General features: G+C 65.4%; 54 protein-coding genes and 1 riboswitch (2 of these 55 only partly in view). Of the genes, 32 read left to right on the forward strand and 22 right to left on the reverse strand.

Annotated elements, in window-relative coordinates; translation table 11 throughout:
* Positions 1-956: the 3' portion of a phosphoglucosamine mutase gene (gene glmM, locus KI794_RS05160; protein ID WP_255809364.1), read on the forward strand. It extends 394 nt beyond the left edge of the window; the window shows 956 of its 1,350 coding nt (coding positions 395-1,350); the start codon falls outside the window, past its left edge; its stop codon occupies positions 954-956.
* A 452-nt stretch (positions 957-1,408) separates the two neighbouring features.
* Here the strand turns inward: glmM and KI794_RS05165 are convergent, their stop codons facing one another.
* Together KI794_RS05165 and coaA are read right to left on the reverse strand one after the other, a co-directional pair.
* Complete coding sequence (locus KI794_RS05165; protein WP_255809365.1) at positions 1,409-2,242, reverse strand: endonuclease domain-containing protein; 834 nt, start codon at positions 2,240-2,242, stop codon at positions 1,409-1,411.
* A 709-nt stretch (positions 2,243-2,951) separates the two neighbouring features.
* Positions 2,952-3,995 carry a type I pantothenate kinase gene (coaA, locus tag KI794_RS05170; RefSeq protein ID WP_119281497.1) on the reverse strand — a complete coding sequence of 348 codons (1,044 nt, stop codon included), beginning with the start codon at positions 3,993-3,995 and terminating at the stop codon, positions 2,952-2,954.
* A 31-nt stretch (positions 3,996-4,026) separates the two neighbouring features.
* Here coaA and glmS point away from each other — a divergent pair, with 31 nt between their 5' ends.
* The 8 genes from glmS (at position 4,027) to KI794_RS05210 (ending at position 10,910) form a co-directional block, all read left to right on the forward strand.
* Complete coding sequence (gene glmS, locus KI794_RS05175) at positions 4,027-5,877, forward strand: glutamine--fructose-6-phosphate transaminase (isomerizing) (protein WP_255809366.1); 1,851 nt, start codon at positions 4,027-4,029, stop codon at positions 5,875-5,877.
* Positions 5,874-6,239, forward strand: coding sequence for a holo-ACP synthase (locus tag KI794_RS05180; RefSeq protein WP_119281495.1), 366 nt, complete (start codon positions 5,874-5,876; stop codon positions 6,237-6,239). The genes glmS and KI794_RS05180 overlap by 4 nt, the downstream gene beginning before the upstream one ends.
* Positions 6,236-7,375, forward strand: coding sequence for an alanine racemase (gene alr, locus KI794_RS05185; RefSeq protein WP_255809367.1), 1,140 nt, complete (start codon positions 6,236-6,238; stop codon positions 7,373-7,375). Before KI794_RS05180 ends, alr begins: the two co-directional genes overlap by 4 nt.
* A gap of 38 nt (positions 7,376-7,413) precedes the next feature.
* On the forward strand, positions 7,414-7,884 hold the full coding sequence (gene tsaE / locus KI794_RS05190) for a tRNA (adenosine(37)-N6)-threonylcarbamoyltransferase complex ATPase subunit type 1 TsaE (protein WP_119281586.1): 471 nt from the start codon (positions 7,414-7,416) through the stop codon (positions 7,882-7,884).
* On the forward strand, positions 7,881-8,543 hold the full coding sequence (tsaB, locus tag KI794_RS05195) for a tRNA (adenosine(37)-N6)-threonylcarbamoyltransferase complex dimerization subunit type 1 TsaB (RefSeq protein WP_255809368.1): 663 nt from the start codon (positions 7,881-7,883) through the stop codon (positions 8,541-8,543). The genes tsaE and tsaB overlap by 4 nt, the downstream gene beginning before the upstream one ends.
* A complete protein-coding gene (rimI, locus tag KI794_RS05200; RefSeq protein ID WP_119281493.1) occupies positions 8,540-9,010 on the forward strand; it encodes a ribosomal protein S18-alanine N-acetyltransferase in 471 nt (156 codons plus the stop codon). The genes tsaB and rimI overlap by 4 nt, the downstream gene beginning before the upstream one ends.
* A gap of 68 nt (positions 9,011-9,078) precedes the next feature.
* A complete protein-coding gene (tsaD, locus tag KI794_RS05205; RefSeq protein ID WP_255809735.1) occupies positions 9,079-10,137 on the forward strand; it encodes a tRNA (adenosine(37)-N6)-threonylcarbamoyltransferase complex transferase subunit TsaD in 1,059 nt (352 codons plus the stop codon).
* Between the two features lie 71 nt (positions 10,138-10,208).
* Positions 10,209-10,910, forward strand: a complete 702-nt coding sequence (locus tag KI794_RS05210; protein WP_255809369.1) for a DUF4190 domain-containing protein — start codon at positions 10,209-10,211, stop codon at positions 10,908-10,910.
* A 13-nt stretch (positions 10,911-10,923) separates the two neighbouring features.
* On the opposite strand, the gene KI794_RS05215 is transcribed toward KI794_RS05210, so the two are convergent.
* Together KI794_RS05215 and KI794_RS05220 are read right to left on the reverse strand one after the other, a co-directional pair.
* Positions 10,924-12,174, reverse strand: coding sequence for a class I SAM-dependent methyltransferase (locus KI794_RS05215; protein ID WP_255809370.1), 1,251 nt, complete (start codon positions 12,172-12,174; stop codon positions 10,924-10,926).
* Positions 12,175-12,245: 71 nt separating this feature from the next.
* Complete coding sequence (locus tag KI794_RS05220) at positions 12,246-12,686, reverse strand: DUF4190 domain-containing protein (RefSeq protein WP_255809371.1); 441 nt, start codon at positions 12,684-12,686, stop codon at positions 12,246-12,248.
* Between the two features lie 196 nt (positions 12,687-12,882).
* Here KI794_RS05220 and groES point away from each other — a divergent pair, with 196 nt between their 5' ends.
* The 3 genes from groES to guaB all read left to right on the forward strand — a co-directional run bounded on the left by groES (position 12,883) and on the right by guaB (position 15,731).
* Positions 12,883-13,179 (forward strand): co-chaperone GroES, encoded by a 297-nt coding sequence (groES, locus tag KI794_RS05225; RefSeq protein WP_042544383.1) that lies wholly within the window; start codon positions 12,883-12,885, stop codon positions 13,177-13,179.
* Positions 13,180-13,257: 78 nt separating this feature from the next.
* Positions 13,258-14,190, forward strand: a complete 933-nt coding sequence (gene rarD / locus KI794_RS05230) for an EamA family transporter RarD (protein WP_255809372.1) — start codon at positions 13,258-13,260, stop codon at positions 14,188-14,190.
* 38 nt (positions 14,191-14,228) lie between these two features.
* Positions 14,229-15,731: an IMP dehydrogenase gene (gene guaB / locus KI794_RS05235; protein ID WP_119281487.1), complete on the forward strand. Its 1,503-nt coding sequence runs from the start codon at positions 14,229-14,231 to the stop codon at positions 15,729-15,731.
* 37 nt (positions 15,732-15,768) lie between these two features.
* On the opposite strand, the gene KI794_RS05240 is transcribed toward guaB, so the two are convergent.
* Complete coding sequence (locus KI794_RS05240; RefSeq protein WP_119281486.1) at positions 15,769-16,152, reverse strand: ArsR/SmtB family transcription factor; 384 nt, start codon at positions 16,150-16,152, stop codon at positions 15,769-15,771.
* Positions 16,153-16,188: 36 nt separating this feature from the next.
* On the reverse strand, positions 16,189-17,130 hold the full coding sequence (locus KI794_RS05245; RefSeq protein WP_255809373.1) for a cation diffusion facilitator family transporter: 942 nt from the start codon (positions 17,128-17,130) through the stop codon (positions 16,189-16,191).
* A 147-nt stretch (positions 17,131-17,277) separates the two neighbouring features.
* Between KI794_RS05245 and KI794_RS05250 the strand changes: the two genes are divergently transcribed.
* The 5 genes from KI794_RS05250 (at position 17,278) to KI794_RS05270 (ending at position 22,700) form a co-directional block, all read left to right on the forward strand.
* The gene (locus tag KI794_RS05250) at positions 17,278-18,399 is read left to right on the forward strand and encodes a GuaB3 family IMP dehydrogenase-related protein (RefSeq protein ID WP_119281484.1); all 1,122 of its coding nucleotides are present in this window, start codon (positions 17,278-17,280) and stop codon (positions 18,397-18,399) included.
* A gap of 2 nt (positions 18,400-18,401) precedes the next feature.
* Complete coding sequence (locus KI794_RS05255) at positions 18,402-19,313, forward strand: SURF1 family cytochrome oxidase biogenesis protein (protein ID WP_255809374.1); 912 nt, start codon at positions 18,402-18,404, stop codon at positions 19,311-19,313.
* 10 nt (positions 19,314-19,323) lie between these two features.
* Entirely contained in the window at positions 19,324-19,812 is a 489-nt protein-coding gene (locus tag KI794_RS05260) for a DUF3817 domain-containing protein (protein WP_255809375.1), read from the forward strand.
* On the forward strand, positions 19,809-21,392 hold the full coding sequence (guaA, locus tag KI794_RS05265; RefSeq protein ID WP_255809376.1) for a glutamine-hydrolyzing GMP synthase: 1,584 nt from the start codon (positions 19,809-19,811) through the stop codon (positions 21,390-21,392). Before KI794_RS05260 ends, guaA begins: the two co-directional genes overlap by 4 nt.
* 174 nt (positions 21,393-21,566) lie before the next feature.
* On the forward strand, positions 21,567-22,700 hold the full coding sequence (locus KI794_RS05270) for an NYN domain-containing protein (RefSeq protein ID WP_370647876.1): 1,134 nt from the start codon (positions 21,567-21,569) through the stop codon (positions 22,698-22,700).
* A 21-nt stretch (positions 22,701-22,721) separates the two neighbouring features.
* Here the strand turns inward: KI794_RS05270 and KI794_RS05275 are convergent, their stop codons facing one another.
* The 3 genes from KI794_RS05275 to KI794_RS05285 all read right to left on the reverse strand — a co-directional run bounded on the left by KI794_RS05275 (position 22,722) and on the right by KI794_RS05285 (position 25,675).
* On the reverse strand, positions 22,722-23,711 hold the full coding sequence (locus KI794_RS05275; RefSeq protein WP_255809378.1) for an aldo/keto reductase: 990 nt from the start codon (positions 23,709-23,711) through the stop codon (positions 22,722-22,724).
* Entirely contained in the window at positions 23,708-24,637 is a 930-nt protein-coding gene (locus tag KI794_RS05280) for an amidohydrolase family protein (RefSeq protein ID WP_255809379.1), read from the reverse strand. The genes KI794_RS05275 and KI794_RS05280 overlap by 4 nt, the downstream gene beginning before the upstream one ends.
* Positions 24,638-24,856: 219 nt before the next feature.
* A complete protein-coding gene (locus tag KI794_RS05285; protein WP_119281478.1) occupies positions 24,857-25,675 on the reverse strand; it encodes a Bax inhibitor-1/YccA family protein in 819 nt (272 codons plus the stop codon).
* Positions 25,676-25,801: 126 nt separating this feature from the next.
* Here KI794_RS05285 and KI794_RS05290 point away from each other — a divergent pair, with 126 nt between their 5' ends.
* Positions 25,802-26,842: a glycerophosphodiester phosphodiesterase family protein gene (locus KI794_RS05290; RefSeq protein ID WP_255809380.1), complete on the forward strand. Its 1,041-nt coding sequence runs from the start codon at positions 25,802-25,804 to the stop codon at positions 26,840-26,842.
* On the opposite strand, the gene KI794_RS05295 is transcribed toward KI794_RS05290, so the two are convergent.
* Positions 26,828-27,877 carry an asparaginase domain-containing protein gene (locus KI794_RS05295; RefSeq protein WP_255809381.1) on the reverse strand — a complete coding sequence of 350 codons (1,050 nt, stop codon included), beginning with the start codon at positions 27,875-27,877 and terminating at the stop codon, positions 26,828-26,830. The genes KI794_RS05290 and KI794_RS05295 overlap by 15 nt on opposite strands.
* A gap of 119 nt (positions 27,878-27,996) precedes the next feature.
* On the opposite strand from KI794_RS05295, the gene KI794_RS05300 reads away from it, so the two are divergent.
* The gene (locus KI794_RS05300; protein WP_255809382.1) at positions 27,997-30,606 is read left to right on the forward strand and encodes an ATP-dependent helicase; all 2,610 of its coding nucleotides are present in this window, start codon (positions 27,997-27,999) and stop codon (positions 30,604-30,606) included.
* 88 nt (positions 30,607-30,694) lie between these two features.
* Here the strand turns inward: KI794_RS05300 and KI794_RS05305 are convergent, their stop codons facing one another.
* From KI794_RS05305 to KI794_RS05320, 4 genes are read right to left on the reverse strand one after another with little or no spacing between them, the layout of a single operon-like run.
* Positions 30,695-31,927: an Nramp family divalent metal transporter gene (locus KI794_RS05305; protein ID WP_162920992.1), complete on the reverse strand. Its 1,233-nt coding sequence runs from the start codon at positions 31,925-31,927 to the stop codon at positions 30,695-30,697.
* Positions 31,927-32,898 (reverse strand): hypothetical protein, encoded by a 972-nt coding sequence (locus KI794_RS05310; protein WP_255809383.1) that lies wholly within the window; start codon positions 32,896-32,898, stop codon positions 31,927-31,929. The genes KI794_RS05305 and KI794_RS05310 overlap by 1 nt, the downstream gene beginning before the upstream one ends.
* Before the next feature lie 6 nt (positions 32,899-32,904).
* Entirely contained in the window at positions 32,905-33,969 is a 1,065-nt protein-coding gene (locus tag KI794_RS05315; protein WP_255809384.1) for a dihydrodipicolinate synthase family protein, read from the reverse strand.
* Positions 33,970-35,001 (reverse strand): NAD-dependent epimerase/dehydratase family protein, encoded by a 1,032-nt coding sequence (locus KI794_RS05320; protein ID WP_119281472.1) that lies wholly within the window; start codon positions 34,999-35,001, stop codon positions 33,970-33,972.
* Between the two features lie 242 nt (positions 35,002-35,243).
* Here KI794_RS05320 and KI794_RS05325 point away from each other — a divergent pair, with 242 nt between their 5' ends.
* The 3 genes from KI794_RS05325 to sucD all read left to right on the forward strand — a co-directional run bounded on the left by KI794_RS05325 (position 35,244) and on the right by sucD (position 38,888).
* Positions 35,244-36,371 carry an ROK family transcriptional regulator gene (locus KI794_RS05325; RefSeq protein WP_119281471.1) on the forward strand — a complete coding sequence of 376 codons (1,128 nt, stop codon included), beginning with the start codon at positions 35,244-35,246 and terminating at the stop codon, positions 36,369-36,371.
* Positions 36,372-36,784: 413 nt separating this feature from the next.
* Positions 36,785-37,951, forward strand: coding sequence for an ADP-forming succinate--CoA ligase subunit beta (gene sucC, locus KI794_RS05330; RefSeq protein ID WP_255809385.1), 1,167 nt, complete (start codon positions 36,785-36,787; stop codon positions 37,949-37,951).
* A gap of 34 nt (positions 37,952-37,985) precedes the next feature.
* Entirely contained in the window at positions 37,986-38,888 is a 903-nt protein-coding gene (sucD, locus tag KI794_RS05335) for a succinate--CoA ligase subunit alpha (protein WP_119281469.1), read from the forward strand.
* A 417-nt stretch (positions 38,889-39,305) separates the two neighbouring features.
* Here the strand turns inward: sucD and KI794_RS05340 are convergent, their stop codons facing one another.
* Genes KI794_RS05340 through KI794_RS05350 form a run of 3 tightly spaced genes read right to left on the reverse strand, consistent with a single transcriptional unit; the run spans position 39,306 to position 41,624 of the window.
* Positions 39,306-40,142 carry a MetQ/NlpA family ABC transporter substrate-binding protein gene (locus KI794_RS05340; protein WP_255809386.1) on the reverse strand — a complete coding sequence of 279 codons (837 nt, stop codon included), beginning with the start codon at positions 40,140-40,142 and terminating at the stop codon, positions 39,306-39,308.
* A 40-nt stretch (positions 40,143-40,182) separates the two neighbouring features.
* The gene (locus tag KI794_RS05345) at positions 40,183-40,866 is read right to left on the reverse strand and encodes a methionine ABC transporter permease (protein WP_119281467.1); all 684 of its coding nucleotides are present in this window, start codon (positions 40,864-40,866) and stop codon (positions 40,183-40,185) included.
* Complete coding sequence (locus KI794_RS05350; RefSeq protein WP_255809387.1) at positions 40,863-41,624, reverse strand: methionine ABC transporter ATP-binding protein; 762 nt, start codon at positions 41,622-41,624, stop codon at positions 40,863-40,865. The genes KI794_RS05345 and KI794_RS05350 overlap by 4 nt, the downstream gene beginning before the upstream one ends.
* A gap of 157 nt (positions 41,625-41,781) precedes the next feature.
* Here KI794_RS05350 and KI794_RS05355 point away from each other — a divergent pair, with 157 nt between their 5' ends.
* The 7 genes from KI794_RS05355 to KI794_RS05385 all read left to right on the forward strand — a co-directional run bounded on the left by KI794_RS05355 (position 41,782) and on the right by KI794_RS05385 (position 49,554).
* Positions 41,782-42,237 carry an OsmC family protein gene (locus KI794_RS05355; RefSeq protein WP_255809388.1) on the forward strand — a complete coding sequence of 152 codons (456 nt, stop codon included), beginning with the start codon at positions 41,782-41,784 and terminating at the stop codon, positions 42,235-42,237.
* A 104-nt stretch (positions 42,238-42,341) separates the two neighbouring features.
* Complete coding sequence (locus KI794_RS05360; RefSeq protein WP_119281464.1) at positions 42,342-43,397, forward strand: hypothetical protein; 1,056 nt, start codon at positions 42,342-42,344, stop codon at positions 43,395-43,397.
* 33 nt (positions 43,398-43,430) lie between these two features.
* Positions 43,431-45,317: a cell division protein PerM gene (locus KI794_RS05365; protein WP_255809389.1), complete on the forward strand. Its 1,887-nt coding sequence runs from the start codon at positions 43,431-43,433 to the stop codon at positions 45,315-45,317.
* 6 nt (positions 45,318-45,323) lie between these two features.
* A riboswitch (TPP riboswitch) is annotated at positions 45,324-45,433 on the forward strand.
* Complete coding sequence (locus KI794_RS05370; protein ID WP_255809390.1) at positions 45,431-46,534, forward strand: thiamine ABC transporter substrate-binding protein; 1,104 nt, start codon at positions 45,431-45,433, stop codon at positions 46,532-46,534. (Overlaps the previous riboswitch by 3 nt.)
* Positions 46,535-46,565: 31 nt before the next feature.
* Positions 46,566-48,242 (forward strand): ABC transporter permease, encoded by a 1,677-nt coding sequence (locus KI794_RS05375; RefSeq protein WP_255809391.1) that lies wholly within the window; start codon positions 46,566-46,568, stop codon positions 48,240-48,242.
* Positions 48,239-48,913: an ABC transporter ATP-binding protein gene (locus KI794_RS05380; protein ID WP_370647862.1), complete on the forward strand. Its 675-nt coding sequence runs from the start codon at positions 48,239-48,241 to the stop codon at positions 48,911-48,913. The genes KI794_RS05375 and KI794_RS05380 overlap by 4 nt, the downstream gene beginning before the upstream one ends.
* Complete coding sequence (locus tag KI794_RS05385; protein ID WP_255809392.1) at positions 48,910-49,554, forward strand: hypothetical protein; 645 nt, start codon at positions 48,910-48,912, stop codon at positions 49,552-49,554. Before KI794_RS05380 ends, KI794_RS05385 begins: the two co-directional genes overlap by 4 nt.
* 129 nt (positions 49,555-49,683) lie before the next feature.
* Here KI794_RS05385 and KI794_RS05390 read toward each other — a convergent pair whose 3' ends face one another.
* On the reverse strand, positions 49,684-50,469 hold the full coding sequence (locus tag KI794_RS05390; RefSeq protein ID WP_119281460.1) for an SDR family NAD(P)-dependent oxidoreductase: 786 nt from the start codon (positions 50,467-50,469) through the stop codon (positions 49,684-49,686).
* Between the two features lie 129 nt (positions 50,470-50,598).
* On the opposite strand from KI794_RS05390, the gene purN reads away from it, so the two are divergent.
* The 3 genes from purN to KI794_RS05405 all read left to right on the forward strand — a co-directional run bounded on the left by purN (position 50,599) and on the right by KI794_RS05405 (position 53,391).
* Positions 50,599-51,210 carry a phosphoribosylglycinamide formyltransferase gene (gene purN, locus KI794_RS05395; protein WP_119281459.1) on the forward strand — a complete coding sequence of 204 codons (612 nt, stop codon included), beginning with the start codon at positions 50,599-50,601 and terminating at the stop codon, positions 51,208-51,210.
* A gap of 44 nt (positions 51,211-51,254) precedes the next feature.
* The gene (purH, locus tag KI794_RS05400) at positions 51,255-52,919 is read left to right on the forward strand and encodes a bifunctional phosphoribosylaminoimidazolecarboxamide formyltransferase/IMP cyclohydrolase (protein ID WP_255809393.1); all 1,665 of its coding nucleotides are present in this window, start codon (positions 51,255-51,257) and stop codon (positions 52,917-52,919) included.
* Positions 52,920-53,040: 121 nt separating this feature from the next.
* Complete coding sequence (locus tag KI794_RS05405; protein WP_119281457.1) at positions 53,041-53,391, forward strand: hypothetical protein; 351 nt, start codon at positions 53,041-53,043, stop codon at positions 53,389-53,391.
* 142 nt (positions 53,392-53,533) lie between these two features.
* Here KI794_RS05405 and KI794_RS05410 read toward each other — a convergent pair whose 3' ends face one another.
* From KI794_RS05410 to KI794_RS05425, 4 genes are all read right to left on the reverse strand, one after another.
* Positions 53,534-53,944: an META domain-containing protein gene (locus KI794_RS05410; RefSeq protein ID WP_255809394.1), complete on the reverse strand. Its 411-nt coding sequence runs from the start codon at positions 53,942-53,944 to the stop codon at positions 53,534-53,536.
* A gap of 113 nt (positions 53,945-54,057) precedes the next feature.
* On the reverse strand, positions 54,058-54,810 hold the full coding sequence (locus KI794_RS05415; protein ID WP_255809395.1) for a hypothetical protein: 753 nt from the start codon (positions 54,808-54,810) through the stop codon (positions 54,058-54,060).
* Positions 54,807-55,187: a PadR family transcriptional regulator gene (locus tag KI794_RS05420; protein WP_119281454.1), complete on the reverse strand. Its 381-nt coding sequence runs from the start codon at positions 55,185-55,187 to the stop codon at positions 54,807-54,809. The genes KI794_RS05415 and KI794_RS05420 overlap by 4 nt, the downstream gene beginning before the upstream one ends.
* Before the next feature lie 390 nt (positions 55,188-55,577).
* On the reverse strand, positions 55,578-56,438 hold the 3' portion of the coding sequence (locus tag KI794_RS05425) for an aldehyde dehydrogenase (NADP(+)) (protein WP_255809396.1). It continues 663 nt past the right edge of the window; the window shows 861 of its 1,524 coding nt (coding positions 664-1,524); the start codon falls outside the window, past its right edge — the gene reads right to left on this strand; the stop codon is at positions 55,578-55,580.

Genomic DNA, 56,438 nt, shown 5'->3' on the forward strand with positions numbered 1-56,438 from the left:
AGGCCGCAATGCGCGAGCCTGCGATCGCCGTCACCGGACACGAGGTCGGCAGGATCCAGAGGTTCGCTGACGCTGAGGATCGCTACCTCGTGCACCTCCTCGGGACACTCGAGGGCCTCTCGCTCGAAGGGCTGTCTGTCGTGCTCGATTGCGCCCACGGTGCAGCGTCAGGCATTTCCCCCGACGCGTTCAGTGATGCGGGCGCGAAGGTCGTCGTGATCGGTAACGACCCCGACGGCATGAACATCAATGACGGCGTGGGATCCACCCACCTCGAACCGCTCATCGCCGCAGTTCTTGAGCACGGCGCCGATCTCGGCATTGCGCACGACGGTGATGCTGATCGCTGCCTCGCAGTCGACAGCGCAGGCAACGTAATTGACGGCGACCGCATCATGGCGATTCTCGCGCTCTCGATGTCCGCACGCGGCAAGCTTGACCAGAACACGCTTGTCGCCACCGTGATGTCGAACCTCGGGCTGAAGCTCGCGATGGCAGACAACGGGATCGACGTCGTCGAGACTGGCGTTGGCGATCGCTATGTGCTTGAAGCGATCAACGAGCACGGATATTCGCTCGGCGGAGAGCAGTCCGGTCATGTCATCATGAGCGAGTTCGCGACGACTGGTGATGGCATCCTCACGGGGCTGCATATTGCCGCCGAAATCGTCCGTTCGGGTAAGTCGCTTACCGAGCTTGGCGAGTGCATGAAAGTGTACCCGCAGGTGCTCGTGAATGTGCGCGGTGTTGACCGTTCACGCGCGAGCAGCGACGAGGTGCTCCAGCAGGCCGTTCACCAGGTTGAGGAGGCGCTGAAGGGCGAGGGGCGCGTGCTCCTTCGTCCCTCTGGCACCGAGCCTGTCGTCCGTGTGATGGTTGAGGCGGCCGAGGTCGCTCAGGCTCAGCAGCTCGCCGATGACCTTGCGGCGATCGTGAAGGAACGTCTGGCGGTCTAGTCCTCGCTCTTCGGCCGGGGTGTAGCGACGACTCGTCGCTGCGCCCCGGCCGTTGGCGTTCCCGGGGGAATTTGTGGTGCGATCGGCGCTCTTCTGAATCGGGTCTCTGCGTTTCTGCCCTGTAGAGCCCGTTGGCACCCGTCGGGCTCGGTGGAACCCGTTGGACTCTGTGTAACCCGTTGGACTCTGTGGAAACGTTTGACACCCTGTGGCCCCCTGCGGAACCGTGTGGAGCTCTGTGGGAATCTTTGGCTTTGCACCTTTCACCAAGTCGACACTGCCGGGCATCTGCGTTGCGTATGGGATCTTTACTTGGGATGCAGTAGCGACTTGCAATTGGCTTTTCTCGTGCAGATCACATGTGATGTGACTGAGATGCACCCCCACCCGCACGACCGAACCACTTTTGATGGCAGGACCGCGTCCTAGCGGACAACGAGGCTGGTTGCTCACTATGCGAGCCGCGCTGGCTGATGGAGCCCAACCGCAACTGCTCTCATAATGAGTGCCTGCGTCTCGGGCCAGGAATGCATTACCTGCGCATAGCTCACCCGAATAACGGTGAACCCGCGAAGTCTGAGCTGCGCGTCGTGTTCGATGTCGACATCGCGCTGTGGCCCAGTGTGGTGGGCGCCGTCAATCTGTACGACAAGGCGCGACCCAATGAGAAAGTCGACCCTCCGTCCCACGAGCCAGGCTTGCGCCACGAGCGGTAGCCTCATCCAACTCAGGCGCAGTCTGAAGTAGCTTTCAAGCCCTGAATCTGCGAATGGGTCTGTCGCCTGAAGCACACGCTTTGACGCGGTCGGCAGCGGCAAGAGGTCCAGCCCTGCCCGATCCACGAGATTCTTGTTGAGCGCAGAGTCCCAGGTCGCGACGGCATCTTCGAACGGCTCGCACTGTGCGACCAGCATGAGGACGTTTTCGATCGAGTCGACGAGGGCGAACCTCGCCCGTGGCACGATTGGCTCGTGGTAGTGGAGCACTGACCCGGGTGGGCGTCGTTCCGAGCCTGGCCGCGGAACGCCGAAGTGCTCGCCCTCGGGGACTCGCCGGACCCAGAGCCCCAGGCGTGCCGCCTGCGTGACGCAACTTAAGGTGAGGCCCGCAGTCGCGGCAGCAACCACCTGAGGGTCGGCCGTGGGCGTTGCGAGCCATCCTTTCTTGAATCGGATGAGCCCGCCGGCTGCGACCTCTTGCTGTATGCGGTAGCGGGTCATTCCGCGTGCAACAAGTTCGGAGCTTCGGATGACTCCGCCGCGTTTCGAGAGAATACCTGTGATCATGTGAGCCAGTCTGCGCCCGCGGGCTCTTCTTCGAGTGTCTCCGCCGCAGTCTGTGCAGAGCTGAGTGGGATTGCTGAGACACAACAGGTTGTGGACGAAGCACCTCGGGGGATGGGCGCCGTACGATGTGGCGACTGTCTCGTCGGCTGTTGTCGGGCCTGTTGCCGCCCATAGCAATGCGATCCCTGATGGATATGCCAAAAATCGAGCTGGTGGACATTAATACCGCCGATCCCAGGTGTACTGAACGCCAGAGTCGCTGTCGGCTCCGGCACGATGGCTGGGGCTGGGGCTGGGGCTGGGGCTGGGGCTTGGGACTTGAGCTGGAGCTGGATGCGGCAGGACCCGACACCCGGCAGCAGGTATGGGATCTGCGATGTCAATGCCGGATATCGGGCTGCTGGGCATTGATACTGCAGATCCCAGGGGTACTGGCGGCGGGCGGTGGCCAGTCGAAGCGGCAGCCGGAATGGTGGCGATGCCAGTGTGTGCAGCCGACAGCCGACAGCCGACAGCCGACAGCAGGTATGGGATCTGCGATGTCAATGCCGGTTATCGGGCTGCAGGGCATATGTACTGCAGATCCCAGGGATACTGGCGGCGGGCTGCGGGGCAGCAATACTGCAGATCCCATGGGTACTGGGGGGCGGGCTGCGGAGCAGCAACGCTGCAGATCCTAGCGATATGGGCGGCAGCCCCAACCCAGCGCCTACAGCTTCCGGAGGAGCACCTTTTCGACGCGGTGGTCGGCGCCCTTGCGCAGCACGAGCGTTGCTCTCGCCCGCGTCGGCCGGATGTTCTCAATGAGGTTCGGCTCGTTGATCGACTTCCAGATGCCGTGCGCGTAGGCGCGGCTCTCAGAATCGCTGAGCGTCGCGAACTTGCGGAAGAACGAGTTGGGGTCTGAGAACGCCCCATCGCGCAGCCTGAAGAAGCGCTGCGTGAACCACTCCTCGATGTGGTCGGTGCGCGCGTCAACGTACACGGAGAAGTCGAACAGATCTGAAACCGCGAGGGGGTGCTCGCGGGTCGGCGGCTGCAGCACGTTGAGGCCCTCGAGGATGAGGATGTCTGGCTGGCGAACCGTCGTGTACTCGTCGGGCACGATGTCGTAGATCAGGTGACTGTAGTGCGGCGCCCGAACCTCGGGCATGCCTGACTTCACCTGGGACACGAAGCGGAGCAGTGCTCGTCTGTCGTACGACTCGGGGAAGCCCTTGCGGTGGGCGATGCCACGCCGCTCGAGCTCGGCGTTGGGGTAGAGGAAGCCGTCGGTCGTGACGAGGGTGACGTTTGGCGTCTCGGGCCAGCGAGCGAGGAGGTCGCGCAGGATACGCGCGACAGTGGACTTGCCGACCGCCACGGACCCTGCGACGCCAATCACAAAGGTGCTCTGTTTTTCGCCTTCGCGTTTCAGAAAGCTGCGAGTTCGCTGATGCATCTCGCGGGCGGCGATTGCGTACTGGTTGATGAGTCGGCTGAGCGGCCGGTAGACCTCCGAAACCTCTTCAACGTCGAGCGAGACACCAAGGCCACGGAAGGCCTCGACCTCCGCCTCGGTAAGCGGCATAGGGGTTTCCCCAGCGAGCCGCGCCCATTCCGACCGGCCGATCTCCCCGAACGGCGAGGTGAACTCGGGCCGAACAAGTGTCTGAGTTTCAGGGCCGAGCACCAGGTTTCGTGAACTTTCTTCGGCAGCCTCGTCGTCGCGAGCAAGGTCGGTGACTGCGCCTTCGCTGTGTTTTTCGCTCATCGCACTCCATCGTGCCACTAAAATTGGGCGTATGTGTGGAATCGTAGGATATGCAGGCCCAAATGAGACCATTGAGGCCCTCCTGAACGGCCTTCGCCGGCTCGAGTACCGCGGATACGACTCCGCGGGTGTTGCCGTTATTGATGACACCGGCGGTATCTCGGTACGCAAGAAGTCGGGCAAGCTCCTAAACCTTGAGGATCTTCTTGAGGCGAGCCCGGTACAGGCCGCCGGAGCCGGCATCGGTCACACGCGCTGGGCGACGCACGGCGGGCCGACCGATGTAAATGCGCACCCGCACCTGGGTGACGACGGGCGCCTCGCAGTGATCCACAACGGCATCGTCGAGAACTTCGCCGAGCTCCGCGATGAGGTTGTCTCTCGCGGCGCCGAACTCGCGAGCGAGACAGACACCGAGGTTGTCGCTGCGCTGCTCGGCCTCGAGACAGGTTCGGGCAAGGACCTCGAGACGGCGTTCCGCGACGTCGTGGGGCGCCTGCACGGGACGTTCACGCTGCTCGCGATGCATCAGAGCGAGCCTGGCAAGATTGTTGCGGCGCGTCATCATTCGCCGCTCGTCGTTGGTCTTGGCGACGGCGAGAACTTCCTCGGATCCGACGTCGCGGCGTTCGTTTCGTCGACGCGCCGGGCGGTTGTGGTTGAGGAAGACAACATCGCTGTCATTACGCCCGACAGCGTCCGGATCACCGATTTTGCCGGTGCCGAGGTCGCATTTGAGGAGTACGAGGTCGAATGGGACGCCGGCGCCGCCGACAAGGGCGGTTGGTCGTCGTTCATGGCGAAGGAGATCAACGAGCAGCCGGAGGCGATCGAGAACACGATCCGCGGTCGCATCGTCGACGGCCACGTCGAGATCCCTGAGCTCACCGCTCTCGGTGAGGATCGCCTGCGGAGCATCGATCGCATCATCATCGTCGCCTGCGGCACCGCCTCGTACGCTGGCCTCGTCGGGTCGTACGCGATCGAGCAGTGGGCGCGCATCCCCGTCGAGGTCCAACTCAGCCACGAGTTCCGCTACCGCGACCCTGTGCTCACTGAGAACACAATGGTCGTCTCGGTGAGCCAGTCGGGCGAGACGATGGACACGCTGATGGCTGTGAAGTATGCGATCGAGCGCGGCGTGACGACTGTGTCGGTCTGCAACACTCAGAGCGCAACGATTCCGCGGGAGTCGGACGCCGCCGTCTACACGCATGCTGGCCCCGAGGTTGCAGTTGCTTCGACGAAGGCGTTCGTCGCACAGATCACCGCGCTGTACCTCCTTGGGTTGCACCTCGGGCGCGTGCGCGAGACGCTCTCCGCGGCAGACGAGTCGGCTGCGATCGAGCAGTTCGAGTCGCTTCCCGAGAAGATGGCTGAGGCAGTCGCGACGCACGACCAGATCGCTGAGCTCGCGCACTGGATGGCCGACACCCGTTCGGTGCTCTTCCTCGGTCGTCACGCTGGCTACCCGGCGGCGCTCGAGGGCGCGTTGAAGCTCAAGGAGATCGCCTACATTCATGCTGAGGGGTTCGCCGCGGGCGAGTTGAAGCACGGCCCGATCGCGCTCATCGATCATGGCCAGCCCGTGTTCGTGCTTGTGCCGAGCCCGCGCACGTCGCCGCTCATGCACTCGAAGGTTGTGTCGAACATCCAAGAGATCCGTGCGCGTGGGGCGCGTGTCATCGCGATCGTCGAGAAGGGCGACACTTCGGTGCTGCCGTTCGCAGACGAGGTCGTGCGGATCCCGCTCACTGACGCGCTGTTTGACCCGATCCTGCAGGTTGTTCCGCTGCAGTGGTTCGCGCTCGAGCTCTCGACGGCGAAGGGCCTCGACGTTGACCAGCCGCGAAACCTTGCGAAATCGGTGACAGTCGAGTGATCATCGGCATCGGCGTCGACACTGTCGATATCCAGCGTTTCGAGCAGCAGCTTGAACGCACTCCGAAACTGCGGGAACGTTTGTTCAGCGCGGCGGAGGGACAGCTGTCGATTCCGTCACTTGCGGCACGATTTGCCGCGAAGGAGGCGCTCATTAAGGCGCTCGGCGATTCGGGCGACCTCACGTGGCCTGACATGGAGGTGCGTCGGAACGAACTTCGAGCTCCGGAGTTTGTTCCGACGACCGGACTCCTCGCCGCGCTTGCCGCACGCGGGGCTGACAGGATTCACCTGACGATGACCCACGACACCGGGGTTGCGACCGCGTTCGTTATTGTTGAGCACGGAGGTGGGGCTAAATGAGAACCGGGTCTATGCGGGTTGCCGAGATCTCTGTGCCGGCGATTCGCGCGAACGTTGGCCGTGTGCGCGAGCTCACAGCTGGCGCAAACGTCATCGTCGTGGTGAAGGCGTGCGGTTACGGCCACGATGCGGCGATAGCGGCGCGCGCTGCAATGGAGGGTGGCGCGACGATGATTGCAACAGCCGACCTCGAGGAGTCGCTGAAGCTTCGCGAGAGCGGCATCGACGCGCCGCTCTTGTGCTGGCTGCACGGCCCACGGGTCGACTTTGCGGCTGCGATCGAGCACTCGATTGACGTTGGGGTGTCTCACCTCAGCCAGCTTGAGGCGCTTGCGGAGGCCGCGCGCGTCACTGGCAAGCGTGCAACGCTGCAGTTCAAGATCGATACCGGCCTGAGCCGAAACGGGGCTGCCCGCGAGGAGTGGGAGGCGCTGTTCGCTCGCGGCGCCGAGCTTGAGCATGAGGGTCTCGTCTCTGTGCGGGGCATCTTCAGCCACCTTGCGAACGCGGGGGAGGAGGCCGACCTGGCACAGGGAGCGCGCTTCGACGAAGCTGTTGCAGCGCTCAGGGCTGCCGGCTCCGCGCCCGAGATGATTCACCTCGCCGCGAGCGCAGCGATATTCACCCGCCCCGAGCTTTCCTACAACACTGTACGCGTCGGCATGGCGGCATACGGCCTGAGCCCGCTCGCCGGGAAGAACTCGGCTCAGCTGGGCCTCGTCCCGGCGATGACGCTCCGCTCGGAAGTCGTCGCGCTGCGCGGCGTCCCAGCAGGTACCGGCGTCTCCTACGGGTTTAACCACGTGTGCGAGGTCGCCACGACGCTCGCCCTCGTGCCTGTCGGGTACGCGGACGGCATGCCGCGCGCGCTGAATGGCGCGGGCGCGTGGGTCACTATCGCTGGGGAGCGCTGCCCGATCGTTGGCAGGATCGGCATGGACCAGTTCATCGTCGACGTCGGGCCGATCGCCGGCCGCATCGACATCGGGGCGCCGGTGATCCTCTTCGGAGACCCCGAGCGCGGCTTCCCGTCGATCGACATCTGGGCTGGCCTGATGCGCACAATCAATTACGAGATTCTTGTGGGGATCGGCCCTCGTGTGGTGCGGGTCGCGGTCGACGAGGATGAGCTGTGAGCGTCGTCGAGCGCTACTCCGCAGCCGATCCTGATGCGATGCACGAACTCGGAATTGAGTTTGGCAGGCGTCTCGGCGCCGGCGACCTCGTGATCTTGACAGGTGAACTTGGCGCGGGGAAGACGACGTTCACCCGCGGGCTCGGCGAGGGCCTTGGCGTGCGCGGCCCGGTGCAGAGCCCGACGTTCGTGATTGCGCGGACGCACCCGTCGCTCGTGGGTGGTGCACCACTCATCCACGTGGACGCGTACAGGCTCGCAGACTCAAGCGAGCTCGAGGACCTCGATCTCGATTTTGACGGCTCAGTCGTCGTGGCCGAGTGGGGCGCTGGCCTCGTTGACGCGCGCGATTCGTGGCTTGAGATTGTCATCGATCGCCCTGTCGGCGCTGGTGACGGCGCGGCAGATGCTGCCGAGGCTGACGACAACGTCGCGGAGGCGCCGATCGAGCCCCGCGCACTGACGGTCACGGGGCACGGCCCACGGTGGCAGGACGGAGTGCTGGCGTGAACGGTGTCGAGGTGCGTACAGTCGCGGCGCCCGAGCTTGGGGAGCGCGTGATCCTCGCGATCGATACGTCGCTTGGTACGAGCGTCGCAGTCGGCGCGGGCGGGCAGATCGCCGAGGTGTCGAGCGACGATCCGCGCGGGCACGCGGAGGTGATTGGCGACCTTATTGCGCGCGCGTTTGCAGAGATCAGGATCCCCGCGGCTTCGATAACCCACGTTGTCGCAGGGATGGGACCTGGGCCGTTTACTGGCCTCCGCGTCGGCATTGCTGCCGCGCACGCGTTCGCGCTCGGCAGGGGCTTGAGCATCCTGCCGCTTGTCAGCCATGATGCTGTCGCGCTTGAGCATCTCGAGACTGGCGCCATTTCTGGTGTTCGTGTCGTGCAGGACGCGAAGCGGCGCGAGCTGTTCGTGACCGACTACACCGGGCTTGACTGGACTGGCACCCCGGAGCGCGACGCCGAACCGCGCCTGCTGCCGCGGGAAGGTTACGAGTGCATCGTTAACGAGGTGTGGCCAGCACGCGTCCCAGCCGCCGCTCTCGTGCGCCTTGCCGCGCGGCGCCTCGCATCGGGCGCCACCTTCGAGGCCGACAAAGCACTGTACCTCCGGCTGCCTGATGTGATGCAGCCGAAGGCTCCGAAGCCGGTGACACCGTGATCCTGCGTGACGCGACGACCGCGGACCTCGACCAGATCGCGGCGCTCGAAGCCGACCTCTTCGGGAGTGACGCGTGGAGCCGCGACATCGTGCGCGAGGAACTCGCTGGCGAACACCGCAGGTACCTCGTGCTCGTCGACGGCGACGTGGACGGAGCCGGCGAGGGCGCAATTCGGGGCTATGCCGGGCTCCTCGTCGTCGGCACTGATGGTGACATCCAGACGATCGCCGTCGCCCCTGAGCTGCGCGGCGCCGGGCACGGCCGTGCCCTCATGACTGAACTGCTCGCTGAGGCCGCACGCCGCGGCGCGAGTCAGGTGTTTCTTGAGGTGCGCGCGGACAACCCGCCAGCTCGTGGCCTCTACGCATCGCTCGGTTTTGTTGAGATCGGCGTGCGCCCAAAGTATTACCAGCCCGAGGGCATCGACGCGATCGTGATGCAGTTGCAGCTGAAGGAGCAACAGTGAGTGAGACAGTACGCGCGGCAGCGGTCGGCGCGGCACCTGAGGCGGTCAGCCTTGCAACTGAGCCGCTCGTGCTCGGGATCGAAACAAGCTGCGACGAGACCGGGATCGGGATCGTCCGCGGACGCACTCTACTCGCGAACTCGATCGCCTCGTCCATGGACGAGCATGCCCGGTTCGGCGGAGTCATCCCAGAGATCGCAGCACGTGCCCACCTCGAATCCATGACGCCCACGATCGAGCGGGCACTTGCCGATGCTGGCGTGACGCTCGACGAGCTCGACGCGATCGCCGTGACCGGTGGGCCGGGCCTTGCCGGCGCGCTGATGGTCGGCGTCTCGGCAGCGAAGGCGCTCGCGGTGTCGCTCGACAAACCGCTCTACGCGGTGAACCACCTTGTCGGTCACGTCGGGGCCGACCTGCTCCACGGCGATGGCCTGCGGCCGGCTGTCGGAACCGTCGGCGAGCTCGAACTGCCGACAGTTGCGCTGCTCGTCTCTGGCGGCCACACGTCGCTGCTGCTCGTGCGCGACCTTGTCAGCGACGTCGAGCTGCTCGGTGAGACAATTGACGACGCTGCGGGGGAGGCGTTCGACAAGGTCGCCAGGCTGCTCGCGCTGCCGTACCCAGGAGGGCCGCACATCGATCGGGTCGCCGCCGACGGTGATCCCCAGGCGATTCGCTTTCCGCGCGGCCTGACGCTTCCGAAAGACATGGCGAAGCACCGCTACGACTTCTCATTCTCTGGACTCAAGACCTCGGTCGCGCGGTGGGTTGAGAAGCGCGTGGCGGCGGGTGAGGACGTGCCTGTGGCCGATGTCGCCGCGAGCTTCCGAGAAGCAGTCGTCGACGTTCTCCTGACGAAGGCGCTCGCCGCCTGCGCTGACCTTGGCGTTCCGCGGTTGCTGCTCGGTGGCGGGGTTGTCGCGAACGCTCGGCTTCGTGAGGTCGCTGCTGAGCGTTCGGCTGCAGTCGGAGTGGAGCTGCGCGTGCCGCCGCTATCGCTGTGCACCGACAACGGTGCGATGATCGCTTCGCTTGGGGCGCAGCTCGTCGCCGCGGGGCACGCACCTTCTTCGTTGAGCTTCGGCGCCGACTCGACTCTCCCGGTGACAGACATTCAGTTGTAGCCAACTCGCGCCCGGGCTGTATCGTTGTAGCTAGGGCTATGCCCTCCGTGACCTTTACCGTTAGGAACGCTATGTCCGACAACACGCCGAACACCGACCCGGGAACCACCCCCGAGCAGCCCCAGGCAGTGCCTGCCGCGCCCGAGGCGCCTGCAGCATTCCCGCCCGTCGATCCGTCGCCGGCCGCGGCGCCCGCCGCCCCGCCTGTGCCGCCGACGGCTCCGCCTGTTCCGCCGGCGGCTCCGCCAGTCGCCCCGCCACTTCCGCAGGCTGTCCCGTTTGGCGAGCAGGCCCAGCAGCAGCCAGAGAGCCCGACGGTGCCAGGAGCGCCGTACGTGGCTCCGGGAACCCCGGCGCCCGGGTACCCGGCGCCCCAGGGGCAGAACTACCCGCAGGGCTACGGCGCGATGCCGCAGGCGCCCCAGGGATACGCGCCGGTGCCCACGACAGTCCCGGGCAAGACGCTCGGCATCGTCGGCCTCATCGTCTCGTTCATCCTGCCGATCTCGCTCGTTGGTCTCGTGCTCAGCATCATCGGACTCGTGCAGTCGAAGAAGGCGCAGGCGAAGAACATTCCAGCCGTCGTCGGCATCATCGTCGGCGCGCTCGGCGTCATTACCGGCATCATCCTCGCAGTCGTGTTCATCGGTCTCGCGGTCGCTGGGGCTGACGCCGCGCAGGCGTGCCTCGACGGCGCGGAGTCGGTCCAGGTGTTCGGCGAGACGATCCCCTGCTCGGCGGTCCTCTCGGGCGCGTACGAGTTCAGCTACTAGCGGCTACTGCACCTCAGCAGCGCTCGGCGAGCAGCGCAATGTGCCTGTTCGCCGAGCGGCTGAGGATCAGCGTCGCAGCGCCTGAGCCAGTGAGGCGCAGGCGAGTGCGAAGCGCGGCGGGATCCACATCCACGCCGCGCTTTTTGATTTCCAGCCTGCCGATCCCTCGTGCGGCCAGGGCGCGCTTGAGATCCTTCTCGCGTGCGGGGAGCTCCTCGAGGATCCTGAAGACCTGCCCGAACGGCGTCGCGGTCGCGTTGTCGGCGGTGAGGTAGGCGATCCCGTCGTGGATCATGCCGGCGTCGAGCTCCGCAGCGAGCTTTCCGATGAGGCGCGCGCGGATCACCGCACCGTCAGGCTCGATGAGGTACTCGCCGAGCTCGCGGGTATCGGCGTCCGGAAAGTCGGCGGCCGCGCTGAGCTCATGCCAGACCGGTGTGCTGCCGGTGGCAGCTGCGCCGCCCGCGCCCGCCGCCCGCCCAGGGTCCCCACGCAGCACAGCTGCCGAGCGGCGGATACCCTGTCTGGTGGCGTCGCCGAACCACAGCCCCATCTCGACGACCTGGCCGTCGACCGAGACCCACTGAGCCTCGGCGTCGTCGGGAATGAGTTCGCGGTCGAGGCCGGGCCCGAGCTTGACGCCCCCGAACCGCACGGCTCGTGCGGCGTCGAACGCGAAGGTGAGCGAAGGGGAGTAATCGTCGCTCGAGGCGAGCCTGCGAGTGTCTCGGTGGCCGGCAGTTCGTCGTGCAGGGTCGAGAAACACGGCGTCGGCGGCGCCTGCCCCGAGCTCAGTCGCGTCGCCAATGATCACCTCGTGCGGCGGGACGCTACCGTGACAAGCCTCGATCCAGGCGGCTTCGACAGAGACATTGTGTGCAGCGAAGTCGGCAGTGAGCGGGTCGAGCTCGACCGCGCGTACTCCGAGCCCCGCGCGCAGAAACGCAAGCGACTCGGCGCCGAGACCGCAGCCGAGGTCGGCGACTGCTGTTGCGCCGTGAAAACGGCGCGCGTGAAGCTCCGCAACGGAGAAACGAGACGCCTGTTCGAGCCCTGCCTGGGTGAAGAGCATTTCTCCGGCCCGCGGCCCGAACTTCGCTGCTGCTTTCTCGCGCAGCCCGGTCACCGTGAGCGCCGCGGCGAGCTCGTCGGGGGCTACGCCGTCGCGCCGCAGGTGCCGCCCGACGCAGTCAAGGCTGTCACCTGCCTCTCGCAGGGCCGCAGCTGAGGCGAGCAGCTCCGCGCCACGCCGACTCGTGAGCACATCCCATCCAGGAGGGGACGAAGCGGGCCCCGGGCTGGTCGCCCGGGGCCCGTCGCTGCGTGAGCCGCTCACTAGTAGTAGTAGCTCCCGCTCGCTGCCGCGCCGATGATCATGACGATGAAGCCGATGTACATTACGACAAGCAACACGCCGAGCGCGATGGTGCAGTACCCGTAGATGACCGCGGTGAGCGCGAGGCCGCGCCCTGCGTCTCCGGTGCGCTTGATCTGGTTCAACCCAAGGTGCCCGAAGATGATTCCGGCGATGGGCGCGATGAACGCAAGGATGATCGCCACAAGCGCGTACGTGTTTGTGTCCTTGACGGTTGTGCGCTGCGGGGTGGCTGCTGCAGCCTGGTACGCGTAGGCGGGCGTCTCGTATCCGTACTGCGGCGCGGCGGTGCTTGCAGCGTCAGTAAGCTGCGCCCCGTGCGGCAGTTGCTCTGTCGGCTGTTCCGAAGCCGGTTGAGGCTGGTGCTCGGCTGGCACTGTGGGGTCGGTGGTGCTCATCATGCTCCAAGTCGTAGTGGGTGTACCACAGAGTGTACTCACTGGGTCTGAGGGGCCCGTGGGGTCGGTGTTCGCTGTCCGCGATTCGGCGCATCAACAGTTGGCACTCACCTTGCATGAGTGCCAACTGGGGTCATAGAATCTCGTACAGAGGCACTCGCAAGAGTGCGAAACTAACAGCTTTGGAAAGAGGTCAACCGTGTCGGTCGCCATTAAGCCGCTCGAGGATCGCATTGTCATTCAGCAGGTCGAGGCTGAGCAGACTACTGCTTCGGGTCTCGTTATCCCTGACAGCGCAAAGGAAAAGCCCCAGGAGGGCAAGGTTGTTGCAGTGGGCCCCGGCCGTGTCTCAGACAACGGCACCCGCATCCCCGTCGACGTGAACGTCGGCGACATCGTGATCTACTCGAAGTTCGGCGGCACCGAGATCAAGGCCGCTGGCGAGGAGTACCTCGTGCTCTCGAGCCGCGACATCCTCGCAGTCATCGAGCGCTAAGCATCGCTGAACGAGCCGGGGCCCGCCATCGCGGGGCCCCGGCTTTTTCGTACCCGCCAGTCGCCGTAGACTGTGAAGGTGAGGGACACTCGTGCTGGCTTAGGGTATGGAATCGGCGCGTATCTGATTTGGGGCGCATTCCCGCTCTTTTTCACGCTTATCGCGGTCGTGAACCCGTTCGAGGTCGTCTCGTGGCGAGTCGTCACGACGCTGCTTGTCTGCGCGGTGATTGTGACGGTGACGCGCAGGTGGCGTCGCGTTGGCAACGTGCTGAAGCAGCCGAAAACGTTTGGGCTGTTCGCCCTCTCGTCGATCCTGCTGTACGCGAACTGGCAGATCTTCGTGATCGGGGTGATCTCCGGCCACGTGCTTGAGACGTCGCTCGGCTACTTCATCAATCCGCTCTTCACGATCCTGTTCGGAGTGATCTTCTGGCGCGAGAAGCTCTCGCGCCTCCAGTGGATCGCGGTCGTCGTCGCGGGCACAGGTGTGCTGTTCTCGGCGATCTCCTACGGCAAGGTGCCGTGGATCGCGCTGGGTCTTGCCCTCTCGTTCGGCCTCTACGGCGTCGTGCACCAACGCATCGAAGAAGTCGACGGGGTCACGGGGCTCACTGTCGAGACACTCGTCTCCGTGCCGATCGGCCTGACCCAACTGGCAATCGTCGGTTCCGTCGCGGGTCTGAGCGCGTTCTCTCACGGGGGCGTGATTACGGCACTCGTGCTCGTCAGTGGGCTCCTCACAGCGGTTCCGCTCATCCTCTTCGGTGAGGCAGCTCGCAGGCTCCCGCTCACCTATGTTGGGTTCCTGCAGTTCCTCACCCCGGTGCTCGGTTTCCTCTTCGGGTACTTCATCATGCATGAAGAACTTCCCATCGCGAGGTGGATCGGCTTCATCGCTGTGTGGATTGCGCTCATGTTCCTCATCGCCGACATGATCGTGCGATTGCGGCGTTCGCCTAGCGCGGACCTCGCCCATCAGCCTCATACAGGTCCCATTCCCTTAGACTAGATAGTCTTCGACGACGCCACGAGCATTAAAGAGGTTGTATGGAACAGCGTGACCCTTTCGCGTTCACAGGACTCACTTACGACGACGTGCTGCTGCTTCCCGCGCACACCGACGTCATTCCGAGCGAGGCGGACACCTCGACGCAGCTCACCAGGCGCGTGCGGCTTGCAATGCCGCTCATTTCAGCGGCAATGGACACTGTCACCGAGACGCGCATGGCTGTCGCTATGGCGCGTAACGGCGGCCTTGGGATCCTGCACCGCAACCTGTCTATTCAGGATCAGGCGGAGATGGTCGACCGCGTGAAGCGGTCTGAAGCCGGGATGATCACGAACCCGCTCACCACGACTGTCGATGCGACAGTCGCTGAGGTCGACGCGATCTGCGGCGAGTACCGAGTCTCGGGACTGCCCGTCGTTGACTCGGCAGGGATCCTGCTCGGAATCATCACGAACCGCGACATGCGTTTCATCGATCCGAAGGACCGCGCGAATGTTCGCGTGTCCGAGGCGATGACACGAATGCCGCTCATTACCGCACCCGCAGGGATCTCCAAGGACGACGCGGCTGAGCTGTTCAAGCAGCACAAGATCGAGAAGCTCCCGCTCGTCGACGGCGAGGGGCGCCTGACTGGCCTCATCACCGTGAAGGACTTTGATAAGGAAGAGCAGTACCCACTCGCGACGAAGGACGACGCCGGTCGGCTTCGCGTTGGCGCGGCTGTCGGTTTCTTCGGCGACGCGTGGAAGCGCGCTGGCTCGCTGCTTGAGGCCGGCGTCGACGTGCTCGTCGTCGACACCGCAAACGGTGATTCGAAGGGCGTGCTCGACATTATTGCGAAGATCAAGGGTGACCCGGCGTTCGCCGGTGTTGACGTGATCGGTGGCAACGTGGCGACGTACAACGGCGCGAAGGCGATCGTTGACGCGGGCGCAGATGCGGTGAAGGTCGGCGTTGGGCCGGGCTCGATCTGCACGACTCGTGTGATTGCAGGTGTCGGTGTTCCCCAGGTCACCGCCGTCTACGAGGCCGCGAAGGCTGCGACGCCGGCGGGTGTACCGGTGATTGCTGACGGCGGCCTGCAGTACTCGGGAGATATCGCGAAGGCTCTTGTTGCTGGCGCATCGTCAGTGATGATGGGCTCGCTGCTCGCTGGCACTGACGAGAGCCCTGGCGACCTCGTCTTCGTTGGCGGCAAGCAGTACAAGACGTACCGTGGTATGGGGTCACTCGGCGCGCTGCAAACGCGCGGTGAGCGCACCTCGTACTCGAAGGATCGCTACTTCCAGGCGGATGTGCCGAGCGACGAGAAGCTCATTCCCGAGGGCATCGAGGGCCAGGTTCCCTACCGCGGCCCCGTTGGCGCTGTCGCGCACCAGATGGTCGGCGGTCTGCGCCAGTCCATGTTCTACGTTGGTGCACGCTCAGTTGCCGAGCTCAAGGAGCGGGGCCAGTTCGTGCGCATCACTTCAGCTGGTCTGAAGGAGAGCCACCCGCACGACATTCAGATGGTCGTTGAGGCGCCGAACTACCGCAAGTAGGGGAGCGCCCACTGCCTGAGCCGAGGGCCGCAGCGAATCAGTGTGATTCAGCTGCGGCCCTCGTGCCGTGTACGGGGCACAGCGCGACGTTGTCGCCCGTGAGGCCCAGCAGTCGCTCGGCGGCCGTGAGAAGCTCGGTGATGGCCTCGCTGTGAAGCAGTGAGTACACCGACGCCCTGCCCTGCGGGCGCGACTCGACGAGGCCAGCGTCTTTCAGGCGGGCGAGGTGCTTCGAGACTGTGCTCTGCGAGAGCCCCAGATGATCCGTGAGCTCGACTACGCGGTGCTCTCCGAGTTGCAGGTGGCGCAGAATCACGAGGCGCGACGGATCGCTCAGGCTGTGGAACAGGCAGGTCGCTGGAAGCAACATCTCAAGTTCTTTGGCCCTATCGCCGTCTGATGTTTCTACAGTGATCGCCATCTCTCGATGATACCGCTCGTCGTGCGTGATCCCTGGTTACGAGGTTGTACCCGTGCCTGCGAGCTCGCGGTGCAGTTGTCCCTCGTGTTCGAGGTGCGTCAACTCCTCGAGCTGGAAGGTGCAGTGCTCGATGCCAAAGTGCTGCCGCATTGTGGCGGTGAGCTCGTCGAGGAGTCGTGAGTTGTCGGTGCCGGCACTCGGTACGACATGGGCAGACATGACAGACACCCCGCTCGTGAGGCCCCACACGTGCAGGCTGTGAAGAGCCTCGACTCCCTCGGTGGCAACGATTTCGCCCCGCACCTCGTCGATATCGATGTTGTGAGGTACGCCCTGCATGATCAGGTTGACCGCCTGCTTCAGGAGCAAGAAGGCTCGCGGCAGGATGATCACTCCGATTGCCGCTGCCGCGATTGCATCACCGCGGTTCCATCCGAGCGTGACGTTGAGCACGCCTGAGATGATGATCGCCGCAGCGCCGATCCCGTCGCTCATGACCTCGAGAAATGCGGCCTTGACGTTCAGGCTCTCTTTCGCGCCGCGGTTGAGAATCACCAGGGACGCCGCAGCGCCGATGAGCCCAACGATCGCGAAGGCGATCACGCCGCCACCGGCGACGTCGGTGGGGTTGAACCACCGCTCGACGGCTTCGAACAGGATGTAGCCGCCAAGCCCGAAGAGCAGCAAGCAGTTAATGAGCACCGCGACGATTTCTGCGCGCATGAGGCCGTAGCTTCGCCGCTTGGATGCGGCACGCGTCGCGAGGATCGACGCGATCAGGGCGATGAGGATCCCGCTCGCGTCGACAGCCATGTGCATCGCCTCGGCCGCGAGAGCCAAGCTGTTCGTGACCGTGGCCCCAACAATCTGGGCGGCAATGATCGCCCCGTAGATCGACAGGACAAGCACGAGTCGTCGTCTGTGGGTGCCTGTCGCAGTCTGAAGCGCTCCGGCACCGTGGTCGTGGCCCATTCCCATAGGAGTTCCTCTCAATAGATAAATCATCGCTTTATGGCGATGATAGCGAACTTTAGCGATATTGTCGCCCCGTGTGCGGAATGTGTGGACTGTGCGGACTGTGCGGAACTCAGGATGCGCGGCTCACGCACCCGATAGACTGTCTGGGTGAGCAACGAGATCGAGATTGGTCGCGGAAAGCGCGCCCGCCGTGTGTATACATTCGACGAGATTGGTATTGTGCCGACGCGGCGTACCCGAGACCCCGAGCTCGTCTCGACCTCCTGGACAATTGACGCGTTCCAGTTCGACATTCCCGTCATCGGCGCGCCGATGGACTCCGTCATGTCGCCCGCGACTGCGATTCAGCTTGGAAAGCTCGGCGGACTCGGCGTACTCAACCTTGAAGGCCTGTGGACTCGACACGAGAACCCCGAGCCACTGCTTGCGGAGATCGCGCGAGTTGATGACGAGATCGCCGCGGTTAAGCGGATGCGCGAGTTGTATTCAGCGCCGATCAAGCCGGAGCTGATCCGCGATCGCCTCGCGGAAATCCGCGACGCGGGCGTTACCGTAGCCGGCGCGCTCTCGCCGCACCGCACGGCTGAGTTCACTGACACCGTCGTGAAGGCAGGCGTCGACCTCTTCGTCATCCGCGGCAACACTGTCTCTGCCGAGCACGTGTCGGTCGATGGTCGTGAGCCATTGAACCTCAAGCAGTTCATCTACGAACTCGATGTCCCAGTCATCGTGGGCGGCGCAGCAACCTACCAGTCGGCGCTCCACCTCATGCGCACGGGCGCGGCAGGTGTGCTCGTCGGCTTCGGTGGGGGAGCGTCCTCGACGACTCGGGTTACTCTCGGAATTCGCGCACCAATGGCAAGCGCAATCGCAGACGTTGCTGGGGCCCGCACCGACTACCTCGACGAGTCGGGCGGGCGCTACGTGCACGTCATCGCTGATGGCGGCCTGGGCACCTCGGGTGACCTCGTGAAGGCGATTGCCTGCGGAGCTGACGCTGTCATGCTTGGTGCGGCGCTCGCTCGCGCAACCGATGCGCCCGGCCGCGGCTGGCACTGGGGCCAGGAAGCGCACCACGAAGACCTTCCCCGCGGGCGACGCGTCGCCGTCGAACAGATCGCGCCGCTCGCCGAGATCATGAATGGCCCAGCCCACATCGCTGACGGCAGCGCGAACCTGCTCGGGGCACTGCGCCGGGCTATGGCGACGAGTGGCTACTCCGACGTGAAGGAGTTTCAGCGGGTCGACATCGTTCACGCTGAGCGGTAGTCGTGGCCTCGCGCACTCCCGAATACCTCGGGGAGCCGACTCTCGGACAGGTCATGCGGCGGCCCCAGTGGATCGCCGCGCTTCTGCTCGCGATGGTTGTCGCGGCTGTGTTCGCCTGGCTCGGGCAGTGGCAAATGGGCAACGCGATCCGCGACAACGTTGACGACCTCACTGCAACTGAGACCGTCCGCCCGATCGATACGCTCACCGAGCCGATCGCCGGCATCCCAGAGATCGCCGCGGGCGCTGTCGTCTCGGTTAAAGGGACGTTCGTGCCGGGTGACTTCTCAGTCATCGGCGAGCGGATGAACCAGGGAGCCGACGAGAGCGCAGAGCGTCGGCAGGGAGCCTGGGTCGTTGGGCACCTCGTACGCACCGAGCTCGACGACGCAAGCCTTGCCGTCGCAGTTGGTTGGGCGCCGAGCGAGGCTGAGGCGCAGCGCGCGGTTGAGCGGTTGAGCCAGCTCCCGGAGGCAGAACGGGCGCTCGAGGGTCGCTACCTACCGGCCGAAGCGCCCGAGATTCCGAGGCCAGACGCCGATTCGCGCTACATGCGAACGATGGTTCCCGCGTTTCTCGCAAATGAGTGGGAACAGGTTCCCACAGGCCCGATCTACGGGGGATACCTCGTGCTGCACGATGCCGCACAGGCACCCGACCTTGCGAGCGTTGGCCTCGAGCCAATTGACTCTGTCGCGCCGAGCGCGCCCGAGAAGGTGAGCTGGCTGAACGTCTTCTACGCCATCGAGTGGGTGGTGTTCGCGGGCGTCGCACTGTTCCTGTGGTACCGCCTTGCGCGTGACGCGTGGGAGAAGGAACACGAGATCCTGATCCTCACGGCCGAGGCCGAGGCCGAGGCCGAGGCAGCCGCAGCAGAATCCGCCGGTGACTCCGGCGCAACGCCCAAACCATAGAATGGAAGCCATGCAACTCCAGCCCAAGCCCGAGGACTACCCACGTATTCGCCGCTCGCTGCGCGTCTACAAGGTGACCTCGGTCATCACCGGAATTATGCTCCTGCTGCTCTGCGCGGTCATGGTCATGAAGTACGCGTTCAAGGTTGAGTTGTTCCTGTTCACCCCGAATGGTGTCGCCGAGTTTCTGCCGACGATCCCGAAGGGGCAGGAAGCCGAGTTCGTTCGCGAGGGCTTCGACCTCTTCAAAGCGATCCTCATCGCTCACGGCTGGTTCTACGTGGTGTACCTCATTGCGAACTTCATGCTCTGGAGCCCGATGCGCTGGAACTTTGCGAAATTCTTGCTGCTCGCGCTCGGCGGCGTGATCCCGTTTCTCTCATTCATCCTCGAAGGGCGCATTGCCCGCGAGGTGACACAGTTTTTGGATGCGAAGGAGTCGGCGATCGCCGACTCTGCAGCATCCGCTGACCCAGATCGCCAGGAAGGCAAAGCATGACAGAAGTAGCGCACGATGGGCATCGGCCCGTCCTCGTCGTTGATTTTGGTGCGCAGTACGCGCAGCTGATCGCCAGGCGTGTGCGCGAGGCCGGGGTGTACTCCGAACTCGTTCCGCACACAATCAGCGCAGACGAGGTCCGCGCGAAGAACCCCGCGGGTCTTGTGCTCTCGGGCGGCCCGTCGTCAGTGTACGAGGAGGGGGCGCCGGCATTTGACGACGCGATCTTCGATCTCGGCATCCCGACGCTCGGCATTTGCTACGGCTTCCAGGTCATGGCGCGCGCCCTCGGCGGTACTGTCGGCAACACTGGCGACCGCGAGTATGGCTCCACCGAGGCGAAGGTTCTCGGCGATGGCGGGGCGATCCTCGGTGGACAGCCTGTTGATCAGCTCGTCTGGATGAGCCATGGAGACGCCGTTCAGCAGGCGCCTCAGGGATTTGATGTGCTCGCAAGCACTGACGTCACCCCTGTCGCAGCCTTCGGATCGCCGGAACGCAAGATGTACGGCGTGCAGTGGCACCCAGAGGTGAAGCACTCCGAGCATGGCCAGCGCATCCTCGAGAACTTCCTGCACACAGTTGCCGGCATCCCTGCCGACTGGAACGCTGGCAACGTCATCGCGGAGCAGATCGAGGCAATTCGAGCGCAGGTCGGCAACGCCCGCGTGATCTCGGCGCTCTCGGGCGGCGTAGACTCGGCTGTCTCCACCGCACTCGTGCACGAGGCGATTGGCGATCAGCTCACCGCAGTGTTCGTTGACCACGGACTGCTGCGCAAGGGCGAGCGCGAGCAGGTCGAGCGCGACTACGTTGCATCGACTGGCGTGCGGCTCATCACGGTTGACGCCGCCGACATCTTCCTGGGGCATCTCGCTGGGGTCACCGACCCCGAAGAGAAGCGCAAGATCATCGGCCGCGAGTTCATTCGCGCGTTCGAGAAGGTGCAGCTCGACCTCGTTGCCGAAGCAAAGGCCGAGGGCGAGCCCATCAAGTTCCTCGTGCAGGGCACACTCTACCCAGACGTTGTAGAGTCGGGCGGCGGCGCAGGCACCGCGAACATCAAGAGCCATCACAACGTTGGCGGGCTGCCGGAGGATCTCGACTTCGAGCTCATCGAGCCGCTGCGTGCGCTGTTCAAGGACGAGGTTCGGGCAATCGGCCGCGAGCTCGGCCTGCCCGAGGCAATCGTTGGCCGTCAGCCGTTCCCCGGCCCTGGCCTCGGAATTCGTATCGTCGGCGAGGTCACTCGCGAGCGTCTCGACATCCTTCGTGAAGCAGACGCTATCGCGCGCGCTGAGCTCACCGCAGCCGGCCTTGACGACTCGATCTGGCAGTGCCCTGTCGTGCTGCTCGCCGATGTCCGCTCCGTCGGCGTCCAGGGCGATGGTCGTACCTACGGTCACCCAATCGTGCTGCGCCCCGTCTCGAGCGAGGACGCGATGACCGCTGACTGGACCCGGGTGCCGTACGACGTGCTCGCGCGCATCTCGAACAAGATCACGAACCAGGTGCCCGACGTGAACCGCGTCGTGCTCGACGTCACGTCGAAGCCGCCTGGGACGATTGAGTGGGAGTAGTCCCGGGCGTGACGCAGTAGCCCGAAGATCTGCGATGTGAATGCCGGGTGCGCCTTGCACCCGGCATTCGTTTTGCCTATTGCATTGCGTGTGTCTGATGCCGGCCGCTGAGGTTCTGCCGCATGTTCGCTGCCAACACGTGGCATAACCTGCGACACTTGAGGTGTGCTAGATATGCAAAACGGTCGCGTAGCGGTCTACCTCGACTTCGACAACATCGTGCTCTCGTGGTACGACCGAGTGCACGGCCGGAACTCGTTCTCACGTGACAGACAACACATTGCTGAGGGCGATCGCAGCCCAGAGATCGCCGCTCGGCTCGAGGCCGCGGTCGTCGACGTCGGTGCGATCATCGACTACGCATCATCGTTTGGCACGCTCGTGCTGACGCGAGCATACGCTGACTGGTCCGCGCCCATGAACGCGGAGTACAGGTCGCAGCTCGTTGCACGCGCTGTCGATCTTGTGCAGCTGTTTCCGGCTGCTGCATACGCGAAGAACGGCGCCGACATTCGACTCGCGGTCGACACCGTCGAAGACATGTTTCGCCTCGAAGATCTCACTCACGTGATCATCGTCGCAGGCGACTCGGACTACGTGCCGCTCGCGCAGCGTTGCAAACGCCTCGGCCGGTACGTCGTCGGGGTGGGCGTCGCTGGCTCGACGGCAAAGTCCCTCGCCGCCGCGTGCGACGAGTTCACGAGCTACGACTCGCTGCCTGGCGTCCAGCCACCACGGCAGCGCGGCGACGACGAGAAGGCGAGGCGCGGTCGGGGGAGCTCGAAGCGCGGGGGTGCAACGGGCGCGACCGACAAGCATGCCGCAGACCTCGCCGTGGGAACTGCGGCTGACACCGCCAGCAACGAACCGGCGTCAGGGGCCGTGATCGACTCAGCTTCGGATCAGGTCTCCGCGCCTGCCGAGGCGAGCCGCTCGGGGAGCAAACGTAGCTCGGCGGTGAAGCAGAGCCAACCGACTCGAAAGGCCGCCTCAGAACCCCACGCCACAGACGCCGATGGCCTCGACGAAGACACGCTCGACTCGGAGTTTGAGAGTGAAGAAGAGCGGGATATTGCGGTCACCGGCCTCCTGATCCGCGCGTTGTGGCTCAGCCAAGACACCGACGACTCGGGCTGGCTGTACAGTTCGGCAGTGAAGCAGCAGATGCGCCGGATGGACCCGTCGTTCAACGAGAAGGCGCTCGGGTTCCGTTCGTTCTCCGACTTCCTGCGCTCGCGCTCCGACGTCGTCGAGCTCGAGGAGAGCGGGCACGAGCGGCTCGTGCGCCTCGCGGACCAGTCGGAGTAGCGCACGCGAAGCCTCGGGCGGCTAGTTGAACGCGCGCTCGTCGACGAGTCCGGCCGAGACGAGATCCTGCCAGAGGGCGTCTGCAACCGTCTTCTCGTAGCGCGCGACAGTATCGGGAATATGGCCCTGGCGCGACGCTCCGACGACGACGGAAGCCACGCTGGGCTGCCGCAGCGCGAACGCGAGGGCCGCATCGGGGAGCGAGACGCCGTGCAGTTCGCAGACGTCGGCGAGCGCGTTCGTGCGCGCGACGAGCTCGGCGGGGGCGGCAGCATAGTTGTACTGCGCGTCGGGAGCGGGGCGAGGGGTCGCGAGTAGGCCGGAGTTGTAGACGCCGGCGACCACGACCGAAGCATGTGCAGCCCGAGCGGCAGGGAACAGGTCGGCGAGCGAGGCTTGCTCGAGCAGCGTGAATCTTCCCGCCACCATCACCAGGTCAGCGTCACCCTCGGTGATGAACCGGGCGAGCATGGCGGACTGGTTCATGCCTGCGCCGAAGCTTGTGATGGTGCCCTCGTCGCGGAGCCGGCGTAGCGCTGGAACTGCTCCCGAGATTGCCTCATCCCAGTGCTCGTCAGGATCGTGAATGAACGCGATGTCGATCCTGTCGAGCCCGAGGCGCTCCAGGCTCTCCTCAACCGAGGTCAGCACGCCCGCCTCGCTGTAGTCGAGCAGCCGTCGCTTCGTCGCTGGGACCGCGAATCCCTCGGTGTCCTCGCCGGTTCCACCGGGATTTGGGCGAATCAGGCGGCCGACTTTCGTGGCGACGACGTATTCCTCGCGTGGGTACCGGCGAAGGGCGGCGCCGAGGCGCTCCTCGGAGAGGCCGAGGCCGTAGTGCGGGGCAGTGTCGAAGAACCGAATGCCGGCGTCCCACGCTGCGTCAACGATCTCATCGACAGTCGAATCGGGCATCGCTCGGTACAGATTGCCGAACTGTGCGCCGCCGAGGCCGAGCTCGGTCAGTTCCAGGCCAGTGCGCGTGATCCGGCGGGAAATGTTGGGGCTCATGAGATCCTTTGCGAGCTGTCGCGGCCGGCGGCCGAGCGGGTGGGGGTGCTGTCCGTGCGGATGGATTCGTCAATCGCCGCTGCGAGACCGCTGTACCAGGATCGGGCGGTCCCTGCCCATACCGCAGCTTGCTCAGCGGGGCTCAGTTGGGCGAGGAAGTTCTCGGTGATGGCGACGGCGTCTGCATAGCCTCCTCCAAGGACGCTGACCGGCCAGTCGCTGCCAAACATCATGCGATTGGGCCCGAACGCCGTGAGCGCAACGCTCCCATATGGGGCGAGCCGCTCCGCCGTCATCTTGCGTCCGTCGAATGTGAGAAAGCCCGAGAGCTTGCAGGCAACAAGATCGTGGGCGGCGATCGCGGTAATCGCCCGCTCCCACTCGGTGAAGTCCGCGTTGCGCAGCGTTGGCTTCGCCAGGTGATTGACGATCATGCGGGTCTCCGGATTCGCTGCCGCGAGCCGCTCCGCCGCCCGCAGGTTGGCGGGGGCGAGCAGCAGGTCGAGCGTGAGGTTGCGATCGCCGAGCGCCCGGGCGAGATTGTGGACTGGCGGGGAGTCGAGGTAGTCAGGGTCGGGATTGTGCTCACCAGCGACGCGCACGCCGGTGAGGTGCTCGCCGCCGGTCCCTTCACGGAGGGCGTCGAGCTTCGCGCCCGCTGCGCCCGTGTCGGTATCGATGTCGATCCATCCGACGACTGCGGCCAGACGCGCATCCTCCGCAGCGAGTGCAAGTACTTCTGGTGTCTCCGCGGGGTCTGGCACTGTCTGGACAAACACTCCGTGAGTGACCCCGGCAGGGGCGGCGGTTGTCGCCCAGTCATCCGCGGTATATGGGCCCCCGATGACGACCTGGGTTGCCTCGTCCATCCAGCTCTGACGCCGCACTGTCTGATCCCACAGGTGGTGGTGTGCGTCGATTCTCATCGTTGATCCTCCGTGCATGTGTGGTCGCCGTTGGGGCACGATACACACAATATCGTGTATTGAATCAGCATATCGTGCAGGATTCTCGTGGGGCTGGCGAAACGGGCGGGGCGAGGTGAATTTGTGCGCGGCAGGCTTGCGGGCGGAAAGACAACGGTGGCCCGGAGGAAAACTCCGGGCCACCGTTGAATCGCAGGGCCGCGAGACCCGTGGCGCGAACTAGTCGCGGAAGATCGCGATGATTCGCAGGATCTCGAGGTAGAGCCATACAAGCGTGACTGTCAGGCCGAATGCGGCAGACCAACCCCACTTCTCAGGGACGCGGTTCTGCACGCCGTTCTGCACGAGCTCGAAATCCATTACGAGCGAGTAGGCGGCGAGCAAGACTGCGAGGCCACCGATGATGAGGCCGAGAGTACCGCCGCGAAGGCCCCACGGGTCGCTGTTGATGCCGGTGATCATCACGACGAAGTTGATGAGCGAGAACACGAGGTAGCCCGCCATCGCGATGAGCACGATCTTGGTGAGGCGCGGGCTTGTGCGCACCTTGCCGCTGCGGAACAACAGGAGGGTGACGCCGAACACTGCAAGCGTTCCGATCACTGCCTGCGAGACGATGCCCGGGAGGCGAGCCTCGAACGTGCCAGAAATCGCGCCGAGGAACAGCCCCTGCGCAGCGGCGTAGGCGATGATAAGCGGGACGCTCGGCTCCTTCTTGAAGGAGTTCACGAGACCGAGCACGAGACCAGCGATCGCGCCGGGAATCATGAGCGCTGGCATCATCCAGCCGACGGCGCCCAAGGCAAGCACGATGACGAACAGGAACACGGTCTTCGAGATCGTGTTCTCGTAGGTCATCGGGCGATCTGACGGAGTGATGACCGGCGGCTGGCCGGCATTCGAAGCCGACTCCGCAGGCACGTCGACGCCAGGGCGGTTCGTCGCCGCCGCGGGCTGATCGTAGATACGGTGCAGCTCCTCGGCGGTGAGGGTCTTCCCGTTCAGTGCCGGGTTGTTGCTGAGTGCAGGATTGCTCATTCGCTGGGACCTTTCGAAGCGTAATCGGGCAATAACTCAAGTGTATAGATTCAGCGGCTTTCGATGCTGAGACTGTGCATGATGTTCGCTCACGGCGGTGGCGCGGGAGGCCCTAGGCTTGGAGGCATGTCAGAGCCCCAGGCACTCCCACTCATCATTGGGCACCGCGGTGCACCCGGGTATCGCCCTGAGCACTCTGAAGCGTCGTACAGGCTCGCGTTCGATCTTGGTGCCGACGCCGTCGAGCCTGACGTCGTCGTCACGAGCGACGGAGTGCTCGTCGTGCGCCACGAGAATGAGATCTCTGGGACCACCGACGTGGCCTCGCGAAGGGAGTTCAAGAGTCGCCGCACCACGAAGGTCGTTGACGGAGTCCGTATGACGGGGTGGTTCACTGAGGACTTCACCTGGGCCGAGCTCGCAACACTCAGGTGCGTCGAACGGCTCAAGCGCGTGCGGGCCGACAACCGTGCGTACGACGGCCAGGAGCCGATGCTGCGCCTCAGCGATGTGCTGCGCATCGTCGACGAGGAGAGCGATCGGGGCGGGCGGCCGCTCGGCGTCGTGCTTGAGGTGAAGCACGCAGACTACTTCACATCGATCGGGTTCGACATCGCTGCGCTGATTCAAGACGAGCTCGCGCGCACGGGGTGGGCCGATCGGCCCGAGCGGCTCACGATCGAGTGCTTCGAGCTCGGCGTACTCCTGCGGCTCAGGCAGGCCGGGGTGCGTGCCAGCTACGTGTTTCTCGCCGAACGCAACGGTGCGCCCGCGGACGAGGTGGCGCACTCAGGAGAGACCGGTGTGCGCGCGAACACGTATGAGTGGTACCGGAGTGACGCAGGGCTCGACTACCTTGCATCGCGCGTCGATGGGATTAGTGTTGACAAGGGAAGTCTCATTCGCACGAACGCAATTGGGCTTGCGGCGGGCCCCGAGGACCTCGTGGCCCGCGCTCATGCCCGAGGCCTGCTCGTCTACACCTGGACGCTCCGGCCTGAGAACAGGTACCTGAACTTGCGGTTCCACTCGTCGCTGAGCGGTGCCGAGTGGGGGGACTGGCAGTCCGAGTTCTCGCTCGTGCTGTCGTCGGGGGTCGACGGGATTTTCGTTGACCACCCAGACCTCGGCGTCGCCGCGCGCGAGGCGGAGTCAGTTGCCGACTGACCCGGCGCGGGCCGAAGCCGGACGTCGCGACGGCTCGACGCACTCGCCGATGAGATTCATGGGCATGAGATGCGCAATCTCTTCGGTGGTGAAGCCGCGATCCAGCAGGTAGCCAAGCTTCGCGATTGACGCCTCGACTGTGAGGTCTGCGCCCGCAATGACGCCCGCTGCTGCAAGCTGTCGGCCCACCGCGTAGCGGTCAGTATCGACGCTACCAAGCGCGCACTGGGTGATCGCGACGACAGGCATGCGGTCGCTAATGCTCCGCAGCGCATCCTTCATCCCCGGCTTCGACATTGGCGCGTTGCCTGCACCGTAGCACTCGAGCACCAGGGCAGCGGTGCCTGTCGAAGCGAGCGCGAGGAGATCTGCTGCCGCTAGACCCGGAGTGAAACGGATCGCGGTAACTCGGGCGTGGTCGGCGCGCACGAGCGGCGCGTCCTCGGGGCTGCCGGGAAGCCCGCGCGGTGCACCGCCGAGCTCGCGCTCAGCGCGGAACGCAGTGAGGGCCTCAGCGTCTGCCTTTGTGACGCGCACCGCGGGCAGGATCTTGCCCCCGAACGCGACCGCCACCGGGGCGGACGGGTTCGCCTGGGTGACCGCGCGGATCGCGAGCTGCAGATTATCGAAGGCGTCGGTGGGCCTGGCGCCGTGCGCGAACTGACTGCCTGTCACGACAACAGGCACCCCGAGTCCCGATAGTTCAAACGCGAGCCGCGACGCAGTGTAGGCGAGGGTGTCAGTGCCATGCGTGACGACGACGCCGCTCGCCCGCATCGCGCCCACCCGGGCGCGGAGTGCGCGAGCGATCTTCGGGGCCGTCTCTTCGTCGGCGTTCGCACTGTCGATCGCAGGTTGGAGCTGGTTCACACGTGCGCGATACCCGAACCGTGAAGCGACCCTGTCGGCACGTTCCTCGAGGACCTCGAGGAACGTGGGGTCTGGTTCGAGCCCGCTCCCAACGTCATGCATCCCGATCGTGCCGCCTGTGGCGAAAATGAGGATCGTGGGAAGCTCGGGCGGTGTCTTGCGCATCCAACCATTGTCTCGCATCGGCAGGTTCTCCGTGAGCGCGCCGGGAATTGCGAGCCAGGGGGCCTCGGTTCTGCGCGAGGTGCCGCAACGTCTGAGGCCCCGCCTACACTAGAGAGACGATGAGTGAGTTCGAGCTTCTTGACCCAGGCGCAGCGTTCGGCGGCGCGCAGCCAGCAGACGGCACTGACCCGCTGCTTGACGGATTGAACCCGGAACAGCGGCGCGCAGTCGTCGCCCGCGGACCCGCGCTGCTGATCGTCGCGGGTGCGGGGTCAGGCAAGACCCGCGTGCTCACGCACCGCATCGCGCACCTCATTCGCGAGAAAGAGGCGTGGCCGAGCCAGATTCTCGCCATTACGTTCACCAACAAGGCTGCGGCTGAAATGCGGGAGCGCCTGGGCGGGCTGCTCGGCTCGGGCGTGGAGGGCATGTGGGTGTCGACTTTTCACTCGGCGTGCGTGCGCATTCTGCGGCGAGAAGCCGAGCGCTTCGGGTACGTTTCGGGCTTCACTATCTACGACTCGGCAGACTCGCGTGCGCTACTCAAGCGCATCATCAAAGACCTCGACGCCGATACCTATGGCTTCACACCGGCGAATACGAGCGCGAAGATCTCGAAGCTGAAGAACGAGCTCTCTGACGCGTCCGACTACGCCTCAACGATGAACCCGAGCGACCCGCGCGAGCGACTTTTCACCGAGATCTTCACTGCGTACGAGCAAGAACTGAAGCGGGCGAACGCCTTCGACTTCGACGACCTCATCGGGCAGACCGTGCAGCTGTTCCGCGCGCACCCCGACGTTGCTGCGATCTACAAGCGCAGGTTCCGCCACATCCTCGTCGATGAGTACCAAGATACGAACCACGCGCAGTACTCGCTCATCCGCGAGCTGACGAAGAGCGTTGAGCCCGCCGAGCTCGCGACACTCGTACCGCCCGTGCGCGAGCGCGAGCTCGATGGCCTCGGCCGGATTCCGGGCGCGAGCCTTACCGTCGTCGGCGACTCCGACCAATCGATCTACGCGTTCCGTGGCGCAGACATCCGCAACATCGTCGAGTTTGAGCGCGACTTCTCGAACGCCGAGGTTGTGAAGCTCGAGCAGAACTACCGGTCGACGCAGAACATCCTGAGCGCCGCGAATGCCGTCATCGGCAACAACTTCGATCGCCAGGACAAGAAACTGTGGACGGCGGAGGGCGACGGCGACAAGATTGTCGGCTTCACCGGCTACTCTCAGCACGACGAGGCGCGTTTCGTCGCCGAAGAGATTGAGGATCTTCACCGGGACGGTATGGCCTACGGCGATATCGCCGTCTTCTACCGCACCAACTCGCAGACGCGAGCGCTTGAGGAGCTGCTCATTCGGTCGGCGATTCCGTATCGGGTGCTTGGCGGTACGAAGTTCTACGACCGCGCCGAGATCAAGGACGCGATGGCGTACCTCACGACAATTGCGAATCCGTTTGATCCCATTGCTTGGTCGCGCATGCTTGGAGCGCCGAAGCGCGGCGTCGGGCCGATGGCGGAGGCTCACCTCGCGAACTTCCAGGAAGCCGAGGGCGTCTCGTTCCATGAGGCGATGGAGCGCGCCGCCGAGATCCCGGCGCTCGGACCGAAGATTCGCACCACAGTCGTCGAGCTTGCCGACATGCTGACGCGAGCGACCGCAATGGCGCTTGGCGGCGGGGCCACCGACGTGCTGCCGCCCGTCGCCGAGGAAGCTGAGGACAAGACCGCTGACGCGTCGCAGAAGAAGCCGGCGCCAGTCGCAGACGTGCTGAAGCTCGTGCTCGACACGACAGAGATGATCGAGAAGCTTCGCGCGAAGCGAGACCCGCAGGACGACGCGCGAGCGGAGAACCTCGAGGAGCTTCTCGCTGTGGCGCGAGAGTTCGACGCGCAGCAGCCCGGGGCAGGCCTCCTCGCGTTCCTCACCGAGGTGTCGCTCGTTGCAGCGGCTGACGACCTCGACGATCAGAGCGGCACTGTCTCACTGATGACGCTGCACACCGCGAAGGGCCTCGAATACCCTGCTGTCTTTATCACGGGCGTCGAGGAGGGGCTTATCCCGCACCAGATGTCGGTCGATGAGCTCGGCGGAATCAACGAAGAACGGCGGCTGATGTACGTCGGCATCACGCGTGCCAGGCAGAAGCTCTTCATCACGCTCGCATCGACGCGTGCAACGTTCGGAGACGTCGCGGTCGCGATGCCGTCGCGGTTCCTCCAGGAGATCCCCGAGGGCCTCATCGAATGGCGGCAGTCGCCGGGTGAAGTCACCGGGCGGGGTGGTACCGCCTCCCGGGCGCTCAACGCTGGCCGTGCGCCGGGTGCTGGAGGGTCGAGCGGTGCCTCGTGGTCGCGAAACCGTGACTCGCAGGTCTCGTTTGGGGCGAGCGGTGGTGGCGGCAGCTCCGCGGCGGTGTCCGAGCCTGCGAGCGGCAACATGCAGTCAGCGCTCGACAAGTGGCGCGAGCGCAAGCGCCTCGCCAAGGAAGCTCAGGCCGCGGGCGGGGGATTTCCGAACACCATCGTCGGCAACATTCGAGATAACGGCGATCTCGAACTCGCCCTCGGGGACCGTATCAGGCATGACGAATATGGTGAGGGCCGAGTCAACGCGGTCACCGGCGCCGGCTCAAAGCGTGTCGCACACGTCACATTCGACAGCGTCGGCGAGCGCAAGCTGCTCGTAAAGCTCGCGCCGATCGAGAAGGTCTCGGAGTAGCCCGAGCGCTCACGATGACGATGCCCGGTGGGGCGGCGGCCTCTGATGAGGCCCCGCCCACCGGGCATCGTGCATATCTCGGGTTACGTTAGCCTGCCAGCTTCACGACGTAGCTCCCCGCGAGGAATAGCAGGAACGCGAGGCCGAAAAGCGCGAGGACAAGCTGTGGCGTCTTGATGCGCAGTTCGCCGCGGTCGCGGTGCCTGCCGAGGAACACCATCACGGCGCCAATGAGCGGTACGACAATGATTGTCACGGCCTGCGCCGTGATGATGAGCTGGATCGGAATCCCGCCGAACACCGTCGCGATCACCCCGCCGAGCACGATGACGAGCGAGATGCACGCCTTGACTGGCGCAGACGCGAGGCCACCGCCGTCGATCTTGAACACACCCGCGAGCATCGACCCACCGATCGTCGAATTGCCGAGTAGCGACGAGAACGCCGCAGCCCACAGGCCGATCGCGAAGAGCCAGACCGCCCACGAACCGATCGGCTCGAGGATCTGGGCGAGCGCGGCCGGGGAGTTCGCTTCGATGCCTGCAGGGTTGAGCGTCGCGGCGGCGGCGATCATGATGACGGTCGACAGTGCCCCGAGGATGAGCGTGCCGAGTACGGCATCGCGGCGCGCGAGCTTGAAGTCGCCGCTCGTCCATCCCTTCTCGCGTACGAGCTGGATTTGATAGAGGGCGCCGACAATCGAGAACGTCGTTGCCGCGAGCCCGACGATGAGTGGGATAGAGCCGTCGGGGATCGAGGGAACCAGACCGCCGACGACAGCGCCGAGATCGGGCTTGCTCACCACGGCTGTCGTGATCATCGCGACGAGGAGCACGATGATCACGACGACCATCAGCTTCTCGAGGGCCGGGTAGAACTTGGGGATCCACACGAAGATGAGCCCGATGACAGTGAAGAGCACGGCGAAGAACCGGGGGTCGCCACCGAACAAGAGCTGGCCCGCAGCCCCTGTGCCGGCCGAGTTGCCGGCCTGGAACGATGTCACGACGAGGAAAGATCCAAGGCCGACGATGATCGCCACGATGCCAGTCAACCGGTGCGCGACGGTCCCGAGGATACTCGTGTCTGTCGTCAGGCCGATGCGCACTCCGATGTTCACGAAGCAGAGCATGAGAATCGTCGCGATCACAGGGACCCAGATGAGCTCATAACCGAACGACGCGCCCATCGCGCTCGCTGTCGCGATCGATCCTGGCCCGAAGACAAGCGCAGCGGTGATGAAAGCCGGACCGATCGAGCTAAAGACGCCGCGTTTTGGTGGCGCCCCTTGCGCGGTGGCTGTGACGGGAGTGGAGGTCATCAGTGACTCTTTTCTGTGTGGTGAGTTCCGCGCAGCGCCTCTGCTGCGCGGAGTGTGTTTGTGGCGACAGTGCGTGCCGATTCCCACGGCGCCGTCGCGCTTCCGCATTGGAAGTTTTCGAGAAGTGCAGCTGCGAGCTCTGCGAATCCGAGCGAGTCGTGTGGGTGGGGAAACTCGAGGCTGACTGACAGCGTGCCAGTCGCAGTGAAGACGTCGATGGCGTAGCGCTCGGGGCCTGGCGTGCCTGTCACTGTCATCCCGAACGGCACTTCGCGGTGATCCGGCACGGCGACGGTGCCGGCGAGCTGCGCGATCTCCTCGGACGCGCTGCGCGAGCCCGGGGAGCGGTGCGTCCAGCCGGAGACGTCGCCGATGAGCTCAGCGCCGGGGAGCACCGACTCCAGCATCTCCCAGGCGTGGAGTCCCGCCGTCACGAGCGTGCCGCCGCCGCGCTCAGGATCGTCTTGCCACGCCCGGTTGGGCGCGAGGAACATTTCGATGTCGTGCTGGGCGAGCACTCGCACTCCCCACACCTCTCGGCTCGCGACCTGCGTCGCGAGCTCGCGGAGGGCCGGTGCGAACCTGAGTACTGACGACGTGCCGACCCGATCCTCGTTGCCAGCGACCGCCGATTCCCACTCCGCGAGCTGCGCGGTGGTTCCCGCAACAACCTTGTTCGCGAAAATGAAGGCGTCCGTCGTGTGCAGCAGTTCGCTCACGAACGGGACAGTCTCGTGCGGGCGTGCGGTGAGAATGACGATGTTGGGCCGGGTGCCGGCGAGCTCCGCGATCGTTCGAACGGCCTCGCAATCGAAGCTCGTCGCGAACGAGCTCGCGAGCGTCGCGTCGGAATCATAGACGCCGACGAATTCGACGGGGGCGCCATGCTCGCGCAGCCGCGCCAGGTTTCCCGCGTCGGTCACCGGGTGAGAGTGCGCGAGGCCAGCGAAGGCGATCCGGATCGGGGTCATGGTCCGCTACCGCAGCCAGGATTCCAAGTGCTCGGAGATGAAGGCGTCGTCGCTGAGCTCTGGATACGCGAGGCGCACGCGGCGGATTTCGTCGGCTTGACCCGGAGACAGGCCCTCGCTGGGGTCGAGACACCATACACCCTCAAGGAGCCCCTGCTGGCGGAGCACCTCGTGCACGCCAGCGATCACCCCGGCGAAGTCGTGAGCCGGATCGAAGACGGCCTGGTTGAAGTCGACCATGTCCGCGCTCGCGCGATTGAGGTCCGCGAGCGATTCGAGATCCCCGGCTGCCGCCCGGTGCGCCGTGTTGAGCAGCGTGACAGCCGCGCGGGTGCCGACCGCCCACTGGCCGAGCAGCCCTCCCACGAAGCGCAGCGTGGTGGGGCCCGCTGGCGACGCGACGTGAAACTCAGACTGCAAATCGGACACGATCGCGTCGTCGTTGCCCGTGTACAGGGCGATTTCCTGTGCGCGACCAGACTCGGCGACGCCGCGGATGAGCTCGAGCGTCTTGTACCTGTCAAACGGTGCCGCCTTCACCGCGACAACGGCCGGGATCTCGGCGAACTCCCGCCAGAACTCGCGGGAAAGCGTCGGGCCGCCAATCGCGGTCTGCAGGTAGAAGCCGACGAGGGGGAGTACCTCTCCGATGGCGCGTGCGCGCTCGAGTAGCGACGCTTCGGTCGCCCCCGGGACTCGAGGGCTCACGAGCACGGCGTCGTAGCCGAGGTCGCGGGCGAGCTCGGCCTCGGCAACAGCCTGTGCCGTGTCGCCGGTGACGCCCGCGATCCGCACAACGCTGTCGTCGCCGTGTGCCGAGATCTCCTCCGCGGCGATCCGCAGCACGGGCTCAAAGAGATTGTGCTCAGGGTCGCGGATCTCGAACTGGGTCGTGTGCACCCCAACTGCGAGTCCGCCGGCGCCTGCTGCGAGGTAGTAGCGCGTGAGCGCGCGCTGGCGGCGCTCGTCGAGCGTGCGCTCGGCGGTGAGAGCGAGCGGTTGAGCTGGGATGACAACTCCTCGAAGGAGTGCTTCCCGTGCGGCACGTCGAAGCTGTGGCGTTGTAGACATCTAGAACTTCCCGTCGCGGACTGCCCACTTGGTGGGCTTTGCGGTCATCGGCAGGCCAGCCTCGATCCATTGCGCCTGCCACTCGATGAGGGTCTGCGCCGAGACCGCCGGGTACCCAAAGAGTGCCATGCACCGGCTCGAGTCGTTGAGAAGCGCCGTTGGCTGGGGCTCGCCAACGATTGTCACGTCGCGCCCGAGCAGGCTTCCAAAGCGGTGAGCCACGGCGTCGACCGACAGCGTCTCGGGGCCTGTGAGGTTGATCGTGAACACATCTGTTGAGGCATGGGTGAGGCTTCGCAGCACGACCTCGTTCGCGTAGCCCTGCCAGACGACGTTGACGTTCGCTGTGGCTACCGAGACGGGCTCACCCGAGTGCACGGCCGAGCCGATATCCGCGAGCACGCCGTAACGCAGATCGACAGCGTAGTTCAGGCGGACAATCGAGACGCGGGTGCCGCGCTCCTCAGCCGCGAACTCAAAGACCCGCTCGCGGCCGAGGCAGGACTGCGCGTACTCGCCGATCGGCGACGGAGCAACGTCCTCTGATGCGCCGCCAGAAGACGCAGGCACGAACGGATACACGTTGCCAGTCGACAGCGCGGCGATTGCGCTCGTGCGGTAGCGGCGGGCGATGCGGTCTGGCAGGGCTGCGTTGACCTCCCACGCCCAGGACGGGCTTGTCGCAGCGCCGAACTTTGCGCCAACCATAAAGACGACGTTGGGCGCATCGGGGAGCGCATCGAGGCTGTCGTTCTTGACGAGGTCGAATTGCACGACCTCGACCCCGGCCTGCGTGAGGCGCTCCCGGACGCTCTCCTCACCAAAGCGCGACACTGCGTACACAGTGTCGCTTTCTCGCCCGGCAGCGTTCAGGGCGTTGCGTGCGAGCACGGCGAGAGTCGGCCCCATCTTCCCGCCGGCGCCGAGGATGACGATGTCGCCCGCGCCTTTCGCGAAGTCTTCGACGAGGCCGGCGCTCGGTGCGACGAGTCGCGCCTCAAGCTCGGCTTCGGATGTAAAACCCTGTGGCATTCTCGATCCTCCATTGGTTCGTTAGCGAGCGATTCGCATGAGTGAAATTAAACACCAAGGTGTGATAATTCGCAATATTCGATCTGTGTCCCCGTAAACACGGGAAGATGTGGTTCAGTTTTTCTGGCACGGGCAGGGCATATTGGCCATATTCTCGACCTTGGGCATGGGGTGTTGGCTAGGATAATGGCCACTGTGCGGTGCCAACGCTGGCCCGCGAACTCAGCGCTTGGAGGTGCACCGTGGCAAAAGCGAACTCATCGTCAATTTCGGCGAGAGTGGCGCTCAAGCTTCGCGACGGCGGCCCAGACTCCGTCAACGGCATTGCCGAGGCACTCGAGCTGTCACGAACCTCTGTCGAGAACGTGCTCGGAGTCTTGACGGCCTCGGCTGACATCACCCGCACCACGGTTGCAGGCAGCGGGGTTGGTCGGCCGTCGCGCCGATACGAGCTTGACGCGCCCGCCGGCTACGTTGCGGGCGTTGACGTGGGCAAGGCGAGCATACGTGTCGTCATCGCAGACCTTGCAGGAACAGTGATTGCAGACCACGCGGGTGGCGGCGTCGGAACGGTCGCCGACGGGGCGTCGAAACTTGACACCGTGACACTGCAGGTGAAGGCGGCCTTCCAGGAGGCTTCACTCCCGCTCGATAGGCTTCGCGCGGTCGGGCTCTCGCTCCCCGGCATCGTTGACGAGGCGGGGAGCGTGGTGACGTCAGTCGTCATTCCCGAATGGTCTGGGGTTGATGTTGGCAGTCGGCTGGCCGTCGCGCTGGGTGCCCCCGTTGTCGTCGACAATGGCGTTCGGCTGGCGGCAGTCGCCGAACATGAGCTCGGCGCCGCCCAGCTTGTCGACGACGTGCTGTACCTGTCGGTGGGAAACCGTATCGCGATGGGCCTCATACTTGACGGGAAGCCCAGGCGGGGGCGGCACAACGCCGCGGGCGATATTGGCCGCCTGGCGGTTCGGGGCGTTGACCCCGAAACCGGTGAGATCCGCTGGGCCCACGGAACCGGTGCAGCAGAGCTGTTCCAGCGGGTCCGAGACGACGAGCCAGCCGCTATTCAGGAGCTCGCCGCATTCACTGAGGAGCTTGCGCATTCGCTCGCAACGCTGATTATGGCAGTGGACCCGGGCAAGGTCGTTGTCGGGGGAGGGCTCTCGCGTGCCCACGACGAGTTCCTCGTGCCGTTGGGGCGGGCGGTGTCGCGCCGCATTCGGTTGGCAGCGGAAGTGCCGATCGTTGGGGCCCGACTGGGGGACGAGGCAGCTGCACACGGGGCGCTCGTGCACGCTTTTGCCCACGCCTCCGAGCGAATCTATGGAATTGCGGGAATGACGGTGCCGAGAATCACGCCAATCGCGTAAGACGAGCCGAACCGCTCGACGGCTGGCAGGCTGGCCTGCCGTACGGGTGGGCTGACCTGCTGCACGGGTGGGCTGACTGGGCGGGAGCCAAAACGGGCCGCTGCGGTTGCGCGATCCTGCGGATTTGATCCCCACTATGCGCTGCCGAAGCCGTGTCGCGTAAAGAGTGCGATTTCCTACGGTATGGAGGCGCTGATTCGCCTGGATCGCTTGAACCGTGGGTGCCTAAATGCTGGTTCAGTCGAATCGTTGCCGCCGTTCGCGGCCGCGATCGCCGGGTGGCGTCTACAGCTGAGCGCCACGGCTGAATCTACCGAGACACCGGTGTTAGACTGGCAAACGGTCGACATTTCTCTCGACATCGAGACATTTTTGCCTCGGGTAACCAAACATCCCAAGCAGAAGGACAGTACGTGGATCTGTACGAGTACCAGGCACGCGATCTTTTCGAACGATACGGGGTGCCGGTGCTCCCCGGCATCGTCGCTGACACCCCCGAGGAGGTGCGTGCAGCAGCCGAGAAGCTTGGTGGCGTCGTCGTCGTCAAGGCTCAGGTAAAGGTCGGCGGTCGCGGCAAGGCTGGCGGCGTGAAGGTCGCAAAGAACCCCGACGAGGCGTTTGAGGCCGCGCAGGCAATCCTCGGCCTCGACATCAAGGGCCACACAGTCAACCGCGTCATGGTTGCCGCTGGCGCTGACATCAAGGAGGAGTTCTACTTCTCAGTCCTGCTCGACCGGGCAAACAGGTCGTACCTCTCGCTGTGCAGCGTTGAGGGTGGCATGGAGATCGAGGTCCTCGCAGTCGAGAAGCCCGAGGCTCTCGCGCGTATCGAGATCGATCCGATCGCCGGCATTGACGCGGCAAAGGCCGAGGAGATCGCACGTGCGGCGAAGTTCCCTGAGGAGCTCGTCGGCAAGGTCGTGCCCGTCTTCCAGAAGCTCTACGAGGTTTACGTCGGTGAAGACGCAACCCTCGTCGAGGTCAACCCGCTCGTGCTCACAGGCGAGGGCGACATCGTCGCACTCGACGGCAAGGTCTCGCTCGACGAGAACGCTGACTTCCGCCAGCCGGGCCACGTTGAGCTCGAGGACAAGGCAGCCGAGGATCCGCTCGAGGCGAAGGCCAAGGCTCAGGATCTCAACTACGTGAAGCTCGACGGCGAGGTTGGTGTCATCGGCAACGGTGCAGGCCTCGTGATGTCGACGCTTGACGTCGTTGCCTACGCTGGCGAGAACCACGGCAACGTGAAGCCCGCGAACTTCCTCGACATCGGCGGCGGTGCATCGGCTGAGGTTATGGCTGCTGGCCTTGACGTCATCCTCGGCGACCCGCAGGTGAAGTCGGTCTTCGTGAACGTCTTCGGCGGAATCACCGCGTGTGACGCAGTCGCAAACGGCATCGTCGGCGCGCTCGAGAAGCTCGGTGACGCAGCGAACAAGCCCCTTGTTGTTCGCCTCGACGGCAACAACGTTGAGGAGGGGCGCCGCATCCTCAACGAGGCGAACCACCCGCTCGTGACCCAGGCCGCCACGATGGACGAGGGCGCCGACAAGGCCACCGAGCTCGCCAACGCACGCTGAACCGCCCCCTGGAACTAGAAGGAATTACAGAACTATGTCGATCTTCCTGAACAAGGATTCAAAGGTCATCGTCCAGGGCATCACCGGCGGCGAAGGCACAAAGCACACTGCGCGCATGCTCGCTGCCGGCACCCAGGTCGTCGGTGGCGTGAACGCCCGCAAGGCAGGCACGACAGTGTCGCATGTTGACGCTGACGGCAACGCAGTCGAGCTTCCCGTCTTCGCGACGGTTGCTGAGGCGATGGCTGAGACCGGAGCCGACGTTTCGGTCGCATTCGTGCCGCCCGCCTTCACAAAGGATGCGGCGATCGAGGCAATCGATGCAAGCATCGGCCTGCTCGTGATCATCACCGAGGGCGTGCCCGTGAAGGACTCGGCTGAGCTCTGGGCTCACGCCAAGGCCACCGGTGGCAAGACTCGCATCATCGGCCCGAACTGCCCCGGCATCATCACCCCGGGCGAGGCGCTTGCAGGCATCACGCCTGCGACGATCACCGGCAAGGGCCCGATCGGTCTCGTGTCGAAGTCGGGTACCCTCACCTACCAGATGATGTACGAGCTCCGTGATCTCGGTTTCTCGACCGCAATCGGTATCGGTGGCGACCCCGTCATCGGAACAACGCACATCGATGCGCTCGAGGCGTTCGAGAACGACCCCGAGACCAAGGCAATCGTGATGATCGGTGAGATCGGTGGCGACGCTGAGGAGCGCGCAGCCGAGTACATCAAGGCGAACGTCACGAAGCCTGTAGTCGGCTACGTTGCGGGCTTCACCGCTCCCGAGGGCAAGACGATGGGCCACGCTGGCGCCATTGTGTCGGGCTCGGCGGGCACCGCTCAGGCGAAGAAGGAGGCCCTCGAGGCCGCAGGCGTGAAGGTCGGTAAGACTCCGACCGAGACCGCCGAGCTGCTGCGCGCTGCTTTCGCACAGCTGTAACGCGCAGCGATTGACCGCGAACGCTGCTGGCGCTACCGCGTCAGTGGCAGGCGAACCAGCGCCGATGCCACTGCGTCGGGCTTTCGCACAGCTGTAACGCGCAGCGATTACGCACAGGACCCCGCAGGCATTTGCCTGCGGGGTCCTGTGCGTCCTGGGGATTCCGGTTGAGTAGCCCCACCAGCGCTGGCCCCCGGGCCGGGGTGCCGGCCCTGCTCGTGCCGATCTGCCCCGCAAATGCACACGATCCTCGCAAAACCGCCCCTTAATTCAAGTATTTAACGTGTGGTTTTGCGAGGATCGTGTGCACCGGCGAGGCGAGCCGAGAGGCAAGGCCTTGGCGGCGCGGGTTCGGGGCGACCTCCAGCGGCGGCGAGGCATGCCCGGCGCCAGCCCGGCACTCCGGCCGCGTCAGCGCTAGAAGGCTGCAGGCACGTCGAACTCTTCGAGCACGGCGCGCACTTCGTCGCTGTGGAACGCCCGTGCGAGGGCCTTCACCTCTGGCGAGTTCTGATTGTCTGCGCGGCTCACGAGCGACACCGCGAACTGCGGGTCTTGCTCAACAGCAATCGCATCTTCTCCCGGCACGAGCCCAAGCTGGCGTGCGAACGTGCCGTGCAGGAAGACGCCGTCGGCCTCTGGATACGCCGCGTTCAACTGCATGAGATCTACCTCAGTGAACTGGAGGTTCTGAGGGTTCTCGACGACGTCCTTCACCGTGACCTCCCACTTATCGACCTTTGGGTCGAGCTTGATGAGCCCCGCGCTCGCGTACATCTGTAGCGCGCGCGACTGGTTCGAGAGATCCTGTGGAACGACGATGTGGCCGCCCTCAGGGATGTCCTCCATGCTCTCGTGCTTGCTCGAGTACGTGCCGACAACGGTGAGATACACGGGTTCGATCGCGACGAGCGACGCGTTGTTTGCGGCGTTGAAGTCTTCCATGAACGGCGGGTGCTGTACGAAGTTCGCGTCGAGCTCGCCTGCGGCGAGCATCGTGTTCGGCTGCACGTAGTCCGCGACCTCGACGAGTTCGATTGAGTACGGCTCCTCGATTGCCTCGGCAGCGGCACGCACGACTTCGGGCATTGGAGTTGTCGTCGCGGCAACCTTGAGCACGTGTGTGCCGGAGGTGTCATCGGCAGTGCTGTCTGCGCCTGGGGTTGCCGCGCAACCGGCAAGCGCCAGCATCGCCGTTGCGAGGGCGGCGGCCGTGATGAGCCTCGGGTGCTTGGAGGGTGTCGAGCGAATCATTGTGTGTCTCCTTTCGGGCCGTGGCTATGCCATCGGCCGGTTAACGCTTGTCGAGTGCGCGCGAGATCCTGAGGCCGGTGGCCTGCAGCAGAACGACGCAGGCGACGATGAGCAGAATCGTGGTGTACATAAGGGTGAAGTCGTATCGCTGGTAGCCGTAACGCATCGCGAAGTCCCCGATACCGCCGCCACCGACCACGCCGAGCACTGTCGAGTACGACACGAAGCTCACAGTCGCCGAGGTGAGCGCATACACGAGGCCTGAGCGGCCGTCGACGAGGAGAAACCGGAAGACTGTTTGTGGCACTGTCGCGCCCATCGAAGCCGCGGCCTGCCAGAGGCCACTCGGTAGCTCGAGGAGGATCTGCTCCGTGAGGCGCGCATAGATCGCGACTGCGACGAAGGCGAGCGGGAATGTCGCGGCGACGGTTCCGAAGCTTGTGCCAAACACGAGGCGCGTGAGCGGGATCATGAACACAACGAACAGGAGAAAGGGGAACGACCGAAACACGGTGACGTACAGGTCGGCGATGAGCCAGACGGCCCGGTTCTCGAGGATTCCGCCTGCGCGGGTGAGCGTGATGACGACGCCGAGTGGCAGCCCGATGAGTACGGCGACAACGATGGACGTGAGCACCATGTAGCCCGTCTCAGCCATCGCTGTGGCGATCTCGGCTCCGTGCTCGGCGAACACTCGCTGGAACTCCGTGAGGATCGCATTCATCGGCGGAGCTCCGCTCTCACGTGCTCGACGTAGCTGAGTTCCCGTGAGTCAGCGTGTGACTCGACCCGGATGATGTCTCGCAGTTCGCCCGCTTCGAATATCGCTGCCGAATCGCAGCTGCGCTTCACGGCGTCGAGCTCGTGTGTCACCAGCACGATACTTGTTCCGAACTCAGACCGGGTGGCGCCCAACAGGGTGAGGATCTCTCCTGTCGTGTGAGTGTCGAGCGCAGAGGTCGGTTCGTCACAGAGCAGCATTGTTGGGTTCGTCGCGAGGGCACGCGCGATTGCGACGCGCTGTTTCTCGCCGCCGGAGAGCTGGGCTGGGTAGTGGTCAAGGCGTGGCCCGAGCCCGACGAACTCGGCGAGCTCAGCGACGCGACGCGCGGCGTCGGTGCCTCTGGCTCGCTGTAGCTTGAGGGGAAGCGCGATGTTGTCGCGCACCGTGAGGTTGCCGACGAGGTTGAACGATTGGAAGACGACGCCGATCCGATGGCGCACGGCGTTGAGCTCTCGCTGGGTGAGCGTCGCGAGGTCAATGCCGTCGAACAGGACGCGGCCGCTCGTGGGGTGGTCGAGTCCGTTCATCATGCGAAGCAGTGTCGACTTGCCTGCACCACTCTCGCCCACGACACCGAATACGGCGCCTCGTGGCACAGCAAGGGAAACGTCTGTCAGGGCGTTCACTTCCTGTGCGCCTGTGCCAAAGCTCCGGGTGACATGAATGAACTCCACGGCGGGAGCTGTTGGAGCGGTCATCGTGCGTGCATCTCGGTGAGTCGGACTTTCGGGGAGGGATGGAGGCGGTGTGTGGTTGTCGGGGCCGGCCTGGACAACCCTGCAAGCATGACACATTTATTGGACTGCGTCTAACTTGTGGGTAATGTGGATGAGACCACTGTCGAAAGGAGTCCAGGTGAACGACCGAGAAACCACGGAAACACCCGGCCATGGCCCGGCCCTGTACACGGCTGTCGCGCGAAACTCGACGGGTGTTAACGGCGAGAGCACAGCAGAAGGTGGACTGACTGTCGCTGTCGCGTCTCCTCCGACTGGCGCTGGCTCTGCCCCCGCGGGAACGACGAACCCCGAGGAACTCCTCGCGCTGTCGTGGGCGACGTGCCTGAACGCGGCGGCGCGCGTCGTTGCGGGAGCTGGCGTCGAGGTTTCGGCGCGTGTCGAGATCTCGCTGCACGCGCGCGGGGCGGGCGACGGGTATGAGTTCTCCGGGCGCGCGGAGCTCTTCTTTGCCGGGATCGAGGAACCGCAAGCTGAGGCACTGGCGGCAGCCGCCCACGCACGATGCCCGGTCTCGCGAATGCTTGCGGGAACCTCGCGCGTGGAGGTCGCCGCAGTGGGCGCCCCGCGCTGACACGCTCGATGACCGCAGCGACACTCCGCCCAGGGGCGGGCGCCGGACCCGTCACGATTCGCAACACGGAACAGTGTGGGGGATCTGTCGGGGATACTTGAAGCATGAGCGACAGTCAGGTCCAGGGAGCCCACCTCGTGGGAAGCATCAACTTTGACGACGCGGAGCAGACGATGCGCGTCGCCGCCGAAGAACTCGGGGGCCTCCTCCGCAGGATTCCCGACGGCGAGGTTGGGGAGCGCTTTCACTGGATCCTCTTCCAGGCAGATAGGCTCGGCGCAGCCGAGGGCATTGAGCGGGTCGGTGACACGCCGATCCCGATGCGCATGCTCGACATTCGCCCCGTGAAGCTCGCGCAGGGCGTGCAGGCGGCGGATGTCACATTGCCGCCGCTCGGATACGCGGCAGCGGCCGTCGAATCCTGGCGCACCTTTAGCGGGCTGAAAGCCGCCGGGGTCATCCCCGCGAAGACTCGCTTCCAGGTTTCCCTGCCCACACCGCTCGGCGTCGTCGCAAGCCTCGTGCTCGCTGCGGACCGCGAGGCATTCGAGCCCGTCTACGAGCGCGCGCTCGCTGCCGAGCTTGCCGAGATTGTCGCCACAATTCCGGGCGATGAACTCGCGATTCAGTGGGACGCGGCGCTCGAATTTGCAATTCTTGAGGGGCTCACCGCGCACACCGGTGACCGCTACGAGTGGTTCGGCGACGTCTGGGATGCGACCAGCGAGCGGCTTGCCCGGCAGATCGACAGGGTGCCGCTCGACGTCGAGGTCGGCGTCCACCTCTGCTATGGAGACGTCGCTGAGAAGCACTTCGTCGAACCGCGCGATGCCGCACACCTCACCCGGTTTGCAAACGCGGTCGCCGCCGCGGCCGAGCGAGACCTCACCTGGCTCCACCTCCCGGTTCCGATCGAACGAGACGACACCGAGTTCTTCGGTCCGCTCGCCGAGCTGAACGTGCCCGCGACGACTGAGCTATACCTTGGTCTCGTGCACCGCGAGGACGGAGTTGAGGGCGCCACTCGACGTATCGCGGCAGCCACCCAGGTGCTGTCGCGCGATTTCGGCGTCGCGACCGAGTGCGGGTTCGGGCGAGCGCCCGAAGGCACGACGGTGCCGCTGTTCGAGACACACCGGGCGGTCGCTGCAGCCTGGTAGCCGTGTGCGTGTCGCCGGGTAGACTTTCGGACGATGAGAGCAATACTGACCGGGGTTGTCGCAACGATTGAGGCCGTCGCGGTCGCGCTGGCGTCGCTGCTCGCGGTCGCTGCCTACGCGTTCCTCGTGTGGTGGCTCGGCTTCGGCCTTGCCGCCGAACCGAGCGCGGTGTTCGGCGGAGCTGGCGCAGCGTGGCTGCTCGCTCACTTCGTGCCACTCACCGCCGAGATCTCGGCCGAAGCCATGCAGGTGCTCGGGTTCGCCCCTGAGGCGCTGACGTTCTCGGTGTCACTCGCGCCGCTCGGGCTCACTCTCGCAACGGTTGTCTTCGCAGCGCGTGCGGGCTGGCGGTTCGGTGCTCGTGGCGGCGCTGGCGGAGTTGGCGTGCTCGGCGGCGCACTCGGGTTTGGCGCTGTCGCAGCGGTCGTCGCCTCCGCGGTTGCTCCGGGAGGCGAGGTGGCGGTCGGTCTGGGCTGGGCGGCCGCCGCTGGGTGCGCAGCAATCGTCTACGGCACACCGTCTGGGGTTGCCTACCTCACCCGGGCAGCGCGCGACGAACACCCCTGGTGGATCGCGGCGGTCAGCGGGATCGAAGCTGGGCTCGGGCGACTTCGGATCCCGCGGCCTGCTGTCGTTCCCCGTGTGGCGGGGCAGGCCTTGAGGCTCGCCTCAGCGCTTGTCGCGGCATACATCGGGATCGCCGCGCTCGGATTCACGTTTTCGCTGCTCGGCCGTTTCGCGCTGGTGATCGGCGCGTCAGAGGCGCTGCAGCTTGACCTGGCCGGCACGATCCTGATGTTTCTCCTGCAGCTCGCGCTGCTGCCCGTGTTCGTGATCTGGAGCGGTGCGTGGCTGACAGGCTCCGGCTTCGCCGTCGGTATCGGCAGCTCGGCTTCGCCCTTCGGGCAACTGCTCGGCCCGATGCCAGGCATTCCGGTGCTCGCTGCGATCCCTGACGGGTGGGGGAGCGTCGCGGTGCTCGCTCCGCTTCTCCTCGTGCTCCTCGGGCTTGCAGTTGGGATCGGGCTCGGCGACGTGGCGCGCCGCCAGTCCATGGCACGCTTGGGCGCTCAGATCGCAGGGGCCGTGATCGTCGCAGGGCTCACCATCGCATTGCTCAACTGGACGGCGACCGGCGCTCTCGGGCCGGGGCGGCTCGCAGACGTTGGACCCGACGTCTGGCGGGCCGCGGGCCTTGCCGCCGCGGAGCTCGGGGTTGGCTGCCTACTTGGTGCGCTCGCGGCGCGCGCCGATATCGCCCGGCGGGTCGTCGCAGGGCCAGGCGAGGTCGCCGCGCGTCTCGGACTTGGGGACGACGGGGCCGCTGCCGACCCTGATCGAGGGATTGCACTCGGCGGAGAGCCCGACCCAGCGACAGTGCGCCAGGCTCCTGCCAGGACGGCGTCAGAAGAAGATCCCGTCGAGGACGAGCAACGGCTCGCGCCAGTGTCGCCACTCGTCCCGCACGCGCGAGCCTCGGCGGGGAGCCGCGTCGACGATCAACTCACCGAGCCGCTTGAGTTCGATGTCGATGTCGATGGTGACACCGACATCCTGCCCGACCTCAAGGGTACGCCAGGCATGCCGGGCGACAGCGCCTGGGCGCCGGCTAGCGACCGGGCATGGGGGCATACGCGCGACGCCGATCCAGCGGGAGTGGATTCAGCGGACGCGGATCCGGGTAGCGTGGACGTCCCCCAACCAGACGCCGAGCTCTTCGATCAGCACGCGGCGACGGGACCTGTCGAAGCCGTTACCGCACATCCCGCAAAGGAGGCGACCGCGAGCGAAGCCGTCGACGCTCAAATCGACGAGGAAGCCCTCGTCGAGGCTTACTCTTGGGACAACGTCGATCTCGACGCAGACCGCGGTGGCGACGAGAAGCGGGCCGGCTGGCGCTGGCCCGGCCGTAAGGGCTAGGCTGAGGGAGCAATCCACGGGAGTCCCGGCGCGCGGGGCTGAGAGGGAGCACGCGTGCTCCGACCGTTCAACCTGATCTGGTTCATGCCAGCGGAGGAAGGACTCTTCTCGTTATGCGTACACGTGCACGCTCTTACACATCGGCTGCGCTTATCGCGCTCCCACTCGCCGCCATGCTCGCCCTCACTGGCTGCGCTGGGGGCCAGGATTCGAGCGCTGAAGACGGCGACTCGGCGAAGGTCACGCTCGTCGTCCATGACAGCTTCGTCGACGGCGACGAGTTCTCACAGCTCGCGAGCGCGGCGACAGGCTACGACGTCGAAGTTCTCACTGCTGGCGACGGCGGCCAACTCGCGAACAAGCTTGTGCTCACAAAGGGGGCGCCGATTGCTGACGCGTTTTTTGGCGTCGACAATACGCTCGCCTCCCGCCTGATCGAGAACGACGTAGCGCTGCCGGTTCCGGCAAGTCTCTTGAAGGGCGACGGCCTCCTGCTCGCCACCGAGCTCGATGCCGAAAGTGCGGAATCGGGCAGCGTGCCGCTCGTGCCGGTCGACCGCGGGGCGACATGCGTAAACATCGACACCGCGTGGTTCGCGGAGAAGGGTATCGCAGAGCCGGAGACGCTCGACGACCTCGCGGATCCCGCCTACAAGGACCTCACCGTGCTGCTCGATCCCACGGCATCAAGCACGGGCGCTTCGTTCATGATCGCGACGATTGCAGCGTTCGGCGAGGACGGCTTCGTTGACTACTGGAAGCGCCTCGAAGCGAACGGCGCCCGCACCGTGCAGGGCTGGACCGAGGCCTACAACACGGAGTTTACCGGCGTGAGCGAGACAGGCACCAGGCCGATCGTCGTCTCCTACTCGACGTCGCCAGCGTTCACTGTGAACGACGTCGAGAGCGCATCGAATACGCGGGCGCTGCTCGACACCTGCTCGCAGCAAGTCGAATACGCTGGCGTGCTCAAGGGCAGCGAGAACCCAGACGGAGCGCGCGCCGTCGTTGAGTACCTGCTCTCTGAGGAGTTCCAGTCAGGCATCGCCGACAACATGTACATGTACCCTGTCGACGAAGACGTGGAGCTGCCCGCAAGCTGGGCGAAGTTCGCGCCGCTGCCAGAGTCGGGCCAGACACACGACCTGCCAGCAGCCGAGATCCAGGCGGGCCTCGACGGTTGGCTGCGGACGCTCGGCGACGCCGTCGGGCTCTAACAGAGCACGATACAGGTCAGAGGAAGTCGCGGTGCGTGCACGCTCACGTCGCCCGCTCGGGCCCCTCGCTTGGGGGTTCGCAGCGGCGATTCCTGTGCTCTTCGTCGGGGTCTTCTTCCTCTGGCCTGTCATCGCGCTCGTCGCGACGGGTCTCACGAGCGGCGGGCAGCTCGACCTCGGCGGCATCCCGGAGGTGCTCGGGCTCGAACGCAGCTGGCGGGTGCTGCAGAACACGCTCGTGCAGGCGAGCCTCGCGACTGTCGTCGCGATCCTGCTCGGCGTCCCCGCGGCCTACGTGCTCTACCGCCTTGAGTTCCGCGGGCGCGCGGTGCTCAGGGCGCTACTCACAGTGCCGTTTGTGCTGCCTGCCGTCGTCGTCGGCGTCGCGTTCACCGCACTGTTCGGGCCCGGGGGAGCCCTGTACTGGCTTGGCCTCGACAGGTCGCTCGTGGTCGTCGTGCTCGCGCTCGCATTCTTCAACGTCACCGTCGTGGCGCGCACAGTCGGGGGCTACTGGGCGCAGCTGGACTCCCGCCAGGGGCAGGCAGCGCGCACGCTCGGGGCAGGCCCGGTGAGGGTGTTCTGTACGGTCACGCTGCCCGCGCTCGGCCCGGCGCTCGCATCTGCCGGGGCGCTCGTGTTCCTGTTCTGCGCGACCTCGTTTGGCGTCGTGCTGATTCTTGGCGGGCGCGAGTTCGCGAACATCGAGACCGAGGTATACAGGCTCACGGTGCAGTTTCTCGATCTGCGCTCAGCGGCCGTGCTGTCGCTTGTGCAGTTCGCGATTGTAGCGCTCGCGCTCATCGTCTCGGCGCTGCTGCGGAGCCGAAACGAACGCGCCCAGGAGGTTCGCGTCGAGGTGCGTGCACCGCGCAGAACGGACGCACCAGTTCTGGCGGTGTTCGGCGTCACAGTGCTGCTGCTGCACGTGCTGCCGATCGGCGCGCTCGTGTGGCGGTCGCTCCAGGGGCCGCGGGGTGTCGGGATCTCGTTCGCGAACTATCGAGCACTCTTCGACCCGCCTGAGCGCTCGCCATTGCACGGGTCAGTCGTCGACGCGGCGCTGCTCTCGTTCGGGATCGCGTGCGTCGCGACCCTCATCGCGGTGACGCTCGGGATGCTTGTCTCGCTGATCGTGTCGCGACGGCCTCGCTCAGCGGCGCTGCGCCGGGGCATCGCCGTCTACGACGCAGCGATCATGCTTCCCCTCGGGATCTCTGCGGTGACACTTGGGTTCGGGCTGCTGCTCACGATGCACAAGCCGCTCGGAATTGGATTCGACCTGCGCACCTCAGTCGTGCTTATCCCGATCGCGCAGGCGCTCGTCGCGTTGCCGCTTGTGGTGCGCACGCTCACGCCCGTACTCAGGTCGATTGATCCACGTACCCGAGAGGCCGCAATGATGCTCGGGGCCTCACCGTTGCGCGTCTTGCGCACGATTGATTTCGCGCTGCTCGGTCGGTCGGCTGGCCTCGCGCTCGGATTCGCGTTCGCCGTGTCGCTCGGGGAGTTCGGGGCGACAGCATTTCTCGTGCGCCCCGACGCGCAGACGCTGCCAGTCGCGATCGCGGCACTCGTCGGCAGCCCAGACCCCGCGAGCTACGGAATGGCGCTCGCCGCTTCAGTGGTGCTTGGGGCGATTGCAGCGGGCATTATGGTCGTAGCTGAACGCTGGCGGGTAGACAGCGGAGTAGGGGGAAGCTGGTGACAGCACAGGCACGCACTGGGGTCGTGAGCGGGCTGAACGTCGCAGACGTCAGCGTCGCATACCGCCGTGACGAGGTCGTCGTGCGCGACGCGACCTTCGGCGTTCCACGCGGCGACGTCGTCGCCCTGCTCGGCCCCTCTGGCTGCGGGAAGTCGACGCTGTTGCGGGCTATCGCCGGGCTCGAGCCGCTGACGTCAGGCGTCGTCAGTTGGGCGGGAGAGGATCTCGTCGGTGTCCCCCCGCACCGCCGCGAGTTCGGGCTTGTGTTTCAAGACGGCCAGCTCTTCACTCACCGCTCGGTCGGGGAGAACATCGCGTACGGCCTGCGGGTGAAGCGTTGGCCGCGTGCGGATCGCGACGCACGAGTCGCTGAGCTTCTCGAACTCGTTGGGCTCGGGGGCTTCACGAACCGCCCAGTCACCGAGCTCTCCGGCGGTCAGCGCCAGCGCGTCGCCCTCGCACGCGCGCTCGCGCCGAGCCCGCGACTGCTGCTGCTCGACGAGCCGCTCTCCGCGCTCGACCGCGAGCTGCGCGACAGGCTCGCCGTCGATCTCGCCGATCTGCTGCGCAAGACGGCGACCACAGCGATTCTCGTCACCCACGACGAGAGCGAGGCCGAGACCATTGCCGACAGGGTTCTGCGGATGAGCGACGGGCGGGTCGCGGGGTGAGCGGTCAACTCACCGTTCCCGCGATTGGCGCGGGCGCGGAACCTTTTGCCTGCGGCGGGCCGGATGCGCTCGCTGCGCGGCTTGAGGGCCGGCTGGGCGCTGGCCGGCTCCCTGCGACGGGTCAGAATGGCGACCCATCTGGCTGGCCACGGGTGCTGTTCATCGACGGCAGATCAGGATCGGGTAAGACCTCACTCGCCGAGTCCCTCGCCAGCGCACGCGAGGCAAACGGATGGGAGCGCCCGCACATCGTCGGCATGGACGAGCTCTACCCTGGATGGGATGGGCTTGCCGCGGGCAGCGCCGCGGTCCCGGCGCTCCTGCTGTCGGGCGCTTACCGCCGCTATGACTGGTACGCGAAGAGCTTCACACCCGAAGTCGAGTTCGACAGGTCTGCGCCTCTCATCGTCGAAGGGTGCGGCTCTATCAGCGCGCGGGCCCTCGCTGCCGCCCGTTCACTTGGCTCTGCGTACGCGGTGTGGGTGGAGTGCCCGGCAACGCTGCGACGGGAACGTGCGCTTGCCCGCGACGGTGAGACCTTTATTCCGCATTGGGAGCGCTGGGCTGAGCAAGAAGTGCGGCACTTCGCGATCACACAGCCCGTGGCCCGGGCACACGAAGTGCTCCACGTGGCAGGTTGAGCGTCCCGTCGTAACTTGGGATCGGCCACAGCTCGTATCCCTGGGATCGGCAGTTGGTATTGCGCAACCGTGAGACGCAGGCATATGAACTGCAGATCCCAGGTGATAGGACGGACCACCCCCGGCAAACTAGTGCACGGAGAAGCCGCCGTCGACTGCGAGCGACTGGCCTGTGATGTACGCGGCGGCGGGACTCGCGAGGAAGACTGCCGCGCCAGCGAAGTCCTCGGGAAGTCCGTTGCGCCCGACAAGCGTGCGAGCGGCAAGTGCCGCGACGACCTCCGGGTCCGAGCTCAGCCTGGTGTTCAGCGGGGTTTGCACAAACCCTGGGATGAGCGAGTTCGCGGTCACTCCGCCCGCCGACCACGCCTCGGCCTGCGACCGTGCGAGCCCCTCTACGGCCGCCTTGGACACCCCGTACGCACCGCTTGAGGCGAATGGTCTGTGTGCCTGCTGCGAGCTGATGTGGATGAAGCGGCCGTAGCCGCGTTGAAGCATCGCCGGGGCGAGCCGCTGGCCGAGTACGAAAGGAGCTTCGAGGTTCACTGCCATTGTCGTGTCCCACTCGGGCTCGGTCAGCTCGCCAAGCGGTGGCCGGATGTTCACGCCAGCCGAGTTCACGACGATATCTACGTGACCGTGCCCCTCAAGTACGGCGTCAGCGAGCGCATGCGCGCCAGCCCGGTTCGTCAGGTCGGCTCGCAGCCAGGACACCTCTCCGCCCGCAGCGCTGACGGCTTCGTTCGCCGTGACCTCGGCGGTGGTCCGCTCGAGCCCTTCGACGGTCCGTGCTGCGATGACGACGTGTGCGCCTGCGCCAGCCAGCGCTTCGGCAATCGCTCGGCCGATACCCGAGCTTCCGCCGGTGACAAGTGCTGTGCGGCCGGTCAGGCCGAAGAGATCGTGAAGAAGCATGGGGAGAGCTTACCGCCGGGCCTGGCGGGCGCGAGGTGTGGGGTTCGGCAATGCAATTGAGCCAGAAACGCGAGCGCGAGGCTCGTCGTGCGGGCCTCCACACATCTACACAGCGAGTAGACTGGGTGAGTGTTGAGACTCGCGGTTCTTATCTCAGGTGGCGGCAGCAACCTTCAGGCCCTCATCGAGGCGACGGCAGATCCTGATTTTCCAGCTGAGATCGTGTGCGTCGGCGCCGACACCGACGCTGCAGGCCTCGCGCACGCCGCGGCTGCCGCGATCCCGAGCTTTGTCGTTCGACCGGCCGACTACGCGAGCCGCGCCGACTGGGGGGCCGCGTTCGCGGCAGCGATCCAGGACTACGACGTTGACCTCGTGGTGAGCGCGGGCCTCATGCGTATTCTCCCGGCAGCGTTCGTGAACACCTTCTCGCCGCGGCTCATCAACACGCATCCGGCATTGCTGCCCCTGTTCCCGGGCGCGCACGCGGTGCGTGACGCACTCGCCGCTGGCGCAACCGAAACCGGCGTCACCGTGCACATCATCGATGAGGGCGTCGACACGGGCCCGGTGCTGCGACAGGCGGTCGTCGCCGTGCATGAGGGGGAGGCGGAGGCTGACCTTCACGAGCGCATCAAACAGGAGGAGCGACCACTGCTCGTCCGAACCGTCCGCGAGATCGCCGACGGGTCGCTCGACCTCGCCGCCGTCGCTGCCGCAGCCGCTGCGCCCACCCCGTAGCCACGACTTTTTAGCCCCCACACCGCACGAATTCAAGGAGCCCCATGGCAGTCCAGAGCCACGACCCGAGCCTGTACGAGCATCGCGACCTCATCGAGGTGAAGCGCGCGCTCATCTCTGTGAGCGACAAGACGAAGCTGCTCGATCTCGCCGCAGCGCTTGCCGCTGCCGGCGTCGAGATCGTGTCGACAGGGTCGACTGCCGCCACCATTCGCGAGGCTGGCCACGCAGTGACCGACGTTGCCGAGGTGACAGGGTTCGCTGAGGCACTCGACGGTCGCGTGAAGACGCTGCACCCGGCGGTGCACTCGGGCCTGCTCGCCGACCTGCGCCTCGCGGACCACCGCGCGCAGCTCGAGCAGCTCGGCTTCGCCCCGTTCGAGCTCGTCGTCGTGAACCTGTACCCGTTCGAGCAGACTGTCGCAGCAGGCAAGCCCGCCGCTGACATCGTCGAGAACGTCGATATTGGCGGCCCAGCGATGGTCCGTGCGACGGCGAAGAACCATGCGAATGCGGCGATCGTCGTCTCGCCCGGCCGCTACGACGAGGTCATCTCGGCGATTCAGGCCGGTGGCACGACCCTCGCGCTTCGCCGCTCGCTCGCGACCGAGGCATTCGTGCACACCGCGCAGTATGACGGTGCGGTCGCGAACTGGTTCCTCGACCAGCAGGACGCAGGCTGGGAGGATGCCCCCGCGGCAGCAGAACTCGAGGCCCCCGAAGAAGACGAGGTCGCGGCGATCTTCGCCACGAGCGAGGGTTACGTCGGCTACGAGGTGTTTGGCCTCCGCGAGTCGGTGCTGCGCTACGGCGAGAACAGCCACCAGCGTGCCGCACTGTTCAGCGAGAACGAGGGTGTGGGGATCGCCCAGGCGACCCAGCTGCACGGCAAGGAAATGTCGTACAACAACTATGTTGACGCCGACGCCGCGCTGCGGGCAGCGTTTGACCACGAGCGCCCCGCGGTCGCCATCATCAAGCACGCGAACCCGTGCGGCGTCGCTGTCGCCCCAGAGGGTGCAGCCGACCCGATCGCTGCCGCACACGAACTCGCGCACGCATGCGACCCTGTCTCCGCATTTGGTGGCGTAATCGCGGCCAACCGCGTCGTCACCGAGGGTATGGCCAAGACAGTCTCAGAGATTTTCACCGAGGTCATCATCGCGCCTGGCTTCGAGCCTGAAGCGCTGGCGATCCTCGCACAGAAGAAGAACGTGCGCTTGCTCGTGCTGCCTGAGGGGTACGCGCAGAACCCTGTCGAGCTGAAGCAGGTCTCCGGCGGCTTCCTGATCCAGGACGCCGACCGCCACTTCGCACCCGCAGCCGAGTGGACCCTCGCCGCCGGCGAGGCAGCCGACCCAGAGACGCTCGCGGAGCTCGAGTTCGCGTGGCGAGCGTGCCGCGCAGTGAAGTCGAACGGCATTCTGCTCACGAACGGCGGCGCCTCGGTCGGCGTTGGCATGGGGCAGGTCAACCGTGTCGACTCGTGCCGCCTCGCGGTTTCTCGCGCCGGTGAGCGTGCCGCGGGCGCTGTCGCTGCGTCCGACGCCTTCTTCCCGTTCGCTGACGGCCTGCAGGTGCTGCTCGACGCCGGTGTTCGCGCCGTCGTTCAGCCGGGAGGTTCGGTTCGCGACGAAGAGGTCATCGCGGCGGCTCAGGCGGCCGGTGTGACGATGTACTTCACCGGTGAGCGGCACTTCTTCCACTAGACCCGCGCTTTGCCAGGCGGGCAGGAGAGATGAGCTCGACGCCCTGCCCGCTTGGCCTCACACGTTCCGGCCGTAGCGCCGACACCCACACACATTCGCAATTACACGGGAGGAATACACGATGGAAATTTTGAGAAACATCCTGCTGATCCTGCACATCGTTGGCTTCGCAGGCGTCGCTGGCGCGACGATCGCACAGTTGCCCAAGGTTAAGGAGGGCGTCGCCAAGGTATCGGGCGGCATCCTGCACAGCGCCTGGCTCATGCTTGCGACGGGCCTTGGCCTCGTCGGCATGATGTACGCAATGGGAGGCTCTCCGAACAACATGAAGATCGGCGTGAAGACGATCGTGCTCGTCGCGATCATCGTGCTCGCCCTGGTCTTCAAGAAGAAGGAGAACGTCTCGGGTGGCGTGCTTGGCGCGATCCTGGGGCTCTCGGTGCTGAACGTGGCGCTGGCTGTCGCTTGGTAACTGAGTAAGTCGTTCGCCGGGCGCCGGTGAACAGTTCAACGTCCCGCTGGTGGGCTGGGCGCGCAACGCAAGAGGCGGGGTGAGGATCAGATCCTCACCCCGCCTCTTGCGTTGCTCCTGAGCGATGCCGCCCGGCTGCGACCTACTCGGGGGCAGTGAACTCGGTCTTCTTGAGCGAGCCGATCTTCTTGCCCTCTTCATCGCTGAACGAGATCTTGTCGCCCTCGACGACGGCGGTCGATGCGCCAGTCAGCCACGTGTCGACGCCCTCACAGAACATCATCGTCGAAGCGAGCGGCCCGAATGTAACCTTGCCCTTTTCCTCGGTCCACGTGCCGTTAACGATGTTGCAGCCGTCAGTGCCGAAGGCCTTGCCGTCTGCGGTAAACGTCATTGCCGGTTCGCCGCGGGTATCGAGCGTTCCCCAGCTCGTATCGGCGACGGAGGCGCTGCCAGAGCATGCTGTCAGCACGAGCGCCGCAGCGCCGAGCAGGGCAGCTGCGGTCGCGCCGCGGAAGGTGCGTGAGCGGGTAACGGTGCGTGTGTTCGTCATGTGCTCAGCGTAACCTATCCGGTTCCAATCAGTGCATGGAATCGGCTGAGGGGTCGACTGTGGAATCGAGCGCTGCGCGGGCAGCCTCTGCGCCAGCTTCCTGCCTGAACGTATTACCCCTGGGCATCCTCGGGAATGCGCCTGCTGCGGAGTCTGAGGAGGAGCCAGACGGCGGTCAACGGTGCGACCAGTATCGGTGTGACCAGTATCGACGCGTGAGGGCCGGGGAGAAGCGGATTCGCCGAATCCTGCCCGCCCGCCACCGTGCTGAAGAGCCAGGAGAGGAGAGCCAGGATAAGCAACGCAAGTGGTGGGAAAATGATCGCCCAAACTTTCTCACTGATCCGCCAGAACCCACTTGTGGCAACGAGTACGCAGCCGACAAGCCAGCCAATGACTGGCAGCACGATGCCGCCTACTCCGAATGTGATGAGGCCTGCGACTGCATAGCCGCGGGTCTCCGAGAGGGCCCGTACCTGCGCCGGCTGAGGCGCTAGCTGTGTCGGGGCGGCGGAGCGAGATCCTGCCGCCTGGTCAGGCAAGGCAGCGGCTCCAACATGAGCCGGGGGAAGGTTTGTGCTGTAGCCGGCGAAAGGCGAGGCGCTGGTTCCCGGCCCCTCATCGCGCCCTGCGATCGCGGCGGCGCTGGCGACTTCAATGGGGTCCCCAAGTGCGGTGATCCGAGCGCGCAGTTCGTCACCTTCGAGGCAGGCGAGCTCTTCGCCCACCCCGGCGCGGAGTTCGACAGCTAGCCTGTGGGGCAGCCCGCCGATGGCTTCGTCGAGTGCTGCTAGATAGGCGGTTCGTTCATCGTCAGCTGTCAACGGAGTGTGCCGACGATCGTTCGTCGTGTCGTCGTTACTCATGATTCGAGCCCCTTCTCAAGTATCTCGGTGACGTTCTGCGTGAATGGCCCCCACTGGGTGCGGAAGGCCGCGAGGTGGGACTCGCCCTCCTGAGTGAGCCTGTAATACTTGCGCGTCGGGCCGCCCGACGGCGTTGCGACTCCGGCGTCGGGGGTCGGATCGGGTTCGCCATTGTCCTGCTGCTCGAACGTGACGATGAGGCCGCGGTCTCGCAGCCTCCCGAGTAGCGGGTAGAGCGTGCCGATGCTCGCGATGAGGCCGCGTTCAATCAGCGCGGAAGAAAGCTCCCAGCCGTACATCGGGCGCGCCGACAGGAAGCCGAGAACGCAGAATTCGACGACGCCCCTGCGCAGTTGCGTAGTGACGTCATCTATCATGTGACACAAGCTAGCATGCCTTGCAAGATAGCGTCAACGAGAGTGGTGCGTTTCGACGTCTCGACGTTGCGGCGGTTCGCCGTTTCGACGTCGCGGCGGTTCGGTCGTTCGGTGGTTCTGTGTGCCCGCCTGGCGGGCCCGAGTCTTACGGGCCTCAGTTTTTCTGTTCCACATCAAACTCCCTGGGAATTTGGCGCCCATAGGAAAAATTGAGGGCGGTGGGGCGTGGTGGACGCACGGACTAGCAGGCGGGGCACCGAGTAGCAGGCGGGGTCAGGAGTGGCCGGCCGGGGCCGAGAGCAGCCGCCGCCCCCTAAAACGGCAGTGCGGCCCACCCCTGAGGGGCGGGCCGCACGCATATTGAGTCCGGCCGGTGGGCGGACAGCGCCGCTATCCGCGGTACTGGCTGCCCCAGTCGCCCGACTGGCCTGCTGGCGAGATCGCCTGCGGGAGGCCGAGCGGGTTGTCATCGCGCAGCGCCTCGGGGAGGAACGCCTCAGGCGTGTTCTGGAACGCGACAGGACGCAGGAAGCGCTTGATGGCAGACGTGCCGACCGAGGTGCTTGCGTCGTTCGAAGTCGCCGGCCACGGGCCGCCGTGCTGCTGCGCGGGAGTGACTGCGACGCCTGTCGACCAGCCGTTGAACAGGACGCGGCCGACCTGCTTCGCGAGGGCCGCGACGAGTGCGCGGAGTTCGCCAACGTTTGCGGTCGTGCCTGACGCCTCATCGGCGCTCACGTGGATGGTGCCAGAGAGGTTGCCCTCGTAGAACTCGGGCATGAGTGCTGCGAGGTCGGTGCCCTCGGGGGTCTCCACGAGGATCGTGAGAGGCCCGAATGCCTCCTCTACGAGCTCCTGGTGGCCGGCGCGGAAGTCTGCGAGCGAGACCGAAACGACGGTGGGTGATGCCCAGCCGTGGCCCTCTTCGTCGAAGCGAACGCCGCCTGGGATGACAGCGGAGACGCCAGGGGCCGCGAGGATCGTGTCGCGACGCTCGTTGAAGCTCTGCGCGATCCGCGGGTCGAGGAGGCGGTGCTCGGGGAGTTCGTCCGCCGCGGCAGTTACGGCCGCGGGGAGAGCTGAGCCAGCAGGGATGAAGATGAAGCCAGGCTTCGTGCAGAGCTGGCCGGCCGAGCCAGCAACGCTCGTGATGAGGCCCGATGCGATCTCATCTGCGCGCTCGGCGATAGCCGCCGCGGTGATGAACACGGGGTTGACCGAGCCGAGCTCGCCGTAGAAGGGGATCGGGGT

It is taken from the genome of Leucobacter aridicollis (assembly GCF_024399335.1).
Taxonomy (GTDB): Bacteria; Actinomycetota; Actinomycetes; order Actinomycetales; family Microbacteriaceae; genus Leucobacter; species Leucobacter aridicollis_A.

What these genes read in the sequence shown, in the direction of transcription:
- KI794_RS05275 (WP_255809378.1), bottom strand. Translation starts at nt 23,711, where the DNA reads ATGAGCCCCAACATTTCCCGCCGGATCACGCGCACTGGCCTGGAACTG.
- KI794_RS05390 (WP_119281460.1), bottom strand. Translation starts at nt 50,469, where the DNA reads ATGCTTCTTCACGATCTCTTCGGCCTGACCGGCCGCACAGCACTTGTC.
- KI794_RS05415 (WP_255809395.1), bottom strand. Translation starts at nt 54,810, where the DNA reads ATGAGTAACGACGACACGACGAACGATCGTCGGCACACTCCGTTGACA.
- KI794_RS05310 (WP_255809383.1), bottom strand. Translation starts at nt 32,898, where the DNA reads ATGACCCCGATCCGGATCGCCTTCGCTGGCCTCGCGCACTCTCACCCG.
- alr (WP_255809367.1), top strand. Translation starts at nt 6,236, where the DNA reads ATGAGAACCGGGTCTATGCGGGTTGCCGAGATCTCTGTGCCGGCGATT.
- KI794_RS05315 (WP_255809384.1), bottom strand. Translation starts at nt 33,969, where the DNA reads ATGTCTACAACGCCACAGCTTCGACGTGCCGCACGGGAAGCACTCCTT.
- KI794_RS05290 (WP_255809380.1), top strand. Translation starts at nt 25,802, where the DNA reads ATGTCAGAGCCCCAGGCACTCCCACTCATCATTGGGCACCGCGGTGCA.
- KI794_RS05300 (WP_255809382.1), top strand. Translation starts at nt 27,997, where the DNA reads ATGAGTGAGTTCGAGCTTCTTGACCCAGGCGCAGCGTTCGGCGGCGCG.
- KI794_RS05260 (WP_255809375.1), top strand. Translation starts at nt 19,324, where the DNA reads ATGCAACTCCAGCCCAAGCCCGAGGACTACCCACGTATTCGCCGCTCG.
- KI794_RS05365 (WP_255809389.1), top strand. Translation starts at nt 43,431, where the DNA reads ATGAGAGCAATACTGACCGGGGTTGTCGCAACGATTGAGGCCGTCGCG.
- KI794_RS05305 (WP_162920992.1), bottom strand. Translation starts at nt 31,927, where the DNA reads ATGACCTCCACTCCCGTCACAGCCACCGCGCAAGGGGCGCCACCAAAA.
- KI794_RS05295 (WP_255809381.1), bottom strand. Translation starts at nt 27,877, where the DNA reads ATGCGCAAGACACCGCCCGAGCTTCCCACGATCCTCATTTTCGCCACA.
- glmS (WP_255809366.1), top strand. Translation starts at nt 4,027, where the DNA reads ATGTGTGGAATCGTAGGATATGCAGGCCCAAATGAGACCATTGAGGCC.
- KI794_RS05165 (WP_255809365.1), bottom strand. Translation starts at nt 2,242, where the DNA reads ATGATCACAGGTATTCTCTCGAAACGCGGCGGAGTCATCCGAAGCTCC.
- KI794_RS05350 (WP_255809387.1), bottom strand. Translation starts at nt 41,624, where the DNA reads ATGACCGCTCCAACAGCTCCCGCCGTGGAGTTCATTCATGTCACCCGG.
- coaA (WP_119281497.1), bottom strand. Translation starts at nt 3,995, where the DNA reads ATGAGCGAAAAACACAGCGAAGGCGCAGTCACCGACCTTGCTCGCGAC.
- KI794_RS05245 (WP_255809373.1), bottom strand. Translation starts at nt 17,130, where the DNA reads ATGGGAATGGGCCACGACCACGGTGCCGGAGCGCTTCAGACTGCGACA.
- KI794_RS05360 (WP_119281464.1), top strand. Translation starts at nt 42,342, where the DNA reads ATGAGCGACAGTCAGGTCCAGGGAGCCCACCTCGTGGGAAGCATCAAC.
- KI794_RS05320 (WP_119281472.1), bottom strand. Translation starts at nt 35,001, where the DNA reads ATGCCACAGGGTTTTACATCCGAAGCCGAGCTTGAGGCGCGACTCGTC.
- guaA (WP_255809376.1), top strand. Translation starts at nt 19,809, where the DNA reads ATGACAGAAGTAGCGCACGATGGGCATCGGCCCGTCCTCGTCGTTGAT.
- KI794_RS05240 (WP_119281486.1), bottom strand. Translation starts at nt 16,152, where the DNA reads ATGGCGATCACTGTAGAAACATCAGACGGCGATAGGGCCAAAGAACTT.
- KI794_RS05270 (WP_370647876.1), top strand. Translation starts at nt 21,567, where the DNA reads ATGCAAAACGGTCGCGTAGCGGTCTACCTCGACTTCGACAACATCGTG.
- purH (WP_255809393.1), top strand. Translation starts at nt 51,255, where the DNA reads ATGGCAGTCCAGAGCCACGACCCGAGCCTGTACGAGCATCGCGACCTC.
- KI794_RS05340 (WP_255809386.1), bottom strand. Translation starts at nt 40,142, where the DNA reads ATGATTCGCTCGACACCCTCCAAGCACCCGAGGCTCATCACGGCCGCC.
- guaB (WP_119281487.1), top strand. Translation starts at nt 14,229, where the DNA reads ATGGAACAGCGTGACCCTTTCGCGTTCACAGGACTCACTTACGACGAC.
- sucD (WP_119281469.1), top strand. Translation starts at nt 37,986, where the DNA reads ATGTCGATCTTCCTGAACAAGGATTCAAAGGTCATCGTCCAGGGCATC.
- KI794_RS05405 (WP_119281457.1), top strand. Translation starts at nt 53,041, where the DNA reads ATGGAAATTTTGAGAAACATCCTGCTGATCCTGCACATCGTTGGCTTC.
- KI794_RS05420 (WP_119281454.1), bottom strand. Translation starts at nt 55,187, where the DNA reads ATGATAGATGACGTCACTACGCAACTGCGCAGGGGCGTCGTCGAATTC.
- KI794_RS05280 (WP_255809379.1), bottom strand. Translation starts at nt 24,637, where the DNA reads ATGAGAATCGACGCACACCACCACCTGTGGGATCAGACAGTGCGGCGT.
- KI794_RS05220 (WP_255809371.1), bottom strand. Translation starts at nt 12,686, where the DNA reads ATGATGAGCACCACCGACCCCACAGTGCCAGCCGAGCACCAGCCTCAA.
- KI794_RS05285 (WP_119281478.1), bottom strand. Translation starts at nt 25,675, where the DNA reads ATGAGCAATCCTGCACTCAGCAACAACCCGGCACTGAACGGGAAGACC.
- KI794_RS05370 (WP_255809390.1), top strand. Translation starts at nt 45,431, where the DNA reads ATGCGTACACGTGCACGCTCTTACACATCGGCTGCGCTTATCGCGCTC.
- KI794_RS05210 (WP_255809369.1), top strand. Translation starts at nt 10,209, where the DNA reads ATGTCCGACAACACGCCGAACACCGACCCGGGAACCACCCCCGAGCAG.
- KI794_RS05345 (WP_119281467.1), bottom strand. Translation starts at nt 40,866, where the DNA reads ATGAATGCGATCCTCACGGAGTTCCAGCGAGTGTTCGCCGAGCACGGA.
- tsaE (WP_119281586.1), top strand. Translation starts at nt 7,414, where the DNA reads ATGCACGAACTCGGAATTGAGTTTGGCAGGCGTCTCGGCGCCGGCGAC.
- KI794_RS05410 (WP_255809394.1), bottom strand. Translation starts at nt 53,944, where the DNA reads ATGACGAACACACGCACCGTTACCCGCTCACGCACCTTCCGCGGCGCG.